The sequence below is a fragment of the Streptomyces vastus genome (assembly GCF_039532825.1).
GTDB lineage: Bacteria > Actinomycetota > Actinomycetes > Streptomycetales > Streptomycetaceae > Streptomyces > Streptomyces vastus.
Genome location: NZ_BAAASJ010000104.1, coordinates 85,392 through 142,580 on the forward strand (window position 1 = coordinate 85,392; position 57,189 = coordinate 142,580).

A 57,189-nucleotide genomic window follows, 5' to 3' on the forward strand; every position below is an offset into this window, starting at 1 on the left:
CGGCGCGATCGCCCGCGAGCTGGTGGTGTCCGAGGCCGCCGTCGGCAAGCACATCAGCGGAATCCTCACCAAGCTGGACCTGCCCCCGGCCGACGAGACCCACCGCAGGGTGCTGGCCGTACTGGCCTTCCTGCGTGCCTGACGCTCTCTCAAAGCCAGCCGTTTCACAGGGACTTCAGAGGGCTCACCAGGACTTCAGAGCGGCTTCGCGAAGCACCTGCTCGCGTCGTGGAAGCGGTAGTGGCCGAACTTGGCGCAGGGCTCGTAGCCACTGGACGTGTAGAGGGCGATCGCCTCCGGCTGCTTCGTGCCCGTCTCCAGGACCATGCGCGTACGGCCCGCCGCGCGGGCGTCGTCCTCCAGGGCCGCGAGGATGCGACGGGCGAGACCGTTGCCGCGCGCCTCCTCGATCACGTACATGCGCTTGATCTCCGCGTCGCCGTCCGAGTAGCCCTCGTCGTTCGCGTCCTGGGTACGCCAGCCGCCCGTGGCCACCGGCTGGTCCTGCGCGTCGTACGCGATGAGGTACAGGCCGAGTGGCGGCTCGAACATCGACGGGTCGAGGGGAGTCATGTCCCCCTCGTCGCCGTAGCGCACGGCGTACTCGGCCTGGACCCGGTCGTTCAGCTTGACGGCGTCGGGGTGGTCGAAGGAGACGCGGCGTATATTCATGCCGAGGATCGTACTTCTATGCGGTGCGCGGTGGCGATCCATTTTCCCATGGGCCGCGCGGTCGAGATCTCGGCGTCGCCTACGGCTTGATGTCGTACAGGACGTTGAAAGGGTCGTCCGTCGAGGAACGGGCCACGTCGCCGAAGCCGGCCTCGGTGCACAGGCTGCGCACGACCGCCTCGGGCATACCGCACGTTCCGAGGGCGGCTCCGCCGTTCGCGAGTGAGGTCGTCATGCAGTAGAAGACGCTGAAGCCGTAGAACATCGATGCCACGGGGCCGACGTTGTCCTGGGGGCGGTCCTCGCAGTTGATCTCGAGCATCAGGTAGTCGCCGTCGTCCCTGACCGCCGCCCTGATGGCGGCGAGAAGCCGCTTCGGGTCCGCCGCGTCGTGGATCACGTCGAAGGTGGTGACGAGGTCATAGCGTCCCGGAAGCCCCTGGGCGGCATCGACCGTCTCGAAGGTCACACGGTCGGCGACACCGGCCTTCTCCGCGTTCGCCCGGGCGCGTTCCACCTGGCCCGGGAAGTTGTCGAACCCCACGAAACGCGAGCGGGGAAACGCCTTGGCGAGCACGATCAGTGCGCGGCCCGCGCCGCATCCCACATCCGCGACGTCGACGCCCCGCTCCAGCTTCTCGATGACGTGCGGAAAGGTGCTCAGCCAGTCGTCGACCATGACGCTTTCGAACCAGCTGCCCGTGAAACGGCTCATACCGTCCCACAGGATGTCCGGGTAGTCGCTCTGCCGCACGCCTCCACCGCTCCGGAACGCCTCACTCAGCTGTTCGTACGGCGCCAGGGCGGCGGGCATCATCTGGTAGACGCCGCCGAGGAACATGGGTCCTGACTCATCGGCCAGGGCGGGCGCGTGCTCGGCGGGAATCGCGAAGCGGCCGGGCTCCGGTTCCTCCAGATAGCCCGCGGCGGTCATGCCTCGAAGCCACTCGCGTACGTAACGCTCATTCAGGTCCAGTCGGTCCGCGAGCTCCTCGCTTCCGGCGGGGCTGTTGGCCGCGAGGTCCTTGAACAGGCCCAGCCGGTCGCCCAGGTGGCACAGACCGATGGCCATCGTCCCGCTGATGTCCCCGAGCGCCTTCTCCATGAAGGCTTCGACCTTTGCTTCGTCCAATTCGCGCTGTACCGCCATGGTGTCCTCCTGGCTGTCGAGCACGATCGCGGGCTGCGACCGGCACGCAAAGCCAAGCACCGGGGTGCTCCCGTGTGCCGCCGCCACGACTGGCGGGGGCGCACGGGCCGGGTTGCCTCACCCGAAGCGAGTACCGGGCGCTCGCGCAGTAACCTACGTTTCCTGTTGCGTAGGAGAGTGCTGTGCTGACTGTGACCTCTGTGAATGTGAACGGGCTTCGGGCCGCTGCCAAGAAGGGCTTTGTGGAGTGGCTCGCGGGTACCTCCGCCGATGTGCTGTGTCTGCAGGAAGTGCGTGCCGAGCCGCCGCAGTTGCCCGAGGGGATTCGGCAGCCCGACGGGTGGCATGTCGTGCACGCGCCCGCCGCCGCCAAGGGGCGTGCGGGAGTCTCCATCTATACGCGGCGGGAGCCCGACCGCATCCAGGTCGGCTTCGGATCCGCCGAGTTCGACGGCAGTGGGCGGTATGTCGAGGTCGATCTGCCCGGGGTCACGGTCGCCTCCCTCTATCTGCCCTCCGGCGAGGTCGGGACCGAGCGGCAGGACGAGAAGGTCCGGTTCATGGGGGAGTTCCTCGCCTACCTCAAGGCGCTCAAGGAGCGGGCCGCCGCCGACGGCCGCGAGGTCGTCGTCTGCGGCGACTGGAACATCGCCCACCAGGAAGCCGACCTCAAGAACTGGCGCGGCAACAGGAAGAACTCGGGGTTCCTGCCGGAGGAGCGCGAGTGGCTCACTGCGGTCTTCGGCGAGGCGGAAGGCGGGTACGTCGACGTCGTACGGGCTCTGCATCCGGACGTCGAGGGGCCTTACACGTGGTGGTCCTACCGTGGGCAGGCTTTTGACCGGGACACCGGCTGGCGCATTGATCTCCACGTCGCGACGTCGGGGCTCGCGGCCAAGGCCGTGAAGGGGCACGTGGAGCGGGCGGCCACGCATGCGGAGCGGTGGTCGGACCACGCGCCCGTGACCGTCGTCTACGACCTCTAGGACCCCTGGGACCGTTGCTCTGCGTCCCGCACCCGCCGGTCCAACGCCATCGACAGCTCCGCCTCCACCACGCTCTTCGCCAGCGGCCGCAAGCGCTCGAGGTCGGTCGGGGAGGCGCCTCGGGTCAGGGCGAGTTCGGTGAACAACTCGGCCAGGGCGTCCGCGTGTTCGCGTACGCGGCGGCCGGTCCGAAGTACGTCCGCGAGGGGGATGCCCTCGCGGACCAGGGCCGCCGAGACGTCCAGCAGGCGGCGGCTGATGTGGACGAGGTCGGTGCCGTCCGTGGCGAGGTAACCGAGGTCGAGGGCGGCGGCGAGGTTTTCGGAGGTGGCCTGGTCGCCGAAGGCGTCGGCCAGTTCCTCGGGGGAGAGGCGGACCGGGACCTCCTCGGTGGGGGCGCCCAGGCCGAGCAGTTCGCCGACGTCGCGGCCGTGGTCGAAGGCCTCGGCCAGTTCGGCGATGCCGCTGAGGGTGTGGCCGCGTTCCAGGAGGGCCGAGATCGTGCGCAGGCGGGCCAGGTGGTCGTCGTCGTACCAGGCGATACGGCCCTCGCGGCGGGGTGGCGGAAGCAGCTTGCGCTCGCGGTAGAAGCGCAGGGTGCGCACCGTGATGCCGGCCTCCTTGGCCAGCTCCTGCATGCGGTACTCCCGCTTGCCGGGCTCGCGCGTTCCCGGCCCGGACTTCCCATGCCCCCGTTTTCCCGATCCCTCAGCCACTCGAGCAGCCTATGTTGTACCGCCAGTAACTTCTTCGGCCCGGACCCTACCCAGGAGTATGGCGTTCCCCTTACTCTCCCCATTGCGCCAGTGTTCACTGGCATGGTCGCGCTGGGCAGGGGCAAGGATGGACCAGGGAGGGGTCGGGATGACCGGACAGGAGCGCGAGCACGACGAGCACGCGGCCGAAGGTGTGCGGCATGTGCGCGTGGCGGTGGTCGGGTCCGGGTTCGGTGGGCTCGGGGCCGCCGTGCGGCTGCGGCGGGAAGGGATCACCGACTTCGTCGTGCTCGAACGGGCCGGCAGTGTCGGCGGCACCTGGCGGGACAACAGCTATCCCGGCTGCGCCTGCGACGTACCGTCCCACCTGTACTCGTTCTCCTTCGCCCCCAATCCCGACTGGCCGCGCACCTTTTCGGGGCAGGAGCACATCCGCGCGTACCTGGAGCACGTCTCGGATGTCTTCCGGCTCCGCCCCCACCTCCGCTTCAATTCCGAGGTGAAGAGGATGACTTGGGACGGCGAGCGGCTGCGCTGGGAGATCGAGACCAGCAGCGGCAACCTCACCGCCGATGTCGTCGTCTCCGCCACCGGGCCGCTCTCCGAGCCCCGGGTGCCGGACATCGCCGGGCTCGACACCTTCCCCGGCGCGGTCTTCCACTCGGCCCGCTGGGACCACGACTACGACCTGCGCGGCAAGCGGGTCGCGGTCGTCGGTACGGGCGCCTCGGCCATCCAGATCGTGCCCGAGCTCCAGCCCCGGGTCTCCCGGCTCACAGTTTTCCAGCGGACCCCGCCGTGGGTGCTGCCGCGCGTCGACCGGGCGATCAGCGGAGTCGAGCGCCTGCTGCACCGGCAGTTGCCCTTCACTGCGAAGGCCCGGCGCGGGCTCCTGTGGGGCCTGAGGGAGTTGCAGGTCCAGGCGTTCACCAAGCACCCGGGGGAGCTGGGCCTGGTCGAGCAGTTCGCACGGCTGAACATGGCCCGCGCCATCAAGGACCCGGCGCTGCGGGCCAAGTTGACGCCCGACTACCGCATCGGCTGCAAACGCATCCTGCTCTCCAGCGACTACTACCCGGCGCTCGCCAGGCCCAATGTGGACGTCGTCGCCTCCGGGCTCACTCAGATCCAGGGCAGCACCGTCATCGCCGTCGACGGCAGCCGCACCGAGGCCGACGTGATCGTCTTCGGTACGGGCTTCCACGTCACCGACCTGCCGATCGCCGAGCGTGTCGTGGGCGCGGACGGCCGCACCCTCGCCGAGGCCTGGGCGACCGGCATGCAGTCGCTGCGCGGTGCGAGTGCCGCCGGGTTCCCCAACTGGATGTCGATCATCGGCCCGAACACGGGCCTCGGGAACTCCTCCATGATCCTCATGATCGAGTCCCAGCTGAACTACATGGCCGACTATCTGCGGCAGTTGGACGTCCTCGGCGGACGGGTCGCCCTGGACGCCCGCCCGAGCGCCGTCAGCGCTTGGAACGACAAGGTCCAGGAGCGCATGAAGCGCACTGTGTGGAGCACGGGCGGCTGCACCAGCTGGTATCTCGACGCGAACGGCCGCAACACGACCATCTGGCCCGGTACGACGACGGAGTTCCGCAGCGCGACACGACGCGTCAACCTCGCGGAGTACGAAGTGCTCCGGGGATCCTGGACCCGTACCGACGACATCCAAGGCGAGCAGAAGGTGGAGGCCGGCGCGTGAGCCGACTGACGCATGTGAAGAGTGGTCCCTACTCCCCGCCTGCCCCGGTAAGGGAGTTGACCGCGGTCTCCGCCGACGGCGCGCGGCTGCACGTCGAGGTGCACGGACCCGAGGACGGGCCCGCCGTGGTGCTCGCGCACGGCTGGACCTGCTCGACCGCCTACTGGGCGGCACAGATACGGGATCTCGCCGCCGACCATCGGGTCATCGCGTACGACCAGCGTGGGCACGGGCGGAGTCCCGCGCACGCCACCTGCACCACTGACGCGCTCGCCGACGACCTGGAGGCCGTGCTCGCGGCCACCCTCGAGTCGGGCGAGAAGGCTGTGGTGGTGGGGCACTCCATGGGAGGGATGACGCTGATCGCCGCCTCCGATCGGGCGCGTCTGAGGGAGCATGCGGCGGCCGTGCTGCTGTGCAGCACGGGCAGTTCGCGGCTGGTCGCCGAGTCGCTGGTGGTGCCGCTGCGGGCCGGGCGGCTGCGGGCCTGGCTCACCCGGCGCATCCTGGGGGCGCGGGCGCCGATGGGGCCGGTCACGCCGATCGCCCGGCGGATCCTCAAGTACGCGACGATGGGCCCCGGTTCGGCCCCGGAGATGGTCGAGGCGTGTGCGCGCATCGTGCACGCGTGTCCGCGCCGGGTGCGGTACGCCTGGTCGCACGTACTGGACGCACTCGAACTCGACCATGCAGTACGGGAGTTGACCATGCCGACGGCTGTGATCGTGGGCACGGCAGACCGCATGACGCCCGTCGTCCACGCACGCCAACTGGCCGCCGCGCTGCCCGACTGTGTCGGCCTCACCGAGCTGCCCGGGATCGGGCACATGACCCCCGTCGAGGTGCCCGAGCTGGTCAGCGGGCGGATCCGGGAACTCGCGGCCACCTATGTGCGGGCCGAATTGAAGGAGGGCGCATGAGGAGCGGGGCGAGCCTGGAGGGACAGGTCGCCGTCGTCACGGGAGCGGCGCGGGGCGTCGGCGAACTCCTCGCCCGCAAGCTCTCCGCGCGCGGCGCGAAGGTCGCGCTCGTCGGTCTGGAACCGGAGGAGCTGAAGCGGGTCGCCGGGCGGCTGCACACCGAGGGCGGCCACTGGTACGCCGACGTCACCGACCACGAGGCGATGGTCCGGGTCGCGGCCGAGGTCGAGGAGCGGTTCGGGAAGGTCGACATCGTCGTCGCCAACGCGGGCGTCGCGACCGGCGGGACCTTCGCCGGCTCCGACCCCGAGGCCTGGCGCCGCGTCATCGAGGTCAACCTCATCGGCTCGGCGGTGACGGCCCGCGCCTTCATGCCCGCCCTCCTCGCGAGCCGCGGGTATCTGCTGCAGATCGCCTCGCTCGCCGCGCTCACGCCCGCGCCGATGATGACGGCGTACTGCGCGTCCAAGGCGGGCGTGGAGGCGTACGCGCACAGCCTGCGCACCGAGGTCGGCCACAAGGGCGTGCGCGTCGGGGTCGGTTATCTGTCGTGGACCGACACCGACATGGTGCGCGGGGCCGATCAGGACGACGTGATGCGGGAGTTGAGGCAGCGGATGCCGTGGCCGGCCGGCAAGACGTATCCGCTGGGGCCCGCCGTCGACCGGATCGTGGCCGGCATCGAGCGGCGGTCGAATCATGTGTACGGGCAGTGGTGGCTGCGCGGTGTGCAAGGTGTACGGGGCTGTCTGCCGGGGATCGTCGCGACGGTGGGGCGGCGGGAGATGAGGCGGTTCGAGCCACGGCTCGGGAAGGTCCGTACGGGGCTTGTCGGAGCTGGTGGGGCTGCTGACGAAGAGGCGCGGCACGGTGCGTAACGGTACGTAACTAACCGAAATGCGCGCTTTGTCGGTCCGTGTGAATCTGGTCGTGGCCCCATCCCCTCACCCACCACGGGAGTGAATCTCATGGGCACGAAGGACCAGTTCCAGGACAAGGCCGAGAAGCTTCAGCAGAACGCGAAGAAGAAGATGAGCGAGGGCCGGGACGAAAGCGAGCGCGGCCGGATGACACCGGAGGAGCGCGAGCGCCGGATGACGCCGGAGGAGCGGGAGCGGGCCCAGCACGAGGATGCCCGGCGCCGTCGGCAGGAGCAGCAGCGTGGGCGTCAGGAGCAGGATCCGACGCGGCGGGCGCAGCAGGCGGAGCAGGACCGGCTCGATCAGGACTATGACATCTGATCGCTGAGCCTGCGTGAGCAGTAAGGGGCGTCCTCAATGGAGGGCGCCCCTTACGCAGTGCCCCTGGGCGGCAGTTTCGGGCGGGTTCGGTTCGGAACGTGCTGGTGGTCAGGGGGAGTTGCTGCCGGGTGGTCGGTCAGCAGGTTCAGGGCCAGGTGGACCGCGTCGGCCAGTTGGGCGTGGCGGCCCTCCGCCCAGTCCAGCGGGGTGCGCAGCACGGGCAGGTCTGGGCTGACGCCGTGGTTCTCGACGGACCAGCCGTACGCGTCGAACCAGGCGGCGTTCATGGGAACCGTGATGACCGTGCCGTCGCCGAGACGGTGCCGGCCGGTCATGCCGACGACGCCGCCCCAGGTGCGCTGGCCCACCACCGGGCCGAGCTTGAGGAGTTTGAAGGCGGCCGTGATCATGTCGCCGTCCGAGGACGTCATTTCGTCGGCGAGCGCGACGACGGGACCGCGCGGGGCGTTGGAGGCGTACGACACCGGCTGGGCGTTGCGCGTCACGTCCCAGCCCAGGATCGTACGGGTGAGCTTCTCGACGACCAGCTCGCTGATGTGGCCGCCGGCGTTGCCGCGTACGTCGACGATCAGGGCGGGCCGGGACATCTCCATGCGCAGATCGCGGTTGAACTGGGCCCAGCCCGAGCCGCCCATGTCCGGGATGTGCAGATACCCGCACTTGCCGTGGCTCAACTCCCGTACGACATCACGGCGTTTGGCCACCCAGTCCTGGTAGCGCAGGGGCCGCTCGTCGATCAACGGCACGACCGCGACCCGGCGCGCATGCCCCTCGCCGTCCGCCGACGCAAAGGTCAGTTCCACCGTCGTGCCGCCCGCCCCCGCCAGGAGCGGATACGGTCCGGCGACCGGATCGACCGGCCGGCCGTCGACGTGGGTGAGCACCGCGCCTTCGCGGATGCCCGTACCGGCCAGCGGTGAACGAGCCCTGGAGTCGGACGACTCGCCGGGCAGTATCCGCCTCACCGTCCAACTGCCATCTGTGTGCGCGAAGTTGGCGCCCAGCATGCCTTGTGCGCGCTGGTAGTGCGGCGGCCCTTCGTTACGGCGCGCGGGAATGACGTACGCATGGGACGTGCCCAGCTCGCCCAGGACCTCGCGCAGCAGATCGGCGAACTCGTCGGGGGAGGCGACCCGTTCGACCAGCGGCCGGTACTGGTCCAGCACCGCGTCCCAGTCGATGCCACACATCTTCGGCTCCCAGAAGTACGCGCGGATCAGGCGGCCGGCCTCCTCGTACGACTGCCGCCACTCGGCGGCCGGGTCGACGTGGTGCAGGATGCGGCGCGAGTCGATCCACACGGTCGTGTCGAGGTCGCCGGACTCGGTGGAGGGGACGGCCCGCAGATCGCCCTCGTCGACGACGACGAGCCGCGAGCCGTCGCCGCTGACCGCGAACGAGTCGAGGTGGTCGACGAGTTCGGACTTCTTCGCCTTGCTGATGTTGAAGTATTCCAGCGTGGGCCGCCCGGAGGTGTCGTCCGGGTTGACGAAGGTCTCGCCGAGCGCGCCGGAGATCGGCCAGCGCAGCCAGACCAGTCCGCCGCCCGCGACCGGGTACAGCGCCGAGTACTTGGAGGCGGGCACCGGGAAGGGCGTGACGCGGTTCGCCAGGCCTTCGGTCTCGACGGTGACCGCGGCGCCGTCGCCGGTGTCCTCCTCGACCACGTCCAGGCCGCCCGCGGCCGGGCGTCCCTCGGGGGTCAGCGCGAAGGGGGAGGGCGTCGCGGACGACAGGGGGACCAGATACGGGCGGCAGCCCAGCGGGAAGGACAGGTCGCCGGTGTGCACGTCGTACACCGGGTCGAAGCCGCGCCAGGACAGGAACGCGAGGAAGCGGCCGTCCCGCGTGAATACCGGCCCCTCGTCCTCGAAGCGGCCGTTGGTGACGTCGACGATCGTGCGCACTCCTGGACCTTCGGCTCCCGGCCCTTCGATCCGCGCGATCTTGATCTGCCGCAGGGACCGGCCGATGCCCGGGTGTGACCAGGTCAGCCAGGCGCCGTCGGGGGAGAAGGCGAGGTCGCGCACGGGCCCGTTGATGGACTGGATCAGCTCGGTGACCTCGCCGCCTTCGGGCTCCTCGGCCGTGTCGATGAGGAGCAGCCGCCCGTCGTGGGCCGCGATCGCGAGCCGTTCCCCCTGCGGATCCGACACGAGTTCCAGTACGCGGCCCAGCCGGCCGGAGGCGAGCCGGCGCGGGGCGCGGGCGCCGGTCGCGCCGGGCAGGTGCGCGATCTCGACGGCGTCCTCGCCCTCCGCGTCCGTCACATACGCCAGCCGCCCGCTCGAGCCGAGCATCTCCGGCAGCCGTACGCGTACGCCCGGAGTGTCCGCGATGGTGCGCGCCGGGCCGTCGCGGTGCGTGAGCCAGTACAGGCTGCCGCGTACGACGACGGCACTGGCCCGGCCCGTCTCGTCCACGGAGAGCCCGTCGACGTGCTGTCCGGCCGGCACCTGGTACGGGCGGCGCCCCGCACGCGGCCCGCCCAGGCGCACATCCAAGCGGCGGGGCGCGGAGCCGGCGGACAGGTCGTCGACGATCCACACCTCGCCCGCGCACTGGTAGACGACGCGGGTGCCGTCGCTGGAGGCATGGCGGGCGTAGATGGCGTCGTGGTCGGTGTGGCGGCGCAGGTCGGAGCCGTCGTGCAGGCACGAGTAGAGGTTGCCGACGCCCTCGTGGTCACAGAGGAAGGCGATCCGCTCGCCGACGAACATCGGCGCGTCCAGGTGCCCGTCGAGTTCGTCGAGGATGCGTTGCCCGTGCAGCCAGAGGCGTCCCGCGGCGCCGCCGCGGTAGCGCTTCCAGGCGGCGGGCTCGTGCGGAGGCGTGCCGGTGAGCAGCAGCGTCTTGTGCTCGCCGGCGACGTCGGCGACCGCGATGTGCGAGACCGGGCCCCAGGGGAGCTTGCCGCCGGGGTCGCCGTCGACCGGGAGCTTGTAGGCCCAGGTGAAGTGGGCGAAGGGCTCGCCGTGCGAGGCGACGGCGAGGATGTCGCCGTCGGGCGTCCAGCCGCAGACCCGGGTGTCGGGGCTGCCCCAGTAGGTGAGCCTTCGGGCGGGGCCGCCGTCCACCGGGGCGAGGTGGATCTCCGGGTCGAGGCTGCGCCACGTCGTGTACGCGATGTGCCGGCCGTCGGGCGAGAAGCGCGGGTGCCCGACCTTCGTACGGTCGACGGTGAGCCGCCAGGCCCGGCCGGGGCGGTCGAGGGGGGCCACCCAGAGGTCGTCCTCGACCACGAAGCAGAGCCGGTCGCCGCTGAGGTGCGGGAAGCGCAGATAGCCGCTGGCCGGCACGGTCGGGTTTTCCTGCCTGTCGTTCACCTACCCATGCTTTGACGGGGGAGGGAGACCGGCAACTCGTGGCGAGGGTTGACGGGTGGGTACGTGATTCAGGACACGTACGAAACGGTTTCGTTTCGCAGATTCGTCGATGTATCTTCAGAGGCGTACGAAACCGTTTCGTTCGGCTAGTGCGGTCTGCAGGCCTGCATGCGTGGGTTTGTAGCCTGGCGCTCCGAGCGTTGGAGCAGGAGAGGTGAGTGCGATGACTGAAGCCGCGACGGTGCGCCGCAGTCGGATCACGCCCGAGCGTGAGGCCGAGCTGTACGGGGCCGTGCTCGACCTGCTCCGGGAGGTCGGCTACGACGCCCTGACCATGGACGCCGTGGCCGCCCGCACCCGGTCCAGCAAGGCGACGCTCTACCGCCAGTGGGGCGGCAAGGCCGAGCTGGTGGCCAAGGCGCTCCGGCATCACAAGCGGATTGACCCGGCCGGCATCGACACCGGCTCTCTGCGGGGCGACTTCCATGCCATGGCGCTGCGTGAGGACGACTGCTCCATGGAGCAGGACACCGCGCTGATGCGGAGCCTGGTCATGGCGGTCCACAGCAACCCGGAACTCCTCAAGGCGTTCCGGGAATGGCTCATCGAGCCCGAGGTGTCAGAGATTCGCAAGGTCTTGCAGCGTGCCGTCGACCGGGGTGAGATCCGTGCGGACAACCCCGCGATGGATTACGTGCTGCACATGATGCTCGGCGCCTTCATCGCCCGGAACATGATCGACGAGCTGCCGCCGACCCAGGCGTACCTCATTTCGTACTTCGACGCCGTGGTCCTCCCCGCTCTCGGCGTCTGACCCTCAACCACCTTCCAGAATTACCCAGTTGCACCTGACGCGACCTCCCCCAGCTCTCGGCTGCGCTCGAGCCGGGCGGTGCCCCCCTCGTCGTCGGGCTGATCACCCCTGCCCTGTACCACCCCACGACCTGACCGGGAGTACTCCCTCGTGGCTACGTTCCTCTGCAAACTCGGCCGACTCGCCTTCCGGCGACGGCACTTCGTCGCACTGATATGGGTGGCGCTGCTGACGCTCGCGGGTGTCGGCGCGGCCTCCGCACCCGCCCCGGGCGCCACCTCCTTCTCCATCCCCGGCACCGAGGCGCAGAAGGCCTTCGACCTGCTGGAGCAGCGATTCCCCGGCGCCAGCGCCGACGGAGGAACCGGGCGCATCGTCTTCAAGGCGCCCGAGGGCCAGAAGATGACGGACGCCGACAACAAGGCGACCGTCGCGAAGACCGTCGAGGAACTGGGCGACGGCTTCGAAGTCGTCTCCGTCACCGACCCGTTCACGACGAACGCCGTGAGCAAGGACGGCACGGTCGCCTATACGTCGGTGAGGTACGACGCTCCCGGCATGGAGCTGAAGGACTCGACCAGGGACGCCCTCGAGGCGGCCGCGGACGAGGCGCGGGCCACCGGGCTGACCGTCGACGTCGGAGGTGACGCCCTGCAGGCCGCGGCCGAGCCGGGGGCGATCGGAGAGGCCATCGGTCTCGCCATCGCCGCCCTCGTCCTCGTCCTCACCCTGGGCTCGCTGGTCGCGGCCGGACTGCCGCTGCTGACCGCGATCATCGGCGTCGGCATCGGCGTCGCCACCATCACCGCCCTCGCCAACGCGCTCGACCTCGGCGACACCACCTCCACACTCGCGTTGATGATCGGCCTCGCGGTCGGCATCGACTACGCGCTGTTCATCGTCTCGCGCTACCGGGGCGAGCTGGCCGACGGCCGTGACCGCGAGGAGGCGGCAGGCCGGGCCACCGGCACCGCCGGCTCGGCGGTGGTCTTCGCGGGTCTCACGGTCGTGATCGCCCTGGCGGGCCTCTCGGTCGTCGGCGTCCCGATGCTGACCAAGATGGGCCTCGCGGCGGCGGGCACGGTCGTGGTGGCCGTCCTCATAGCGCTGACCATGATCCCGGCGCTGCTCGGGTACGCGGGCAGGAAGGTCCGGCCGGCGGGCGAGAAGCGCAAGGCGCGCGGCGGCGACAAGGCCGTGCAGTCGGAGAAGTCCGAGAAGTCTGAGCCGTCCAAGACCCAGTCCAAGCCCGGCATGGGCACCCGTTGGGCGAGCTTCGTCATCCGCCGTCCGGTCGCCGTGCTGCTGCTCGGCGTGGTCGGTCTGGGTGCGATCGCCGTCCCGGCCACCCAGCTGGAACTTGGCCTGCCCGACGACGGCTCGCAGCCGACGTCCACCACACAGCGCCGCGCCTACGACCTGCTGTCGGAGGGCTTCGGCCCCGGCTTCAACGGCCCCCTGATGATCGTGGTCGACGCCAAGGACAGCGACGACCCCAAGGCGGCGGCCACCACGGTCACCGACGGGATCAAGGGCCTCAACGACGTCGTGACGGTGACCCCGGCGGCGTTCAACAAAGCCGGCGACACGGCGACGATCACCGTGATCCCGGACTCCAAGCCGTCCTCGGTACAGACCGAGGACCTGGTGCACGCCATCCGTGACCAGGGCACCGACGTCAAGGCCGACACGGGCGCGAGGGTCCTGGTCACCGGCACCACCGCGATGAACATCGACTTCTCGCAGAAGCTCACCGACGCGCTGGTCCCGTACCTGGCCCTCGTGGTCGGCCTCGCCTTCGTCCTCCTGATCGTGATCTTCCGCTCGATCCTGGTCCCGCTGAAGGCGGCCCTCGGCTTCCTGCTCAGCGTGCTCGCCGCGCTCGGTGCAGTGGTCGCGGTCTTCCAGTGGGGGTGGCTCGGCGGCCTGCTCGGCGTCGAGGAGACCGGCCCGATCATGTCGATGATGCCGATCTTCATGGTGGGCGTGGTCTTCGGTCTCGCGATGGACTACGAGGTGTTCCTCGTGACCCGCATGCGGGAGGCGTACGTCCACGGCGAGTCGCCGAGCCAGGCCATCGTGACCGGCTTCCGGCACAGTGCCCGGGTCGTGGCCGCCGCCGCGGTCATCATGATGGCCGTCTTCGGCGGCTTCATCACCTCCAGCGAGTCGATGATCAAGATGATCGGCTTCGGCCTCGCGATCGCCGTCTTCTTCGACGCGTTCGTGGTCCGCATGGCGATCGTCCCGGCGGTGCTCGCCCTGCTCGGCAAGAAGGCCTGGTGGCTCCCGAAGTGGCTGGACCGCGCGCTGCCGAACGTCGACGTCGAGGGTGAGGCGCTCCGCACCCACGAGACCGACGGTCCGAAGGACCAGGACCAGGACGAGGACGAGGACCGGGAGTTGGTACGGGTCTGAGGCCGCGGGTCTGAAGCCTCACCTGAACGGGCAGGGCGCCCCACGCATTGGTGGGGCGCCCTGTCGCGATGCCTTCCCCTCGGCCGGGGCCCTGCTCGAAGCAACCTGCTGCGCTACTGGCTTGAGTAGCGCGGCAGGTTCTCCGTGGAGATCGTCCACTCGGCGATGGTGACGTCTTCGCCGTACACGAAGTCCTTGCGGGTGGCGTAGCGCGGGCCGTTCGGGGTCGAGTGGATGTCGGAAAGGACGGCGCCCTCGCCGGTGCGGGGGTCGAAGATCACGTAGATGGGGATGCCGAGCAGGGGATAGTCGCGCACCTTGCTGACCCAGTCGTTGTCCGGGTTGGAGCGCGAGACGACTTCGATGGCGGCGATGAGCGTGCGCGGATCGAAGGAACCCGGGACGTCCATGTCCTCCATGGAGATCACCATGACGTCGGGATGGCGCATGATGCCTTCGGATTCGGCTTCGACGTCAGGCGTTCCCGTATGGGCGACCAGCTCTTCCGGCATGACCTTCTCGAGGCGCTTCCGGATGTGCAGAGTGGTCATCTCATGAGGGCCGATGGGCGCCATCATGTCGTGGACGATCCCTTCCTTGGTGATCTCGAACTTGCCGGGAAGCGTGTCGTCCATCGACTCCAGGAACTCACGCATCGCCTGGTAACGGTGGTGAGCGTCGGGCCGCGCGTCGTCAGAGGCGATGGTCATGGCGCTCGCTCCTCGTGGTCTGTGCCCAGGGGCAAGGATCGTCACGTCCATGCTAGGCGGCCCCTTTCTGACCGGAGCGGCAGTCGCGACAGCGACAGCGGCCGGGTCCCGGGGCCGGGGCGCGGTAGCAGCCGTCGCAGATCCGGAACGGGCCAGGACGGCGTGGTGCACGGACGCGCCTGGGCGCACGAGGGCGCGCTAGGGTTCTGCGTATCCATCGGGAAGGTTCCTGCTTCCCGCTGGTCAGGCCCTCGATCGGGATTGCAGTCCTGGACGGGGGCCGTCGCATGTGTGCGGTTGTTTGCGGCGAGCATATGCCCGTCAACCAATCGAAAAGCCAGCCGAGTTGGCGCTTGTCATCCTTGTGGGCGACCGGCCTCGCGCTGCTGACGTGGGGCGTGCCCGGCGCGCACGCCCCAAGCGGAGAACTCGGTCGCATGTCCCGTACATGCGCCGCTAGCGTGCCGTGCATGACCGCCGCTGAAGAGCAGAACGCCGCGCATCCCCGTTTCGCCGAAGCCCTGCGTGAGCTGGGCCTGGATGACCTGCCCCCGCAGATCCGCCGCTTTCCGGACGCGACCCGTACCGCCGCAGAGGCCGCCGCGGCGATCGACTGCGAGTTGAGCCAGATCTGCAAGTCGCTGATCTTCGCAGCGGACGGGGTGCCGGTCCTCGTTCTCATGGACGGGGCTTCCCGCGTGGACCTGGAGCTGGTCCGGAGGGAACTCGGCGCCGAGAAGGTCACGCGGGCCAGGGCGGACCTCGTTCGGGAGACGACGGGGTACGCGATCGGGGGCGTACCGCCCTTCGGGCACCGGACCAAGACCCGTGTTCTGGCGGACCGTTCACTGCTCGACCACGACATCGTGTGGGCCGCCGCGGGCACCCCGTACGCCGTCTTCCCCATGGACCCGAAGACCCTCATCGCGCACGCGGGCGCCGCACTGGTGGACGTACGCGAGCAGTCCGAGTGACACCACTCGTCGCAGCAGCCGTCCTGCTCGCCGCCCGTCACCCACGCGAGCTGGAACGCGATCGCGCACGAAATCACCGACTAGCTCGCCGGGTTCACACTGATCGCCGGCGGCGGGACGCTGATCGGGCTGCCATGGTTCATGGTCATCTTGTGATGCCGTAGAGGGTGAGGACTCGGTGCCGGTCGGTGCTGACACCACTCCGCCGCCGCGGTCAGCGAGTCGTTCCCGGTCGGCGTCATCGCGCATACGGCCAGGGCCAGCAGTGAGGGCAACGCGCAGCGGAACCGCAATGGGAGAACCGCCGGGGCCCTGGGTGCGTGCCGGGGCCCCGGACGATGCACACGTCGGATACGGCGAGGCCCGGCCGCATACGGATGCGGCCGGGCCGGAGGCGGTGGCTGATCAGGCTTCGGGACAGAGTGTGTTGCGCAGCCCGATGTTGAGGTGACGTGCGTCGTCCTCGGTCAGCATGACGCCGTCGTAGGAGAACAGTTCCCTTGCGCTGTTGACCGTGTCCGAGACACCGCCATCGAGGTTCACACACTGGTAGCGCGCCTTTTCGATGGCCTTGTCCTCGTCTTGGACGAGCTTGGGATTGACGTCCTTCATGGCCGCGATGACGGCGGTTCTCTTGTCGCCGGTGGGCTCGGGGAGGGCGACCTTGTCGGCCTCGGAGGTGTCACTGCTGTCCGCGGTGTTCGGAGCCGCAAGTTCGGTGTTCGGAGCCGCCGGTGCGCTGCTCGGGGCGGTGTCGGCCTCGCTGTCGGTGCCGTTGTCGCTGCTACAGCCGACAAGGCTGACGGCGAGTACGGCGGTGACGGCTGCGGTGGTGGTACGGATACGCATGATTCCCCCCTGGATGTTGTACGTCCGGGGGACATCATGCACAGGCGAGGTGCTGGGGGGCTGAGTGGTCACACGACTGTGACACGACAAAGCCCAGGTCGGGACTCTGCCTGAACCCCGGCCCCGCTCCGGCCGGCGGGTGGCCGTCCACCAGTTCAGGGCACCCTCGACACAAGATCACCGCGAACCACCGCAGGCCGTCTGGTCAGTCAAGCCCTGCTCATGCGGTAATAACTTCGCTGGGCCGGGGGCTGGCTGAGGTCATGCCGTCCACCCACGCCACCCGCGTCACCCTCAAACTACCCCCACCGGCGACGGCCCTGGCATCCCGTCGTACATCACGTCCGTGGACGTGACCGATGCCGAACACCGCCCGGCCCGCCTCGGTGAGTTCGCCCGGCAGGCCGCCGATCGGGTAGTCCAGCCCCGTTACAGCCGTCCCTGGCAACGACGTGCTGTTCGGCGGCTGCGTCAACGGCCTGTGTGAGCCGCTGCCGTCGCCGCGAAGGGTGGGGTGTCCTGTTCGCATGTGGCGCCGGCGGGCGGGAGAGCGCCGCCGAGGAAGTAGCGGACCGCATGGCGGCCGACACAGCTGCTGGGATTGTCCAGTGCGGTGTGGCCGTACCCCTTCAGCGTGAGCAGTCGTGCGTCAGCCAGTTCCCTGGCCATTGCCTCGCCGTCCTGATAGGGCGTGGCGGGGTCGTAGGTGGGATTGACCACGAGGATCGGATGCGCGGTGGGCCTGTTCCACGGTCCGAGGTACTTGTCGGCTGCCGTGGCCGGCCAGGTCGAGCAGGGCTCGTTGGCCCATGCCCACCAGTGCCCGAGGTCCCCTGCACGCTTCGCGCTGAACCTGTCGAGCTCGGCGTACCGTTGCGGATCACGCGGGTTGGGGCTCTCCGCGCAGAGCACGGCGAGCGGTTGCTCGAAACCGGGGTACGACGGGTGGCCGGGAGGCGCCTCCGGCTCCTCGGGGGTGCGGCCCTCCCAGAGCGCCTGCAGCGTGTCGGCGGTGTCGGTCCATCCCGGGTGGACCGTGTAGAGGCCGCCGCGAACCTCGCTGACGGTCTTCGCGTAGGTCCATGCTCCCTGGGGCCGTTGTGCCAGACGCCGCATCAGTTCGTCGAACTTGGCACGGGTCTTCGCCGGGCTGTCGGCGGAGAAGGCGCAGCGGCTCGCCGAGGCGCGCCCGCACAGATCCAGGAACTGCCCCAGAGTTGCGGCCGAGCCGAGATCCGACTCCAGGCGCAGGAACGTGCTGAGCCTCGGTTCCTGCCGGGAACCGTTGTTGGCCCAGGCCCGGGGGCCGACGTTGCCGTCCAGCACCAGGCGTCCGACCTTGGACGGGAACAGGTTCGCGTAGGTGGCGCCCAGGAAGGTGCCGTACGAGACGCCCCAGTAGCGCAGTTGCTTTTCGCCGACCGCCCGCCGCAGCCAGTCGAGATCACGCGCGGTGTCGGCTGTCGAGACGTGGCGCAGCAGTTCCGGCACCCGTTGCTCGCAGCGACGGCCGAGGTCGGCGTAGGCGGCGATGAACTCCTTGCGCTGCTGTCTGCCGACGGGGAAGGGAGGAACGTCCGCGATCCAGTTCTCCGCTTCTTCGGTGTCGGTGAAGCACCGCACCGCGGTGCTTTCACCAATACCGCGAGGATCCCAGCTCACGATGTCGAACCGCTGCCGCAGTTCCTCGGGGAACTTCTCGTACTGTGCCGGAAGCCCCACCGTTCCCGCACCTCCGGGCCCGCCGGGGTTGAAGAACAACGAACCGATACGACGACCCGGACCGGTCGCGCGGGCCCTGATCACCGCAAGTTCGAGGGTGGGGCGTCCGGCACGGAAGCCGGAGTAATCCAGCGGCACTTGCGTCGTGGCGCAATCGAACCCTTGCTGCGCGTCGCCCGTGCAGGGCTGCCAGTCCAGGGCCGACCCCGGACCGCCGACAGGAGGCCCTCCGCGAGAGGGCTCTGCCGCGACGGTGCCAGTCACCACACTGGAGACGAGCACGGCCCCTGCGGCGCACACGACACCGCGGCGCAGCCAACTCCTCGTCAATCCTGACATGTGCAAACCCTTCTGGATGATGACGCGCAGCGGGCACCGTCACAGGCGAGCGCAATGCCATCCGACCGGCCGCCCGGGCCATGGGCAACACACCGAGACTGAACGGGTGACGAGTGCCTGCCATCCGCACCCGTGCCGGTTCGCGGGCCCGGACGGCTGCCGAGTCGGGAACCTGCCACAGCGGGTGGGCGCCGGTGGCGGTGAAGACCGGGTGCGCATGCCCGCTGCCGCCGGCTGGTGGCGGACTCGGCCCGCCGGCTCGACTACGGGATCATGGCGGGCGACCCGGCCGGCGCCCAGCGCCGCTCGGCCCCGAGAACGATGTCAGTCAAGCTTTGCTCATGCGGAAATAACTTCGCTGACCAGGGGGCTGTATGAGGCACTCCCGTACGCCCCGGTCTCGTCGCGCGCCATGAGAGCGTGTTGAGATCTGCCGCTTCGTCGGGTCAGTTGACGACGTTCTCAACCCAGCGTGAGCCATCGGATGCCCAGGCGGCTGACGTCCAATGCTTCCTCCCTGGTGATCGGCTCACGCCCCGTCGCCTTGCGCAGGAAGCGAAGCTGACCCCATCCCAGGTTCTCCAGTGCAGCTGCCCCATCCGGGCCCTGGGCGACGGCCAGGCAGACCAGCTCGGCGTCCGTCACCTCTGCCGTGCGGGCAGGATCCGGTCCGTCAACTCCACGTACAGTGCGATGAGGAGAGTGTCCAGATCGGTGTCCACGACGACCCTCACGCCGCGACGGCGGCGCGGTGCAGCGTGAACCAGAAGGTCGGGACCGGATTCGTGCCGGGCGTCACGTCGGTCAGCTGCCACCCGGCGAACCTGGCGCGGAGTTCGTCCGCGGTAACGCAGGAGATCGGGTCGTCGAACGCTTCGGGGCCGTACCCGAACATCAACAGCTGCGCTCCCGGGGCGGCGCGCGTCGTGAGCCCGGCGGCGTAGGCGTCGCGGCGGTGCGGCGGAATGCCGCAGTAGCAGCTCAGGTCGAAGAACAGGTCGTACGGGCCGGGCACGCCCACCTCGTCGAGCCGGGTGGCGTCCCCGCACAGCACCGTGACGTCCACCCCCGCCGCGTCGGCCTTCTTCCGGGCCTGCCGGACCGCGCGGTCGACCAGGTCGACGGCCGCCACCCGCCAGCCGTGCCGGGCCAGGTACACCGCGTCCAGCGGAGCGCCTAGCTCCCCGCCTTGAGCATCGCAGCCACGAGCGGCCCAGCGGCTTCGCCGTGGTCGTGGGCATCGGGCTGATGCTGCACGCGGGTTGAGCCCGGTGGACCGCGCAGGGAGTCTGGCCCGGTCGGCCACGACGATCCCGGCCCGGTCGGCCACGACGAATGCCGCCCGGTCGGCTACGACGACTGCGCCGTCCTGACCGCCCGCACCAACGCCTGCGCCCGCGGATCCGCCGTAACCGTCTTACGGAAGCCGTTCGTCACATAGCCGAGCGCGATGCCCGACTCGGGGTCGGCGAAGCCGAGGGCGCCGCCTCGGCCCGGGTGGCCGAAGGAGCCGGGGGACAGGAAGGGGGAGGCCGAGCTGTGGAGCATGTAGCCGAAGCCGAAGTGGGTGTTGATCACCAGGATTCGGTCGGGCCCCGCGGATTCCTCCGTGCGGGCCGCTGCCAGTGTCGACGGCGTGAACAGGGCCGGTACGCCGTCCACTTCGCCGATCAGCGAGGCGTAGAAGCGGGCCAGTCCGTCCGCCGTCGCGATGCCGTTCGTAGCGGGGAGCGCGGCCGCGCGGTACGCCGGGTCGTTCTGGTCGGGGAACGGGGTGATCGCGGCGAAGGCCCGCCGGGTGAGGGAGGAGGGGTCCTCGTATGCCTCGGAGACCGTGCGCTTGGGGCGCGTACGCAGACCTCCGGCATGCGCAGGTGTCTCGAGCCGGCCGACCCGGCCCACGCGGCCCGCCTCCCCTTCCGGCAGCCCGATCCAAAGGTCCAGGCCCAGCGGGGCGGCGATCTCGTCGGCGGTCCACTCCCCGATTCCCCGGCCCGTCACCCGCCGCACCAGCTCATCGGTCAGCCAGCCGTACGTCAGCGCGTGATACCCGTGGCCGGTACCCGGCTCCCACACCGGGGCCTGCCGCGCCACGGCCTCGGCGCCCCGCAGCGGATCCAGCGCCTGAGCCGGAGTCAACGGCTCGTCCAGCACCGGCACTCCGGCCCGGTGCGACAGCACGTGCCGCACCAGCACCCGTTCCTTGCCCGCCGCCTTGAACTCGGGCCAGTACTCCGCCACCGGCGCGTCCAGGTCCAATTGCCCGCGCTGGTGCAGGAGGAGGGGTACGGCCGCGGCGACCCCCTTCGTCGCCGAGCGCACGATCTGGGCGGTCCCGCGCTCCCAGGGGGCCGGGGAATCCCCAACGTCCCGCAGCCCGCCCCACAGGTCGACGACCTTGCACCCGTCCCGGTACACGACCACCGCCGCGCCCCGCTCCCCGAGCGCCGTGAAGTTGCGTACGAACGCATCCCTGACCGGCTCGAAGCCCTCCGCCACCGTGCCGTTCACGTCCACGCCCGCACTCCCGTCCAGAAACAGCCGACCGTGGGGGCAACACCCGCCCGCCGCCCGCGATTCCTAACCCAGCAGGATCGTGACCTCGATGTTGCCCCGCGTCGCGTTCGAGTACGGGCAGACCTCGTGCGCCGCGTCCACCAGCTTCGACGCGATGCCCGCGTCGAGGACGGGCAGCGAGACGCTGAGGGCGACCGCGAGTCCGTAGCCCCGCTGCTTGTTCGGGCCGATGCCGACCTTCGCGGCGACCGTGGAGCCGGTGAGGTCGAAGCCGGCCCGGCGGCCGACGAGGACCAGCGCGTTGTGGAAGCAGGCGCTGAACCCGGCCGCGAACAGCTGCTCCGGATTCGTGCCGTTGCCGTCCCCGCCGAGCGCGGGCGGCAACGCGACCTTCAGCTCGATCTGGCCGTCCTGGCTGGTGACGTAGCCCTCGCGACCGCCGTGCGCGGTGGCCTCGGCGACGTACATGATCTTCGTTGGGCGGGTGTCGACGACAGCGGTGCCGTCAGTCATGGTTGGCCTCCCCCGGAAGCTGTATCAATGTGCGGCTCCGCCGCGTGGGCGCACAAGTACATCGTGCACAAGGTACTTGGCGGTAGCCGGGCCATTGTTACCAGGGGGTAGCAACCGTGGGTAACGCGAGATCAGCGGGTACGGTCCGCCGCGGCCTCCGCCTTTTCCGCCAACCGCCGCAACTCATCGCGCAACCGCGCGACCTCCGGCCCGCCGAGCCCTGTCGCCATGAGCAGTGCGCCCGGTACGCACTCCGCGCGCTCCCGCAGCTCCTCCCCGCGTCCCGTGACCGCGACGAGCACCGACCGCTCGTCCCGCGCCGACCGCTCACGCCGGACCAGGCCCGCTGCCTCCAGCCGCTTCAGGAGCGGGGACACGGTGCCGTAGTCGAGCCGCAGGGCTGCTGCCAGCTCCTTGACCGGCGTCTCGCCGCGCTCCCACAGGACCAGGAGAACGAGGTACTGGGGGTAGGTCAGGCCGAGCTCGTCGAGGAGTGGGCGGTACGCGGCCGTCACCGCGCGGTGGGCGGAATACAGCGCGAAGCACAGCTGGTCGTCCAGGAAGAGCGAGCCCTCGTCGTTCGTCACGCGCCCATTGTCACGGAGTGCGGATCGAAGCCGAAGGGCAACTCCAGGCGGTGCTCCCGCATCAGCTCCTCGTCGGAGAGCAGTTCACCCGTCTTCCCGTCCGCGGCGATCACGCCCTCGCTGAGGATCATGGAGCGGGGGCACAGCTCGAGGGCGTACGGCAGGTCGTGGGTGACCATGAGGACGGTGACGTCCAACGACCGCAGGATGTCGGCGAGTTCGCGCCGAGAGGCGGGGTCGAGGTTGGACGACGGCTCGTCGAGTACGAGGATCTCCGGCTCCATCGCGAGGACGGTCGCGACCGCCACCCGGCGCCGCTGGCCGAAGGAGAGGTGGTGCGGGGGGCGGTCCGCGAAGGCCTCCATGCCGACCCGCTCCAGCGCCGTACGCACCCGCGCCTCCAGCTCCGGGCCCTTCAGCCCGGCCGCCGCGGGTCCGAAGGCCACGTCCTCACGCACGGTCGGCATGAACAGCTGGTCGTCCGGGTCCTGGAAGACGATGCCGACCTTCCGCCGGATCTCGGCCATGTGCTTCTTGCCGACGGGCAGGCCGGCGACCGTCACGGTGCCGGTGCCGCCGGTCAGGATGCCGTTGAGGTGCAGCACGAGCGTGGTCTTCCCGGCGCCGTTCGGCCCGAGTAGCGCCACCCGTTCACCGCGCGCGATGGTGAAGTCGACGCCGAACAGGGCCTGATGCCCGTCGGGATAGGCGAAGGCGAGGCCCGAGACCTCCAGAGAAGCAGTCACAGAGTCCATCCCAACACGCAGACGAGGAGGGCGGCGAAGGGCAGGGCAAGGGCGTAAGACCACTGCGCCCGGGACGCGGTCACTTCGTCGATGACCGGCATGGAACCGGCGTAACCCCGGCTCACCATGGCGAGATGCACCCGCTCCCCGCGCTCGTACGACCGGATGAACAGCGCGCCCGCCGACTTGGCGAGGACGCCCCAGGACCGTACGCCCCGGGCCTCGAAGCCGCGCGACTCGCGGGCGATGCGCATGCGCCGCATCTCGTCCGCGATGACGTCGCCGTAGCGGATCATGAAGGAGGCGATCTGGACGAGAAGCGGGGGCAGTTTCAACCGCTGCAGCCCCAGGAGGAGTTCGCGCAGTTCGGTGGTCGAGGCGAGCAGTACGGAGGCGGCCACGCCGAGGGTGCCCTTGGCGAGTACGTTCCAGGCGCCCCACAGGCCGTTCACGCTCAGGGACAGCCCGAGGACGTCCACGCGCTCGCCCTGCGCCACGAACGGCATCAGCACCGCGAAGGCCACGAACGGCACCTCGATCAGGAGCCGCTTCAGCAGGAAGCCGGGCGGTACGCGGGCCGCGTACGCGACGGTCGCGAGCAGCGCGGCGTAGAGCGCGAAGGCCCACATCGCCTCGCGCGGCGTCGAGACGACGACGAGTACGAAGGCGAAGACGGCCGCGAGCTTGGTGTGCGGCGGCAGGGCGTGCACGGGCGAGTGCCCGTGCCGGTAGAGCTTGTGCGCGTGGCCCGCGCCCATGTCAGACGGTTTCCTCGACCTGCGAGGGCGAGGTCTCGGACGTACGGCGCTTGCGTACGGCCCAGGAGACGCCCGTGCCCGCGACCACCGTGACGCCCACGCCGATCACGCCCGCGAGGCCGCCGGAGACACGGGAGTCGGTGATGCCCTCGATGCCGTAGTCGGCCAGTGGGGAGTCGGCGGCGGCGTGGTCCTCGGCCTTGGCGTCGATGCCCTTGTCGGCGGCGACCTTCTCCAGGCCGTCGGGGCTGGCGGAGGCGTAGAAGCTGACGAATCCGGCGAGGACGAGGGAGGCGGCGAGGCCGGCGAGCAGGACCTTGCGGGGGGAGCGGGCGGCGACCGGGGCGGGTTCGGCGGCCGGGGCGTCGACCAGTTCGCCGTTCACGCGGAGCTTCAGCGGGGCGGTCAGTCCGCGGGCGCCGTACACGAGGTCCGGTCGTACGGCGATGACGGCGCCGACCGTGAGCGTGGTGATCGCGGCCTCGCCGATGCCGATGAGGACGTGGACGCCGACCATCGCGGTCAGGACCTGCCCGATGGGTACGTCCGTGGTGCCGCCGATCGCGTAGACGAGCGTGAAGGCCGCGGCGGCGGCCGGCACGGAGAGCACGGCGGCGACGAACGCGGAGACGGTAATGGAGCGGCGCTTCTTGGGCAGGAGTTTTACGAGGCCGCGGAATACGGCGTACGCCACGACCGTCGTGACCACCGCCATGATCGTGATGTTCACGCCGAGCGCGGTGAGGCCTCCGTCCGCGAAGAGGATGCCCTGCATGAGGAGGACGACCGAGACGCAGAGGACCCCTGTGTAGGGGCCCACGAGTATCGCGGCCAGCGCGCCGCCGAGGAGGTGGCCGCTGGTGCCTGCGGCGACCGGGAAGTTCAGCATCTGCACGGCGAAGATGAACGCGGCGACGAGGCCCGCGAGCGGGGCGGTCCGCTCATCGAGTTCGCGCCGGGCGCCGCGCAGGCTCACGGCGACGGCTCCGGCGGCGACGACTCCGGTGGCCAGGGAGACGGGGGCGTTGATGAATCCGTCGGGCACGTGCATGGATGGGCTCCGCTTCCGGGGTCCGGCCGGCTGGCTAACCGTTTGATGATAGTGCCTTGTTGCGAACGGCTTGCAAGAGCGAGATGTCCATCAATAGCTCGGGAGCGCAATCCGGAAAGTATGCGACATTGGATAGAAATCCACACAAAGGGTTTTCACAGGGTCTTCTGGACCCCCGGCGAAGGAGCGACCGATGTCCGCCGTCGAGCAGTACGCGCGCGCCCACATCGTCACGGACTCGGCACAGGAGACGCCCGCCGTCCCGGTAGCCCTCCGCTACGACCCCGAGGCCGAGCTGCCCGAGGTGCACGTCACCCTTCCCGGGCAGCACGAGTGGGTTGTCGCCCGCGACCTCCTCGAACGGGGGCTGCGCACTCCGACCGCGTCCGGTGACATACGCATATGGCCGTGCGGCCGCGTCCAGACCGTGGTGGAGTTCCACTCGCCGGAGGGGGTGGCGGTGGTGCAGTTCGATGTGAAGGCCTTGATCCGCTTCTTGCGGCGTACGTATATGGCGGGGGCGCCGGTGGCTCACAGGAGCTGAGCGGACTGGCCGAAGCCCGGTGGGGTCCCGCGCCCCTAAAGGAGGCCGCAGGCCTTCCCTATTAGGGGCGCGGGGAACTGCGCGACCAGCCACGACGGGCCCGCAGGTCGAACTGCGTCTCCAGGAGGGGAGCTCTCAGCTTCCTGCCTTAAGCATCGCCGCGACAAGCGGCCCCGCGGCTTCGCCGCCGTGCCCGCCCTGCTGCACGACACCCGCGGCCGCCAGGTCGCCCTTCCATGCCGTGAACCAGCCGTTGGGCTTCTTCTGGCCGTCGACCTCCGCCGAGCCGGTCTTCGCGCCGGAGTCGGGGCCGAGGCCGGCCATCGCCTCGGCCGCCGTTCCCGCCGCCGCCGTGTACTGCAGCAGCTCCTGCAGCTGGGCCCGCGTGGAGGAGGACAGCGAACGGGGCGCCTTCGCCAACGTACGGTCGTCGACGTCCGGAGACACCAGGTAGGGCTGGCGGAAGGTGCCCGTCTTCGCCGTCGCGACGACCGACGCCATGTTCAGCGGGTTCATCCGGACCGCGCCCTGGCCGATCAGCGAGGCCGCCATCTGGGCGTCCGACTGCACCGGCACCGCGCCGTCGAAGCTGGACACTCCGATCGACCAGTCGTTCCTGCCGAGCCCGAAGACCTCCTGGGCCTGCTTCGTCAGATCGTCGTCGCTCAGCTTCTCTGCCTGGCTGATGAAGGCCGTGTTGCAGGACCGCGCGAAGCTCGCCTTGAACGTGCCGCCCTTGATCTCGAACTTGTCGTCGTTCTGGAACTTCCAGCCGCCGTACGTGGAGAACTTGGGGCACGGGTGCTGCTTGTCCATCGACGCGAGCCCCTTGTCGAGGAGCAGCGACGCCGAGATGATCTTCATCGTGGAACCGGGCGCAAGGGAGCCCTGGAAGGCGGTGTTGAAGCCGTGGCCGGAGTTCGCGACGGCCAGGATCTCGCCCGTCGACGCCTTGGTCGTGACCAACGACGCCTTGGGCTTCTTGGCCACCTGCTCCTCGGCCGTCGCCTGGAGGCTCGGATCGAGGGTTGTACGAACTGTGCCGGGCGTTCCCTTGCTCAGTTCCAGCAGCGTCTTGTCGGGGGTTCCCTCGTCGTTCTCGGTCGCCTTGGCGGAATCTTCCGAGGAGCCCTTGCGGATCACCCGCAGCTCGATGCCCGCCTTGCCGCCGGCCTTCTTGCCGTACTTCTCGCGCAGGCCGTCAAGGACTGTCCCCAGGGACGGGTACTTGGCCGCGGTCAGCTCCCCGCCGTCCCGGTCGAGCGCCTTGACCGGCGGTGTCCCGGCCTCTCCGGTGACCAGCCGGTCGCCGTCCTCCAGATCCGGGTGGACGACGGAGGCGTGCCAGTCGACCAGCGGCTTTCCGTCCTCGGCCCGGCGGACGACCGTGAGCTGGGAGTCGTATGCGAGGGCCGTGGTCTGGCCCTTGTAGGAGACCGTGCCCTTGACGGAGAACGGCATCTTGGCGCCGGATCTGGTGCCGGGCGTGAGCGTCACGTCCGTGATGCGCGCCTCTTTGCCGTACCCGGTGAGCAGCGTGCGGGCCGCCGCCGTGTCGTTCGTGGTGGCGGCGGCCTTCGTGACGTCACCGCTCTGCCAGGCCGTGAGGAAGGTCGTGGCCGCCGACTTGACCTCGGCTGCCGACAGTGGGCCGGTCTTCACGGCCGCCTTGCGTTCGGCGGCCTTCGACGCGCTGTCGTCGGCCGCCGCCCCACCGCCGTACACGGTGTAGACGCCGAACCCCGCCCCACCGACGACCACGGCGATCATCCCGCCGATGACGGCGGGCTTCGTCCTGCCGCGCTCGTTGGCGCGTCCCCTGTTCCCCACGGCTCCCGTTCCTCCGCTTTTGCCTCAGTACTCTCACGTTCCACTTAGAGAACGAGAGCCAACAGCCTAGGGTCCCGGTGTGACAGAGGGGACCTCAGGAGGACGCTCGTAGCACGGCTGCGACAATCGGGCCCGCCGCGTCGCCGCCCCGGCCGCCCTCCTGTGTCATGGCCGCCGCCGCGATGTCGTCGCGGTAGCCGGTGAACCAGCTGTTGGACGTCTTCTGGCCGTCGACCTCCGCCGAACCGGTCTTCGCGCCGACGCTGCCGCCGAGCCCGGCCATCGCCTTGGCCGCGGTGCCGCTGAGCGCGGTGCGGTTCATCATCTGGCGCAGTTGCGCGACCGTACCGGCGTCCAGCCCCTGCGCGGTGGCCAGTTCACGGTCGTCGAGGCTCTGCGGCACGATCACCGGCTGCCGGAAGGTGCCCGTCATCGCGGTCGCGGTGACGGAGGCCATGTTGAGGGGGCTCATCTGGACCTGGCCCTGGCCGAGCATGTTGGCCGCCGTGTCGGGGCCGCCGGAGGCCGGGACGGAGCCGTCGAAGGACGCGATGCCGGTCTTCCAGTTGTCCCTGCCGAGACCGAAGCGCTCCTGGGCCTCCTTCGTGAGCGAGTCGGCCTTCACCTCGTCCGCGTACTTCACGAACGCCGTGTTGCAGGAGAGCGCGAAGCTCTCCGAGAGGGTCGCGTTCTCGTTGGGCTTCATGCCCTCGATGTTCTTGAAGGTCTGGCTCTGCCAGGTCGCTTCCGCCGGGCAGGGCGCGGGTCCGGTCGCGTTCGTGACGCCGTTGTCGATCAGTGTCGCCGCGGAGAGGATCTTCATGGTGGAGCCCGGCGCGAGCTTGCCCAGGAACGCCGCGTTGAACTCGTCGGTCCGGTGGTTGGCGACCGCCAGCACCTCGCCGGTGCTCGGCTTCACCGCGACCACCGACGACTCCGAGTACTGCTTGACCGCCTTCTCCGCAGCGGCCTGCACGCCCGCGCTGAGCGTGGTGCGCAGCTTGCCCGGCTTGCCCTCCGCGAGCGTGAGAAGCGTCTTGTCGCCCGCGTTCTCATCCGCGCTCCGGACCGCCAGCTCGACGCCCGGGGTGCCGCCCGCGGTGTCGCCGTACTTCTCCCGCAGCTGGTCCAGGATCGGCCCGAGCGAGGGGTACTTCTCCTTGGTCAGCACGGTGTCGTTGCGGTCCACCGCCTCGATCGGAGGGCTGGCGGCCTCGCCCGTGACCAGGGTGTCGCCCTCGTCCAGATCGGGGTGCAGGACGGTCGGCTTCCAGTCGACCAGTGCCCGTCCGGTGGTGTCCCCGCGTACGACGGTCAGTTCGCTCTTGTACGAAAGGGGCTTGCTCTTCCCCTCGTACGACACCGTGGCCGAGACCGAGAACGGCACCGTCTGGCCCGACGGTGTACCCGGCGTGATCTCGACGCCGGTCAGATGCGCCTCGGTGCGGTAGCCGGCGAGCAGCGGCTGGGCCACGCCCGCGTTGTTCGTGTGCCCGGCGGCCTTGGCCGCCTGGCCCTTCTCCCAGGCCGCGAAGAACTCCTCGCTGGTCTCCTTGACCTCGTCACTCGACGGCGGACCGGTCTTCACGGTCTCGCCCCCCGCCGAGCTGTCCCCGGTGATCGCCGACACGATGTTGAACGCGCCGTATCCGGCACCACCGACCATCACCGCGAACACGCCGCCCACGATGGCGGCCTTTGCCCCCTTGCGCATAGCGCGATCCCCTCCCCACGGCCTTTCTGAACGTGTTCAGAAAGATGCTCACCTATCGCACTGTATGCGGGAGGAGGGGCCGGTGTGGCTGCTGTTCCGTGATTGTTAAACCGGGGTGGCCGGTAGCCGTCAGGTTCTCGGTCCCGCCCTCAGACCGCCCTCAGACCGCCCTCAGGCCGCTTTCAGGCCAGCCCTCACACCCAGGTATCCAGCCACATCCGTGAACGCCAGGTGTCTATCGGGATGGCCTGGCCGGTGTAGATCGGCCAGAAATAGATGAAGTTCCACGCGATCAGGAGAACCAGAACGCCCGCCGTCGCCGCGCCCGCCACGCGGCGGCGTTCGGTCGAACCCGGCGGGCCCAGGATCGCGCCGATCATCATCGCCAGGGCCAGGCAGAGGAAGGGCAGGAAGACGATCGCGTAGAAGAAGAAGATCGTGCGCTCCTGGTACATGAACCAGGGCAGATAGCCGGCCGCGATACCGCAGGCGATGGCGCCCGCGCGCCAGTCGCGGCGGAAGAACCAGCGCCACAGCACATAGAGGATCGCGAAGCCCGCGGCCCACCACAGCAGGGGCGTGCCGAGGGCGAGGACCTCGCGGGCGCATTTCTCGCCCGCGTCGACGGGGCAGCCGTCCTTGCCGGGCTTCGGGGACTCGTAGAAGTACGAGACCGGGCGGCCGGTGACGATCCAGCTCCACGGGTTCGACTGGTAGGTGTGCGCCGAGGTGAGGCCGACATGGAACTCGTACACCTGGTGCTCGTAGTGCCACAGGCTGCGCAGCCAGTCGGGCAGGAACGTCCAGCTGCCGCCCTTGCCCTCGGTGGCCGCCCAGTTCCGGAAGTAGCCGCCGGTGCCGTCGGAGGGGGACAGGATCCAGCCGGTCCAGGAGGCGAGATACGTGACGATCGCCACCGGCACGGTCGCCACGAACGCCAGGCCCGTGTCGCGCTTGAGCACCGCCTTGTACGGGTGCCGGGCGCCCGCGACCCTGCGCGAGCCGACGTCCCACAGGACCGTCATCAGGCAGAACGCGACCAGGACGTACAGACCGTTCCACTTGGTGCCGATGGCGAGGCCGAGCATCAGGCCTGCCGCCCAGCGCCAGGGGCGCAGACCCAGTCGGGTGTGTTCCGCCGTGTGCGCGTCCGGGCGTACGACTCCGTCCTCGTCCGGCGGCAGCGCGGCGGCCAGGCGTTCGCGCGTCCTGTCCCGGTCGATGACCAGGCAGCCGAAGGCCGCGAGGACGAAGAACATCACCACCTGGTCGAGCAGCGCCGTGCGGCTCATCACGAAGTGCAGCCCGTCGACGGCCATGAGGGCGCCCGCGAGGCAGCCGAGGAACGTCGAGCGGAACAGCCGGCGGCCGATCCGGCACAGCATCAGCACGGACAGCGTGCCGAGCACGGCCGTCATGAACCGCCAGCCGAAGGGCGTGAACCCGAACAGCCACTCGCCGAGCCCGATCATGTATTTGCCGACCGGGGGATGGACGACGTACGCGGCCTCCGACGGGATCGGGACGTCGCCGTTGTTCTTCAGGATCAGCTCGTTGGCGTCCTTGGCCCAGTTGACCTCGTAGCCGCGGTGGAGGAGCGCCCAGGCGTCCTTCGCGTAGTACGTCTCGTCGAATATCACCGCCTTCGGGCTGCCCAGGTTCCAGAACCGCGTCAGGCCCGCCAGCAATGTGATCAGCAAAGGGCCCACCCATGCCGACCAGCGCACCAAGAGCGTGGCGGCCGGCTTCGACAGCCCGAAAGCCGCCCACAGACGCGGGCTGGGCTGCGCGTACGCGGGCACCAGACGGTCACGGACGTCGCTTCTGGCCCGGCGCGTGTAGCCGAACCGGCGAAGCCGCAGCTGCCACGACGGCTGCCGCTCTTCGACGCCCTCTGCCTGCCGGGTGTCCGTGTGGGACGCGGTACTGGTCACCGCGCCATCGTAGGGAACCCTTCTGTGCGAGTCCCCTTTATCGGCCCTGCGAGGATGGAACCGTGACAGGAACCCTTGTACTCGCAGGCACTCCCATCGGGGACGTCGCGGACGCACCGCCCCGGCTGGCCCAGGAGCTGACGGCCGCCGATGTGATAGCCGCAGAGGACACCCGGCGGCTGCGCCGACTGACCCAGGCACTGGGCGTGCAGCCCGCCGGACGGGTCGTGTCGTACTTCGAGGGCAACGAGTCGGCCCGTACGCCCGAACTCGTCGAGGCCCTGGCCGGCGGGGCGCGCGTGCTGCTGGTGACCGACGCGGGGATGCCGTCGGTGTCCGACCCCGGCTACCGGCTGGTCGCGGCGGCGGTGGAGAAGGACATCCGGGTGACCGCCGTGCCCGGACCGTCCGCCGTGCTCACCGCGCTCGCGCTGTCCGGGCTGCCTGTCGACAGGTTCTGCTTCGAGGGGTTCCTGCCTCGGAAGGCGGGCGAGCGGCTGTCCCGGCTGCGGGAGGTCGCGGGGGAGCGGCGCACGCTTGTGTACTTCGAGTCGCCGCACCGGGTCGACGACACGCTCGCCGCGATGGCGGAGGTGTTCGGCGCCGAGCGGCGGGCCGCCGTGTGCCGGGAGCTGACCAAGACGTACGAGGAGGTCAGGCGGGGGCCGCTGGGGGAGCTTGCGGCTTGGGCCGCGGAGGGTGTTCGCGGGGAGATCACCGTTGTCGTGGAAGGGGCGCCGGAGAAGGGTGCCGAGGACGTGGACGCGGCGGAGCTCGTGCGCCGAGTGCGGGTGCGGGAGGAGGCGGGGGAGCGGCGTAAGGAGGCCATCGCCTCCGTCGCCGCGGAGGCGGGGCGCCCCAAGCGGGAGGTTTTCGATGCCGTGGTGGCTTCAAAGCACTCCGCGCCTTGAGACCGGGCGTTCCGGGTAGCGCCATTGAGGGTTGCTGCATCGTGTGAGGGTTGCTGCATCGCGCGGGGTGCGGGCCGTGTGTGGTTCCTCGCGCAGTTCCCCGCGCCCCTGACGGGGCGCGGTAAATGGTGCCCCCCGCGCAGGCAAAGCTCAGCCCCGCTATTCGGGGCCCTCGGACAAAGAACTGCCAAGTCGGCTTCAATAGTTGACAGGTTCCATGCACTTGCTCCGTCAGAAGAGTCCACTGGTGACGGGACGCACCCGTCCCCCGCCTCCGCTCCCCCGGAGGCGTCAGACCAGCGGACCTAGGAGCTGGCATGAGTGAGATGGCCGTCGTGCACGAGTCGTATTCGTTCGCCTGTATGCGGTGCGGGCACGGCTGGGAGCAGTCGTACGCGATCGAGCATCACCTCGACGCCGAGGGCACCGAGTTCGTGACGTACGTGGCCGATGGCCAGGTGGTGCCGTCGCCGTTGAGCCGGCCCACCTGCCAGAACTGCGACGGTCATGTCGTACGGATCATGCGCCCGGGGCAGGTGTCCTCGGCGCTGAACTCCCTGCACCCGCGCCGCTCCCGCTCAGTGCCTCACCAGGCGGAGCAACCCGAGGCGGAGTCCACGGGGTCCGCGGAGCCCAGGGAACGCCACCACTGGCACCTGTCCGATCTGCTCCACCCGTTCCATCACCGCAAGGCGGGGTGAGGCGCGGGAGGGCCCCTTCGTAGGATCGGGGCATGCCCTCCAACGCCGAAGCCCCGCCCCTCCCGGACCCCCTCCGTGTGCCCGTCGCCGACTCGCACACCCACCTCGACATGCAGTCCGGCACGGTCGCGGAGGGGCTCGCGAAGGCCGCGGCGGTCGGTGTGACGACGGTGGTGCAGGTCGGCTGCGACCTGAAGGGCTCGCGGTGGGCGGCCGAGACGGCCGCGGAGTACGAGGCCGTGCACGCGACCGTCGCGTTGCACCCCAACGAGGCGCCCCGGATCGTCCTCGGCGACCCCGACGGATGGTCCCGGCAGGGCGCCCGCGAGCCCGGCGGAGAAGGCGCACTGGACGAGGCGCTCGCCGAGATCGACCGGCTCGCGGGCCTCCCGCAGGTCAAGGGCGTCGGGGAGACAGGGCTCGACTACTTCCGTACGGGACCCGAGGGCAAGGCCGCCCAGGAGCGGTCCTTCCGGGCCCATATCGAGATCGCCAAGCGGCACGGCAAGACCCTGGTCATCCACGACCGCGACGCCCACGCCGACGTGCTACGCGTGCTCAAGGAGGAGGGCGCGCCAGAACGCACCGTCTTCCACTGCTACTCCGGGGACGCGGAGATGGCCGAACTGTGCGCCGAGAACGGCTACTTCATGTCCTTCGCCGGGAACATGACCTTCAAGAACGCCCAACCCCTGCGCGACGCCCTCGCCGTGGCCCCCCTCGAACTCGTCCTCGTCGAGACGGACGCGCCCTTCCTGACCCCCGCGCCGTACCGCGGACGGCCTAACGCGCCGTATCTCATTCCGGTCACGGTCCGCGCGATGGCCGCCGTACGGGGTCTGGACGAGGACGCGCTGGCGACAGCCCTCGCGGCGAATACGAAGCGTGCCTTCGACTACTGACGCATAACGCCCACGGAGGCGCATTATCAGCCGTCGCGACGACGCAACGTAGTCGTGGCGCCTTGGACAGTGACGGCCGCTCCGCTAGGTTCTCCGCGCCCGATCCGGAGGACCCCCTGGAGCGTGTCGTCGTGAGCATTTCGCAGTACGAGACGTATGGCCCGACGTACGAGAACGATCAGCAGAATGATCAGCCGAACGATCAGCCGTACGCCGCTGAGGATCCGCGGGATTACGTGGACACGTACCGGCCCGCGTACGAGACCCAGCACGAGGTCCCCTACGAGACCCACCCCGAAGCCGCCACCGAACCCCAGCTGCCCCGCCCGCTTCCGCCCACGATCGAGCTGCCCGGTGCTTTCGGCGGCAGGGCCGAGGCGCGCCGGGCGGCGCGGCGCCAGAAGGCCGCAGAGCGGCCGCAGGCGGTGCGCCGGCTGGTGCCGCGGGCGCTGGTCGTCGCGTTTCTGGCCGGCGGTACCACCGCGTTCGTCGCCGACGACAAGGCGATCGAGCTGACCGTCGACGGCAAGCCCCGCACGCTGCACACCTTCGCGGACGACGTGACCGAGCTGCTCGCCGACGAGGGCGTCGAGGTGGGTGCCCACGACATCGTGGCGCCCGCTCCCGGAACCCCGCTGACCAGCGGTGACGAGATCGCCGTACGGTACGGACGGCCCCTGCATCTCACGCTCGACGGCCGGCGGCGCACGGTGTGGACGACGGCGCGCACGGTGGACGGGGCGCTGAGGGAGCTCGGGGTGCGTGCGGAGGGCGCGTACGTGTCGGCCCCGCGCTCCAAACGGATCGGACTGGAGGGACTGACCCTCGACGTCCGGACCGAGCGGACCGTGACGGTCATGGCGGACGGGCGGGCTCGGACGGTCCGGACGAACGCCGCGACCGTCCGCGAGGCCGTGGAGGGCGCCGGGATCAACCTGCGCGGACAGGACACCACGTCCGTCCCGCCCGGGAGCTTTCCGCGCGACGGGCAGACGGTGACGGTGCTGCGGATCACGCGCACGAAGGAGGTCCGCGAGGAGCCCATCGCGTTCGGGGTGCGGCGGACGCCGGACGCCTCGTTGTTCCGGGGCACCGAGGTCGTCGAGCAGGCTGGGCAGCCCGGCATGCGGCGCGTCACCTACGCCCACCGCACGGTCAACGGCGTCCGCTCCAAGCCGCGCCCGCTCGACTCCGAGGTGGTCCACGAACCCCGCACCCAGCTCGTGAAGATCGGCACCAAGCCCCTGCCGGCGGCTCCCGCCGATGTCGACGACCTCAACTGGAGCGCGCTCGCGGCCTGCGAATCCGGGGGCCGGCCTGGGGCGGTGGACCCCTCCGGCACGTACGGCGGCCTCTACCAGTTCGACACTCGGACCTGGCAGAGCCTCGGCGGTACCGGGCGGCCGCAGGACGCGTCGGCGGCGGAGCAGACGTATCGGGCGAAGAAGCTGTACGTACGCCGAGGGGCGAGTCCTTGGCCGCACTGCGGGGGGCGGCTGCATACGTGAACTTGCGGTGGGCTGGGGCAGGCGTTTCTTTCCCCAGCCCCGCCCCTTCCCGAAACTGGGGGCTGCGCCCCAGACCCCCGCAAGGGGGTGGGTGGTGACACGTCGTGTCGCGGCTGCGGGGCCGTGGGCAGTTGGGGGTGCGGGATTTTCCGGCCCGGGGGAGTCGCAGGCTTTGGCGATTCAGGGGCGCGGGGCTGTGTCGATTTGCGGCTCCGCCGCGTGGGCGCGACCAGCCACGACGCACTGGCAGCCGCGACACGACTGTCACCTCCACCTCCTGGCGGGGGCCTGGGGGCGCAGCCCCCAGTTTCGGGAAGGGGCGGGGTAGGGGAAAGAACCCCCGCCCACCGCGCCGTACGCTGGCCACCGTGAGCAACACCCCCGACGCCCTCCTGGGCCCCGCCGACATCCGCGAACTCGCGGCCGCCCTCGGCGTACGCCCCACCAAGCAGCGCGGACAGAACTTCGTCATCGACGCCAACACGGTCCGCCGCATCGTCCGCACCGCGGACGTCCGCCCAGAGGACGTGGTCGTCGAGGTGGGCCCGGGCCTGGGCTCCCTCACCCTGGCCCTGCTGGAGGTGGCGGACCGGGTCGTCGCCGTCGAGATCGACGACGTACTGGCCGGCGCGCTTCCCGCCACCGTCGCAGCGCGTATGCCGGATCGCGCAGACCGCTTCGCGCTGGTGCACTCCGACGCGATGCACGTGGCCGAGCTGCCCGGCCCCCCGCCGACCGCGCTCGTCGCGAACCTCCCCTACAACGTCGCCGTCCCCGTGCTGCTGCACATGCTCGAGACCTTCCCCACCATCGAGCGCACGCTCGTGATGGTGCAGTCGGAGGTCGCCGACCGGCTGGCCGCGGCACCCGGTTCGAAGGTCTACGGCGTGCCGTCGGTGAAGGCCAACTGGTACGCCGAAGTCAAGCGAGCCGGTGCCATCGGCCGCACCGTCTTCTGGCCCGCCCCGAACGTGGACAGCGGGCTCGTCTCCCTCGTCCGCCGTACCGAGCCCCTCAAGACGACGGCTTCGAGGCGCGAGGTCTTCGCTGTGGTCGACGCCGCCTTCGCCCAGCGGCGCAAGACCCTGCGGGCCGCGCTCGCCGGCTGGGCGGGGTCGGCGGCGGCAGCGGAGTCCGCCCTGGTCGCGGCGGGTGTATCGCCGCAGGCACGGGGCGAGGCCCTGACGGTGGAGGAGTTCGCCCGCATCGCGGAGAACCGGCCGACCGGCAACGCGGAGAACAGGCCGGCGGAGAACAAGGAGCGCGGAGAGCAGTGAGCGTGACGGTACGTGTCCCGGCGAAGGTCAACGTCCAGCTGGCCGTGGGCGCCGCCCGCCCCGACGGCTTCCACGACCTGGCGAACGTCTTCCTGGCGGTCGGCCTGTACGACGAGGTCACGGTGACGGCGGCGGACGAGCTGCGCATCACGTGCGACGGGCCGGATGCGGACCAAGTGCCCCTGGACCACACGAACCTGGCGGCCCGCGCGGCCCGGAAGCTGGCTGCCCGCCATGGCTTCGTCCCCGACGTGCACATCCACATCACCAAGGACATTCCGGTCGCCGGCGGTATGGCAGGCGGCTCCGCCGACGCCGCCGGCGCACTCCTGGCCTGCGATGTCCTCTGGGGTACGAACGCCCCCCGGCCCGAACTCCTCGAGATCTGCGCCGAGTTGGGCAGCGACGTACCGTTCAGCCTGGTCGGCGGGGCCGCGCTCGGCACGGGCCGGGGCGAACAGTTGCGCCCGCTGGAAGTCGGCGGCACCTTCCACTGGGTCTTCGCCGTGGCCGACGGCGGCCTTTCGACCCCGGCGGTGTACGCGGAGTTCGACCGCCTCACCGAAGGCGTCGAGGTTCCCGAACCACTCGCGTCCCAGCCCCTCCTCGACGCCCTCGCGAAGGGCGACCCGACCGCCCTCGCAGCCGCCCTCTCCAACGACCTCCAGCCCGCGGCCCTGTCCCTGTGCCCGTCGCTGGCCGACACCCTTGCCGCTGGCACGGCGGCCGGTGCCCTCGCCGCCCTGGTCTCCGGCTCGGGCCCGACGGCGGCGTTCCTGACCCGGGACGCGCCGTCAGCGACGAAGGTCGCCGAGGCGCTGCTCGCCTCGGGCACATGCCGCGCCGCCCGGCTCGCGCCCTCACCCGCGCCCGGCGCGACGGTGCTCTGAGCTTCCGGAACGCGTCATCACAAAGAGTGACGATCCCTGCACGCCCCGGCCCCTCGCCCGGAGGGCCTAGGCTGGAAGGCTGATCGATCCCCGCGTCAGGAGAGAAATGGCCGTCAACCTGGTCAATGTCGAGAACGTCAGCAAGGTGTACGGCACCCGTGCCCTGCTCGACGGCGTCTCGCTCGGAGTGTCCGAGGGAGACAGGATCGGCGTCGTCGGGCGCAACGGTGACGGCAAGACCACGCTGATCCGGATGCTCGCCAAGCTGGAGGAGGCCGACACCGGGCGCGTCACGCACTCCGGCGGTCTGCACGTCGGTGTGCTCACCCAGCACGACTCCCTCGACCCGGAGGCCACTGTCCGGCACGAGGTCATCCGGGACATGGCCGACCATGAGTGGGCGGGCAACGCCAAGATCAGGGACGTACTCACCGGACTGTTCGGCGGGCTGGATCTGCCCGGGTTCCCGCAGGGTCTCGACACCGTCATCGGTCCGCTCTCCGGCGGCGAGCGGCGCCGCATCGCGCTGGCCAAGCTGCTGATCGCCGAGCAGGACCTGATCATCCTCGACGAGCCCACCAACCACCTGGACGTGGAGGGGATCGCCTGGCTGGCGAAGCATCTGCGGGAGCGGCGGTCCGCGCTCGTGTGCGTCACCCACGACCGGTGGTTCCTCGACCAGGTCTGCACGCGGATGTGGGACGTGCAGAAGGGCGATGTGTACGAGTATGAGGGCGGCTACTCCGACTACGTCTTCGCGCGCGCCGAGCGTGAGCGCATCGCGGCCACAGAGGAGGTCAAGCGGCAGAACCTGGTCAGGAAGGAGCTGGCCTGGCTGCGCCGCGGCGCCCCGGCCCGTACGTCCAAGCCGCGCTTCCGCGTCGAGGCCGCGAACGAGCTGATCGCGGACGTACCGCCGCCGCGCGACAGCAGCGAGCTGATGAAGTTCGCGTCCACCCGGCTCGGCAAGACCGTCTTCGACCTCGAGAACGTGACCGTGCAGGCCGGCCCGAAGGTGCTGCTGAAGCATGTGACGTGGCAGCTCGGCCCCGGCGACCGTATCGGCCTCGTCGGGGTGAACGGCGCGGGCAAGACCTCCCTGCTGCGGGCGCTGGCCGACGCGGCGTACAGCGGGGGCGAGCGGCAGCCCGAAGGCGGACGGGTTGTGGTCGGCAAGACCGTGAAGCTCGCCTACCTCTCGCAGGAGGTCTCCGAACTCGACCCGGCCCTCAGGGTGTTGCAGGCCGTGCAGCAGGTCCGCGACCGCGTCGACCTCGGCAAGGGACGCGAGATGACGGCCGGTCAGCTCTGCGAGACCTTCGGCTTCAACAAGGAGAAGCAGTGGACGCCGGTCGGTGACCTGAGCGGTGGTGAGCGCCGCCGGCTCCAGCTCCTGCGGCTGCTCATGGACGAGCCGAACGTCCTCTTCCTCGACGAGCCCACCAACGACCTCGACATCGAGACCCTCACCCAGCTCGAGGACGTCCTCGACGGCTGGCCCGGCTCGATGGTCGTGATCTCCCACGACCGGTTCTTCATCGAGCGGACCACGGACCGGGTGTTCGCGCTGCTCGGCGACGCGACGCTGCGGATGCTGCCGCGCGGGATCGACGAATACCTGGAGCGGCGGCACAGGATGGAGGAGGCCGTGGCCGCCCGGACCCCCGTGGCGCCCCCCGCAGAGAAGCCCGGCATCTCCGCCGCCGACGCCCGCGCCGCCAAGAAGGAACTCCAGAGGATCGAGCGGCAGTTGGACAAGCTCTCCCAGAACGAGAAGAAGCTGCACGACCAAATCGCCGCGAACGCCACGGACTTCGGAAAGGTGGCCGAACTGGACGCCGGCCTGCGCGAACTGGCCACCGAGCGCGAGGAGTTGGAGACGCGTTGGCTGGAGCTCGCAGACGACGCGTGAAGGTGGCGTGAAGGAGCGTAACGGGGTCATCACGGGCCGGTCCTCCCTTGGGAACAGGGGTTGGACCGGCCCTGAGTTCGAGCGGGACATGGTGATAGAAAGGGCCGTCTGAGAACCGTCTGAACTGTCTGAGTACGACGCTGAGTACAACTCCGTGTTCACTGCGTACTTCTAGGCGTGGCTAAAAATCAGTGATGAAGGGGGAACGCGCTGATGTCCCAGCCGCCCAACCAGCCGCCACAGGGCGGGTTCGGAGCTCCACAGGATCCGGGCGGGCAGAACCCTCCGGGCCAGGGAACGCCTCCGCCGCCCGCGCAGCCTCCGCAGGCGCCGCCGCCTCCGCAGGGCACGCCACAGGCGCCGCAGCAGGGCGGAGCCCCGGGGGCCCCGCCCGCCCAACAGCCTGGTTACGGCTACCCCCAGCAGCCCGGCCCGTACAACCAGCCGGGTCCGTACGGCCAGCAGCCAGGACCGTACGCCCAGCCGGGACCGTACGCCCCGCAGCCCGGCCCGTACGGACAGCCTCAGCAGCCCGGCCCCTACGGCCAGCCCGGCTACGGCTACCCGCAGCAGCCCCAGTTCCCAGGCCCGCCCGGCACCCCGCCGGGCGGCGGCTCGCGCAACCCCTTCAAGGGCAAGCCCGCCATCATCATCGGAGCCGCGCTGGCCGCCGCCCTCGTCATCGGCGCCACCGTGTACGCGGTCTCCAGCGGCGACGACGGCGACAAGAAGCCTGACGCCAAGAAGAGTGGCGACGCCAACCCCACCCCGGGCGAGGACCCGATCAACCCCGGCGACGGTGACGGCGGAGGCGGCAAGGACACCGAGGACCTCAACGCGGGCCGCCAGGCGGGCGAATCGAAGGTGCTCTGGTACAAGGAGGGGCCCGACGCGCCCGGTTCCGGCGCGGACGCCCCCGGTATGTGGATCACCGACAAGACCGCCGTGAAGGCCGCGTACAAGCAGGTCTTCGCCTACAACGTCAGTGACGGCAAGCCGGCCTGGCCCGAGATCACGCTGCCGCAGGAGATCTGCTCGGTCACCCCGGAGAAGACGGCCGACGACAAGATCGTCATCGCGTACAAGGCGGGCACCAAGGACACCGCCGACTGCAACCAGCTGATGGAGATCGACCTCGACACCGGCAAGCAGGGCTGGACCGAGGAGATCCCGGAGGGCGAACTCTTCGACAGCATGCTCCAGCTCGGACTGACCGTCACCGGCGACACGTTGGTGGTCGGCCGCGGGCAGTCGGGCATCGGTTACGACGTCTCGACCGGCGACAAGCTGTGGGACAAGAAGAGGTACGGCGCGGCCTGCTTCCCGGCGGCCTTCGCGGGCGGCAGCAAGCTGATCTCCGTCTCGTCCTGCGCGGCCGGCAGCGACAACCAGCACGACGAGGTGCAGGAACTCGACCCGGCGACCGGCAAGGCCAAGTGGACCTGGAAGGTTCCCAAGGGCTGGCAGGCCGCGCGTGCGTACTCCACCGACCCCGTCGTCATGTACCTCACCAACGAGGACAAGAAGCAGTGGAACATCTCCACGCTGAACAACGGTCAGGTGACCGCGCAGGTCGACATCGACGAGTCCTTCGCGCCCGAGTGCGGCTGGGCGATCCTCTCGCGTGATCTGCAGGGCTGTCAGGGCGTCGCGGCCGACAAGGACACCCTCTACCTGCCGACCGACGCGAAGACCGGCGCCAACGAGATCGTCGCGATCAACCTGGCGACCGGCAAGGAGAAGTGGCGCACCAAGTCCCCGGTGGAAGAGAGCATGCAGCCGCTGAAGATGGACGGCACGAACCTTCTCGCGTACGTCCAGCCGTCGTACGACTCGGGCGGCCGGATCGTGTCCATCCCGACGGGGGACGGCTCTCACACGCCGAAGAAGCTGCTGCAGAACCCGCAGGGCACCGCGGACATCGAGAGCGGCTTCTACTCGAAGGACGTGGACTACGTGGACGGGCGCTTCTACATCTCCACGGCCCGGCTGACGGGTCGCGACGAGGCGCAGGAAAAGCTGATGCTGGCCTACGGCAAGTGACCGCCCTCGTCCCGCCCCCCACTCCCTTTCTTCTCCGAGCTTTCCGAGGTAAACCGTCATGAGCCAGCCGCCGCCCCCACCGCCCAACCAGCCGCCGCAGGAAGGCGGTTCAGGCGCACCCCAGGACCCGCCACCGGGTGGTTTCGGGGCTCCGCAGAGTCCGCCGCCCGGTGGTTTCGGAGCCCCGCAGGACCCGCCGCCGAACGGTTTCGGGGCTCCCCAGGATCCGCCGCCGGGCGGATTCGGCGCCCCGCAGAGCCCGCCGCCGGGCGGATTCGGTGCGCCGACCCCGCCGCAGGGCAACCCGCCGCAGGGCACCCCGCCGAACCCCGGCTACGGCTACCCACAGCAGTCCCCACAGGCACCCGGGACCCCGCCCCCGACGGCCCCGCCCCAGCCGTACGGATACCCGCAGACCCAGCCCCCGGGCCAGCCCGGTTACGGCTACCCGGGTCAGCAGCCCCAGTACGGCTACCCGCAGCCCTCGACGATGCCGCTCCAGCCGCAGGCGCCGGGCGGCGGACGCAAGCTCAACGCCCAGCTGATGATCATCGTCGCGGCCGTCCTGGCCATCGGCCTCATCGTGGGCGTGGGCGTCTGGTACGCGTCCTCGACCGGAGGCGACGACAAGAACGACGCCTCGGGTACGTCCGGCGGCACCGGCGGCAAGGGCGACGACAAGGGCGAGGAGGCCGTCGACGGAGGCGGCTCGGAGAAGGTGCCGTCCAGCACCAGCGCCAAGGTCCTCTTCCAGGTACCCCAGCCCGCGGTGCCCGACGACGAGGTCTGGAGCGTGGGTGGTTCCTGGCTGACGGACAAGGTGTACGCCAAGTCGGGCCTCAGCGAGGTCATCGGCTACGACCCGGCCACCGGCAAGGAAACCTGGACGATGCCGCTGGCGGGTCACACCTGCGCGGCCTCTCCCGAGGTCACCAAGGACGGTGTGACCGTGGTGATCTCCGAGGGGTCCAAGCGCAGCAAGACCAACGAGTACCCCGGGTGCACCGAGGTCACGGCCTTCAACCTGAACACCGGCAAGAAGCTCTGGACCAAGTCCGTGGGCGACGGCAGCGAGAAGGCCAAGTTCGAGGAAGCCAGCATCACCGGCACCACGGTCGCGGTGGGCGCAGGACTCGACGGCGGCGCGGGCTTCGACCTCACGACCGGCAAGGCCCTGTGGCAGCCGAAGGTCGAATCGTGCGAGGACCTCGGTTATCGCGGCGGCGAGCAGCTGGTCGCCGTGCGCAAGTGCGGTGAGTACGGCGAGGAGAAGCTCGAGGTCCAGCTGCTCAACCCCAAGGACGGCAGCGTCCAGTGGACGTACAAGCTCGCCGACGGCATCGACAACGCCAAGGTGATCTCCACCAAGCCGGTCGTGATCGGTCTGGACTCCGATGAGATCACCTCGTCGGGTGCCACGGACGTCTTCTCACTCGACGAGAGCGGCAAGCTGCGGACGAAGATCACGCTGGAGGACGGACGGTACGAGCACGACTGCGGTGTCGGCAAGATCCACGACTGCAAGGGGATCGTCGTCGGCAACGACAAGCTCTACGTCCCGACGAAGCAGCACGACGGGACCAAGGAGTTCAGCCGCACCAACGAGGTGATCTCCTTCTCGCTGGCCACCGGCAAGACGGCGGGCGACCGCGCCGACGCCGGTGACGGCTACGAGATGTTCCCGGTCCGGATGGACGGCGGCGACATCATCGCGTACAAGCAGGGCCCCTACGACAAGGGTTCCGAGATCGTCTCGATCGACGGCGGCAGCTTCGAGCAGACCACGCTCCTGGTGACCCCGGCCACCAAGCAGGTCCGCAACGCGATCAGCAGCATGGTCCCGAAGTCGTCCGAGCTGCTCTACACGAACGGCCGCCTCTTCATGGGCCGGGACCTGATCAGCAAGCCCTCGTCCTCCTTGGACGGGGAGAAGTACACGACGATCGGATTCGGCGCGCAGTAGGGCGTACGGCGATCGGAAGGCGGCCGTTTCCGGTCGTACGACGATCAAGGCGTCCCTACGTGGATCAAGGCCCCGTCCCTGCTCAGGGACGGGGCCTACGCTTGTCCTCGGTCGTTTCCTCGCTCGCTCACGAATGCGAGGAATTTTGGCAATCCGGGGCACTTCTCACCGGTAGGGGAAGCGCAACGTCGAACAAGCGTGTAGCTTCCGGGGGATGGAGAGCCGGGGGGCTCCTGTCCATGGGGGACCAGTTGGGGACCTGGGGGAACTGGGGGGTTGGGCTCGATGGGTGTGCGGCTCATGGTGGTCGATGACCACCGTCTGCTCGCCGAGGCGTTGGCCTCGGCACTGAAGCTGCGCGGACACCGCGTGCTCGCCGCGGCGGCGCCCGCCGCGGGCGCGGCGGAGCTGGTGATCACCAGGGCACCTGAGGTGTGCCTGCTCGGCACGGCAACACCCGCCGAGCCGGGCATCTTCGACCCGGTGGTGAAGATCAAGCGCGAGCGCCCGCAGGTGGCCGTGCTGGTCCTCGGCCCGGTACCGAATCCCCGCGGCATCGCCGCCGCCTTCGCCGCCGGCGCCTCGGGCTACGTACGGCACGACGAGCGCATCGAGGGCGTGGAGCGCGCCATCATGAAGGCCCGCGCGGGAGAGGCGGCGGTGGCCCCGCAACTGCTCCAGGGCGCCTTCAGCGAACTCCTCAACCCGGCTGCCCAGCCGGACGACGAGGGCCAGCGGCTGTTGCAGATGCTCACGCCGCGGGAGGTCGAGGTCCTGGTCCGGGTCGCGGAGGGCGAGGACACGCGGCTGATCGCGGCCGGTATGGGGATCGCACCGAGCACGGCCCGTACGCACGTACAGCGGGTGCTGATGAAGCTGGGCGTGGGGTCGAGGCTGGAGGCGGCGGCGCTGGCGGCGCGCACGGGGCTCCTGGACCGGGCGGGCCCGGTCAGCGAACGGCTTCCGGAGCCGCCGGACTGAGGGTGCCGGAGCGTATGCCTTGGAGGAGATGGGCGAGGGTGGTGGGGGCGGTGGTGAATTGGGTGGTGGGGTCGTCGCTTTCGCGGAGGTGGATCGACCGGGGGCCGGTGGTGGCCAGTTCCAGGCAATTGTTGCCGTCGGCACCGCCGGAGAAGGAAGACTTCTGCCAGTTGGCGAGGGTGGTCATCGGTGCGCCTCACAGTTCCTTGGCCAAGCGATGGATGAAGTCACGCGACCGTTGGAGATCGAGTGACGCAGCCTCCATTTTACGGAAAAGTGTTCGAGAGGCGCCGAGTTGGGCTTCGGAGTCGATGAAGGCCGTGCCGTGGGGTGTATCGCGCACCGCTGTGTCCAGCTTGGGCACGGCGCCGCCCGCCAACATCATGGTGTTCCAGGCGCCTGCGAAGCCGTCCAGATCGAAGGGGATCACGCGAACGGTGATGTGTTCTGTCTCGGACAGTTCCAGAATACGCGCGAGCTGAGCCCGTGCGGCGACACGGTCGCCGACCCTGGTGCGAAGTGGCCGCTCGTCCTCGGGCCGGACGACGTGCCGGTGATCGCGGACGAGACGGTGGCGGCGCGGGACGTCACTCTCGCGGTGTTCTCGGCGATCACGCATGGTAAAGGGCCGGATGCCGCTGCGATACTGGGACCACTCGCAGCGGTTCTGGAGACCGTGGATCCCGACAGCGCGTCCATGTTCGCGGAGCTCGTCGAGTCAGGCCTGGTCGATACGCAGGCGAAGAAGATCTGGAAGGAGCTGATGATGCCGGTGAACTACTTCTTCAAGAACCCGGTCGCCGTGAAGCTGCGAGAAGAGGGTCGGGTGGAAGAGCGGATTGCGGGCATCCTCCGCACCCTGGACCGGCGTCACATCGAGGTACCGGCCTCCGTCCGGGAACGGGTGCGCAGTTGCACGGACCCCGACCAGCTCCAGATCTGGGTGGAGCGTGCCTACGACGTCACCGACGCGGCCGATCTGTTCGACGACGACCGAGCCTGAGGCGACGGCCGCAGACCCCGAGCACGACGGAACGCCGTGGAGGCGACGAGGGGAGTTCAGGGTGGGGCAGCCGTTGAGCATCGCGGTGGCGCAGCCGAGGTGCGCGGCTCACGACGTGACGGCCAACGCGGTGGCCCACGCGGAGGCCGTTCGGGCGGCGGACGCGCGGGTGGTGGTGTTCCCCGAGATGTCGCTGACAGGATACGAGTTGGACGCAGCGCCGGTCTCCCAGGACGACGAACGGCTGGCTCCGATCATCGCCGCGTGCGCCGAGACCGGGACGCTCGCCCTGGTCGGCGCGCCTGTGCCGGGTCCGCGCATCGGCATCCTGGCTGTGGACGGAAGCGGCGCGCGCGTGGCCTATGGGAAGGTCTGCCTGCACGGCAGCGAGGCCGTTCACTTCGTGCCCGGCGAGCCTGCCGTGATCGAAGTGGACGGGTGGCGGCTGGGGCTCGCCATCTGCCGCGACACCGGTATCCCCGAGCACGCCGCGAAGACGGCCGCGCTGGGCATCGACGGCTATGTAGCTGGGGTTGTCCACGCCGATCGCGAGGCTGAGGTTCACGGCGAGCGCGCCCGCCGGGCCGCCGCGGACCACGGCGTGTGGGTCGCCACGGCGGCCTTCGCGGGCCCGACCGGTGGCGGCTTCAAGCGCACGTCCGGCCGTTCGGGCATCTGGTCCGCCGACGGAGAGCTGATCGCCGAGACGAGCGCCGCCCCGGATGACATTGCGCGCGCGGTCTTCATCAAGTGAGCCCGCGCCAGAGCGACTGCGGGAGCCGCGTCTGACAGGCCACAGTTCCGGGTTCGGCCCCGGGCATGGGACGGATAGGGGCGGCGGGGGAGAAATCCCCCGAGCTCAACCCACCCGCCGCGCCCCAGCCGAAGGCACCGCCGGAAACACCCGCGGAGCCGTGAACCCCGCCCCCGCGAAGGCCTCCTCCACCGCCTTCGTGACCGTGTCCGCGTCCTCGTCCTCGACCAGCACGATCGCCGAGCCGCCGAAGCCGCCGCCTGTCATGCGGGCGCCCAGCGCACCGGCCTCGTTCGCCGCCGAGACGACCAGGTCCAGCTCGGGGCAGGAGATGCGGAGGTCGTCCCGCAGGGAGGCGTGGCCGTCGGTGAGGACGGGGCCGATGGCTCGTACGTCGCCCGCGTCCAGCAGGGCGATGACCTGCTCCACGCGGTGGTCGTCCGAGACGACGTGGCGTACGTAGCGGCGTACGCGTTCGTCGGACAGGCGGGACAGGGCCGTGTCGAGGTCGCCGTACGCCACGTCCCGCAGGTGTGAGACGCCCAGGATGCGCGCGCCCTCCTCGCAGCCCTCCCGGCGTTCCGCGTACTCGCCGTCGCCCAGGGCGTGCTTGACGCGGGTGTCGACGACCAGGAGCTGAAGGCCGTGGGCGGGCAGGCCGAAGGGGACCTGGCGGATGGAGAGGTCGCGGCAGTCGAGGTGGAGGGCGTGGCCCTCGGTGCAGCAGGCGGACGCCGTCTGGTCCATGATGCCGCAGGGGACGCCGACGAAGTCGTTCTCCGCGCGCTGGGAGACGCGGGCCAACTCCGCTCCCGTAAGGCCGAGTTCGAACAGGTCGTTGAGGGCGAGGGCCGTCACGACCTCCAGTGCGGCCGAGGAGGACAGGCCCGCGCCCGTCGGCACCGTCGAGCCGAGGTGGATGTCCGCGCCCGTCACCGTGTGGCCTGCCTCGCGCAGGACCCACACCACACCCGCCGGATACGCCGCCCAGCTCGTGTTCGTCCGCGGCACGAGCTCGTCCACGTGCAGTTCGACGACCGGGCCCTCGATGTCGGCCGAGTGCAGCCGCAGCACGCCGTCGTCGCGGCGCGAGACCGCCGCCACCGCCGTGTGCGGCAGCGCGAGGGGCATCACGAAACCCTCGTTGAAGTCCGTGTACTCGCCGATCAGGTTGACCCGGCCCGGCGCCGCCCACACGCCCTCGGGGGCCGCCCCGTACAGCTCCTCGAAGCCTTCCCGTACGCCCACCTAGCGCTCCTTCGACACGTTCTGCGCGAACACCCAAGCGTCCGCCACGATCCCCGCGAGATCCGCGCGGGACGGGTTCCAGCCGAGCCGCTCACGGGCCGTCCGCGCCGAGGCCACCAGCACCGCCGGGTCGCCGCCGCGGCGCGGCGCCGCCACCTCGGGAATCGGGTGCCCGGTGACCTGGCGCACCGTCTCGATGACCTCGCGGACCGAGAAGCCGTTGCCGTTGCCGAGGTTGCAGATCAGGTGCTCGCCGGGCTTGGCGGCTGTGAGGGCCAGCAGGTGGGCCTCCGCCAGATCCGCGACGTGGATGTAGTCGCGGATGCACGTGCCGTCCGGCGTCGGGTAGTCGTCGCCGAAGACGGAGATGGCGTCGCGCCTGCCCTGGGCGACCTGGAGGACCAGCGGGATGAGGTGCGACTCGGGGTCGTGCCGCTCGCCGCAACTGCCGTACGCGCCCGCCACGTTGAAGTAACGCAGCGACACCGCGCCGAGGCCGTGCGCCGCCGCCTCGCCGGTGATCATGTGGTCGACGGCCAGCTTCGAGGCGCCGTACGGGTTCGTCGGTGACGTCGGTGCCGACTCGACGATGGGGGTTTCCTCCGGCTCGCCGTACGTGGCGGCGGTGGAGGAGAAGACAAGCTTGCGGACGCCCGTCGAGCGCATGGCCTCCAGCAGGGCCATCGTGCCGCCGACGTTGTTCTCCCAGTACTTCTCCGGCTTCACCACTGACTCGCCGACCTGCGAGAACGCGGCGAAGTGCAGCACGGCGTCGAAGGAGGAGTCCAGCCACTTGGCGGCGTCCCGGATATCGCCCTCGATGAAGGAAGCACCGGTGGGCACGCCCTCGCGGAAGCCGGTCGAGAGGTTGTCGAGGACGACGACCTCGTGGCCCGCCTCCAGCAGATGCTGCGCGACCACGCTGCCGACATAGCCCGCACCGCCGGTGACCAGGTACTTCCCACTCATGAACTCGCTACCTCTCGCAGTCGCTGGGCCGCGGTCTCCGGCGGCACGTCGTTGATGAACACGTTCATGCCGGATTCGGAACCCGCGAGAAACTTCAGCTTGCCGGAAGTACGGCGAATGGTGAAAAGCTCCAGGTGGAGCGCGAAGTCGTCACGGCTGACTCCCTCGAACTCCTCCAGCGTGCCGAACGGCGCCTGGTGCCAGGCGGCGATGTACGGCGTCGGAGGCTCACCCGCGCCTTCTTTCCCTCCATCCCGCCCATCGAAGATCCGGTCGAAGCGCCTCAAGAGTTCCAGATACACCTTGGGGAATTCCGTGCGGGCGTCCTCGTCGAGCCCCAGCAGGTCGGGCACCCGCCGCTTCGGGTACAGGTGCACCTCGTACGGCCAGTGCGCCGCGTACGGCACGAAGGCCACCCAGTGCTCGGTGTCCAGCACGATCCGGTCGCCGTCGGACAGTTCGCGGGCGACCACGTCGTCGAAGAGGTTCTCCCCGTCGGTCGCCTCCTTGTGCGCGGCGAGTGAGCGCAGCATCAGGGCCGTACGAGGGGTGGTGAAGGGGTAGGCGTAGATCTGGCCGTGCGGATGCCCGAGCGTCACACCGATCTCGGCGCCGCGGTTCTCGAAGCAGAAGACCTGCTCGACGGAGGGCAGATGGGACAGCTCGGCGGTGCGGTCGGTCCAGGCCTCCAGGACAAGCCCTGCCTGTTCCTCCGTCAGATCCGCGAAGGACGCGTCGTGGTCGGAGGTGAAGCAGACGACCTCGCAGCGACCCGAGTCGCCGGCGAGGGAGGGGAAACGGTTCTCGAAGACGGCGACGTCGTACGAGGAGTCCGGTATCTCGCTGAGACGGTCACCCTCGGACGGGCACAGGGGGCATTCGTTCGCCGGCGGGTGGTAGGTGCGGCCCTGGCGGTGCGAGGCGATCGCGACCGAGTCGCCGAGCAGCGGGTCGCGGCGGACCTCCGACGTGGTGACGGTCGGGTCGAGCGGTCGGCGGTCGACCGCGTCGCGGACCGCATCGTCACGCGCGTCGTAGTAGATCAGCTCGCGACCGTCGGCCAGCCGGGTCGAGGTCTTCTTCACTGTCGGGCTCCCTAGGCCACCCATCAAACAGAACTGAACACAACAAACCACAAGTATCCACGCCGGTCAACATCACAATCAAACAAAGATCCCCATGAGGGCTGTTCAGTTCCTGAAGCCGGCGGCGTAGCTTCCGCTCTGATCTGTGCACGCAACGAAGCGAGTTCTCATGCAGACCCCCACAAATCTGCCCCCCACACATCTGGCTCAAGAACTCCGGCTCCCGACCAACTGGCTCGACTACACGATCCTGGCGATCTACTTCGTCGTCGTCTTAGGCATCGGCTTCGCCGCCCGCCGCTCGGTGAAGACCAGCCTCGACTTCTTTCTCTCCGGGCGCTCCCTGCCCGCCTGGGTCACGGGTCTCGCGTTCGTCGCGGCCAACCTGGGCGCCACCGAGATCCTGGGCATGGCCGCGAACGGCGCACAGTACGGCGCGTACACCGTGCACTGGTACTGGGTCGGCGCCATCCCCGCCATGGTCTTCCTCGGCCTGGTGATGATGCCCTTCTACTACGGGTCGAAGGTGCGCTCGGTACCGGAGTTCCTGCTGCTGCGCTTCGACAAGTCGGCGCATCTGCTGAGCTCGGTCCTGTTCGCCTTCGCCGCGATCCTCATCGCGGGCGTCAACCTCTACGCCCTCGCGATCGTCGTCGAGGCGCTGCTCGGCTGGCCGGAGTGGGTGTCCATCGTCGTCGCCGGCTTCTTCGTCCTCGCGTACATCACCGTCGGCGGCCTGTCCTCGGCGATCTACAACGAAGTGCTCCAGTTCTTCGTCATCCTCGCCGCGCTCATCCCCCTCACTCTCCTGGGCCTGAAGAAGGTCGGCGGCTGGGACGGACTGACCGACTCGCTCACCCAGAGCCACAGCGCCGACTTCGTCACGGCGTGGGGCGGTACGGGCATCGGCAACGACAATCCGCTCGGCGCGAACTGGCTGACCATCGTGCTTGGCCTCGGCTTCGTCCTGTCCTTCGGCTACTGGACGACCAACTTCGCCGAGGTGCAGCGCGCCCTGTCGGCGAAGAACCTCAGCGCGGGCAAGCGGACGCCGCTGATCGCCGCGTTCCCGAAGATCTTCATCGTCTTCGTGGTGATGACTCCGGGCCTGATCGCCGCCGCCCTCGTCCCGAACATCGGTACGCCCGACTCCGGCCTCACCTACAACGACGCGATCCCCTATCTGATGGAGCAGCTGCTGCCCAACGGCGTGCTCGGGATCGCGGTGACCGGTCTGCTGGCGGCGTTCATGGCGGGCATGGCGGCCAACATCTCCTCCTTCAACACGGTCTTCACGTCCGACATCTGGGCGAAGTACGTGGTCAAGGGCCGCGAGGACACGTACTACCTGCGCTTCGGCCGACTGATCACCGCGATCGGCGTACTCGCCTCGATCGGCACCGCGTTCCTGGCGTCGTCGTTCTCCAACATCATGAGCTACCTGCAGACGCTGTTCTCCTTCTTCAACGTGCCGATGTTCGTGGTCTTCATCATCGGCCTGTTCTGGAAGCGGGCGTCCATGAAGTCCGGGTTCTGGGGACTGCTCGTGGGCACCACGGCAGCGATGATCAACTACTTCGTGATCTACAAGCAGGGCGTCATCGACATCCCCTCCGACCAGGGCGCCAACTTCGTCTCGGCGATCGCCGGTTTCGTCGCCGGCGCGGTGGTGATGTTCGCGGTCACGCTCTTCACTGCACCGAAGCCGGAAGCGGAGCTCCAGGGCCTGGTGTACGGCACACGTTCCCCCGGCATGGACGAGCCGCCCGCGGCGGGCGACGAGGCCTGGTACCGCAAGCCCGCCCTGTTGGGCTGGGGAGCGATCATCCTGGCCGCGGTCTGCTACGTCCCCTTCTCCTTCTGAGCGAAGCTGAGGAAAGACAAGATGAGCGATTACGAGTACCGGCACGAGGTCGAGGAACTGGAGCGAAAGTCCGCGACGGCCGCCCGCCTCTTCGACATCCGCCGCATCATCGGCGGCCTCTTCGTGATCTACGGACTCATCGTCACCATCGCCGGCTTCACGGTCTCGGACGCGGACCTGGACAAGGCGGAGGGCGTGAACATCAACCTCTGGACGGGATTGGGGATGCTCGCCCTCGGCTTGTTCTTCCTGGTGTGGCTGTGGCTGAGGCCCATGGCACCGCCGGTCGACGTCGAGGAACTGGCGAAGAGGGCGACCGACGAAGGCTCTGAGTAACAGCTCCCGAGCCTTCGCTCACCCCAAGCGCTTCGTCAGCGTGTACTCCGTAACCCCCGGCGGATAGTCGGGGATCACGCACACCACCTCGTAGCCCCGCTTCTTGTAGAACTCCGGGGCCTGGAAGTCCCACGTCTCCAGGCGGGCGGCGCGGCAGCCGTGTTCCGTCCGGGCCAGGTGTTCGGCCCGGGACAGCAGATGGGAGCCCAGGCCCGTACCGCGGTGGGGTTCGTCGACCCAGAGGTACGTCACGTGCAGCCAGGTCGCCCAGGTGTGGCCGACCAGGCCGCCCGCGAGCTCGTCCCGCTCGTCCAGAGCCCACAGCTGGAGCGGAAGCTCGCGTTCGTCAGGGGTTCCGCGAAGAGCACGGAGTACGGGAGAGGCCGCCGTGTTGGCGTCCCGGAGACGGGAACGCAGCAACTTGCTGAACTCTTTGTCGACTCCTGTCTCAATACGAAACATACGCCTCACCATAAACGTGCCGGACAATCAGTTCTGCAAATCCTCTTCCGCTCCTGCCGCCCGGCCTTACCCTGATGAGCAGCACCGGTGGGGGCCGGTGTTGATCAGGGGGCGAGAGAAGTCGGGTACGACGCCCGGAGTGGGGGTAGCAGTTCCAGCACGGCGGCGGCCGTGCGGCTGCGGCTCCCCGTCCCGGGGTCCTCGGGGTCCCGGAACACTCCGGGCGCCGTACCTGCGTCGGTCGTCCCCCGACCAGTGGGGGTTTCAGTGGTTCGCATCCGTGTCCTGGTCGTCGACGACCACCGCATCTTCGCCGAGTCGCTCGCCGCAGCCCTGGCTGCCGAGCCCGACGTCGACGTCTCCGCAGCCGGCAGCGGCCCCGCCGCGCTGCGCTGTCTGGAACGGGCGGCGGCGGAAGGCCGCAGATTCGACGTGCTGCTCGTCGACGCCGATCTGGGCGGCAACGTGCCGGGCGTCCGCCCGGCCGTACCCGTGCACGACAACAACGAAGAAGGCCTGGTCGACGGCATCTCCCTGGTCGCGGGCGTCCGCTCGGGCCAGCCCGGTGTCCGTATCGTCGTCCTCGCCGAGAAGGACGACCCGCGCCGGGCGGCCCTCGCCCTGCAGGCCGGAGCCTCGGGCTGGGTCGCCAAGGACTGCTCGCTGTCGAGGCTGCTGACGGTCATACGAGGCGTGCTGCGGGACGAGACGCATCTGCCGCCCGCCCTGCTCACGGGCGTGCTGCGCGAGCTGACCGCCGCCCGCAAGCACCGCACCGAGAGCGAGCAGCTCGTCGAGTCCCTCACGCCGCGCGAGCGCGAGGTGTTGCGGTGCATGGTCGCGGGCCTGGGGCGCAAGGCCGTCGCCGAGCGCCTGTTCCTGTCCCCGCACACCGTGCGTACGCATATGCAGAACGTGCTGGGGAAGCTGGGCGTCCACTCCACGCTCGCCGCCGTGGCGCTCGCGCGCCGCGCCGGGGTCGGTCCCGTCGACCTAGCCGGGGATGTTGTCGAACGGGGCGGTCAACTGGCGTAGCAGTCCGGCCAGTTCACCGCGCTGCGCGCTGCTGAGCTCCGCCAGGATCGCTCGCTCCTGGTCGAGGAGTCCGGCCAGCGCCTGGTCCGCGCGGTCCCGCCCCTCGTCGGTCAGCCGCACCAGCACGCCCCGGCGGTCACTGGGGTCGGGGAGGCGCTCCACCAGGCCCTTCTTCGCCAGCCGGTCGATACGGTTCGTCATCGTGCCGGACGTCACCAGGGTCTGCGTCAGCAACTGGCCGGGGGAGAGCTGATAGGGAGCACCGGCCCGCCTCAGCGCCGTGAGGACGTCGAACTCCCAGGGCTCCAGGCCGTGTTCGGAAAACGCCAGGCGGCGTGCGCGGTCCAGATGCCGGGCCAGCCTGCTCACCCGGCTGAGCACTTCCAGCGGCTCCACGTCGAGGTCCGGGCGCTCCCGGCGCCACGCTGCGACCAGCCGATCGACCTCGTCCTCCATGGCGATCAGTGTAGTGGTTGTGTCGATGTGAAGTCTCTTGACGTCAAGATAGTTTGGGTGTGAGGCTGAAGGTCTCTTTCGGTCGCTCGGCCGCTTCAAGGAGGTCCCCCATGCCTGCCGCCGCTGCTCCCGCCTGGGATCCGGGCCAGTACCTGCGTCACGCGAGCCATCGCGCGCGCCCCTTCGTGGACCTTCTGGCCCGCGTCCCCTCACTGCCCGGCGACCCGGCCCACATCGCCGACCTGGGCTGCGGCCCCGGCAACATGACCCGCCTCCTCGCCGACCGCTGGCCCACCGCGCACATCACCGGCCTCGACAACTCGCCCCAGATGCTCGCCCGCGCCGAATCGCTGGCGGGCCCCACGCCGGGCGGCGGCCACCTCGGCTTCGCCGTCGCGGACGCCGGGACTTGGGCGCCGGCAGAGCCGTACGACCTGATCGTCAGCAATGCCACCCTGCAGTGGGTGCCGGACCACGTGACCCGCTTCCCCGCCTGGGTGGACGGGCTCGCCCCCGGCGGCACCTTCGCCTTCCAGGTGCCCGGCAACTTCGACGCCCCCAGCCACCGCCTGATGCGTGAACTCGCCCACTCCGCACGCTGGAAGGGCCGCCTGGCCGGAACGCTCCGCCACGACGACGCGGTCCGCGAACCCGCCGACTATCTCCAGGCCCTCACCGACCTCGGCTGCGAAGCCGACGTCTGGGAGACGACGTATCTGCACCTCCTGACGGGCGAGGATCCGGTCCTGGACTGGGTGAAGGGGACGGGGCTGCGTCCGGTCCTGGCGGAGCTGGGCGATGGGGCGGAGGCCTTCGTCGCCGAGTACCGCACTGCCCTGCGCGCCGCGTATCCGGCCGGGGATCACGGCACCGTGTTCCCCTTCCGTCGCCTCTTCGCCGTCGCCCGGAAGGGGTGAGGGCGGCAGGTCGACCTCGGGGGCCAGGCCATGGGTTGATGTTGTGCAGATTATTGACGGCCGTTTTTATGGCGCCTATCTTCGCGATGTCCCTCCCCCCGCTCAAGGGAGACCCGCGATGTCCCCGTCCCCAGCCGCCTCCCCACCCCCACCCCGCACCCCTGAATCCGCGCGGCAGTTGCGTCGCGTCGCGCTGTCCGGGCTCCTCGGCACCGCCGTCGAGTTCTACGACTTCCTCGTCTACGGAACCGTCGCGGCGCTCGTCTTCGGCGAACTGTTCTTCCCGGGTGCAGACCCCGCCGTCGGCACCATCGCCGCGTTCGGCACCTTCGCCGCCGGCTACGTCGCCCGACCGCTGGGCGGCATCGTCTTCGGCCACTTCGGCGACCGGCTCGGCCGGAAGTCCATGCTGTTGCTGACCATGGGCCTGATGGGCGGCGCCAGCTTCCTCATCGGCGTGCTGCCCACGTACGAAACCGTCGGCGTCTGGGCACCCGTCATGCTCATCACCCTGCGCGTCGTACAGGGCCTCGCCATCGGCGGCGAATGGGGCGGCGCGACCCTCATGGTCGTCGAGCACGCCGGGGAACGGCGACGCGGACTGTGGTCCAGCTTCACGCAGATGGGAGCACCGCTCGGCTCCCTCCTGTCGTCGGCCGTGGTCACCCTCGTCGTCACGCTGCCCCGAGACGAGTTCGCCGCCTGGGGCTGGCGCGTGCCCTTCCTGCTCAGCGTCGTCCTGCTCGGCGTCGGCCTGTTCGTACGCCTGAAGGTGGTCGAGAGCCCGCTGTTCGCCGAGGTGAAGAAGGAGCGCAAGGAGTCCCGGCTGCCCGTCGTGGACGTACTGCGGCGGCCCCGCCCGCTGCTGCTCGCCTGCTGCGTCGGGATCGGCGCCTTCACCGCGCAGTCCCTGCTGACCAGCTACATGATCGCGTACGCCACCGGCATCGGCTACGCCCGCCCGCAGGTGCTGACCGCCCTCACCGTCTCCGCCTGCGTCGCGCTCGTCGTCCTGCCCTGCGCGTCCGCGCTCTCCGACCGGATCGGCCGCCGCCCGGTCGTACTCACCGGCGCCATCGCCTCCGCCGCGCTGGCCTTCCCGGTTGTCGCCCTGGTCGACTCCAAGTCGCCCGGCCTGCTGATCCTGGCGATCGCCCTCGGCCACGGTGTCGCCCAGTCGACGATGTACGGCCCGCTGGGCGCGCTGCTCACCGAGATGTTCGGCACTCGCGTCCGCTACACCGGCGCCTCCCTCGGCTATCAGCTCGCCACCCTCGTCGGTGCCGGCTTCTCCCCGATGATCGCCGGAAGCCTGGTCGCCGCGGACGGCGGCGGCTCGACCTCGATCGCCCTGCTGCTGTGCGGCGGCGCCACCATCACCGCGCTGACCGTCTGGTTCCTGCGCGAGACGCACCGCGACTCACTGGCCGAAGCCGGGTCCGGGCCCGAAGCCGGGTCCGGGGCCGGGTCCGGAGCCGCCACCCCCCACACCCCCTCTTCCAAGGAGCCGATGACCTCGTGACTTCCCCCACCCGCACAGCCGCCCGCTCCCGCGCCCGCACGTTACGACCGCGCGGCACCGCCGCCCTTGCCGCCCTCCTGCTCGCCGCTGCGGCCGGAGCCACGGCTCCCGCGTACGCCGAAGCGCCCGCCGAGCACATCGAGGGCACCCTCCCGTCCGGCGCCAAGTACGTCATGGACAAGCCCGCCGACTGGAACGGCACCGTACTGCTTTTCAGCCACGGCTACCGGCCCGCCGGATCGCCCCTCGCCGCCCAGAACGCCCCCGACGACGCGACGAAGGCACTTCTCCTCGAGAAGGGCTACGCGCTCATCGGCTCCTCGTACGCCACCAACGGCTGGGCGGTGACGGACGCCGTGCCCGACCAGCTCGCCACTCTCGACGTGTTCACCGAGCGGTCGGGCGAGGCGCGGCGCACCATCGCCTGGGGACAGTCGTACGGCGGCCTGGTCACCACCGCCGTCGCCGAGCGGCATCCCGGGCGCATCGACGGCTCGCTCGCCATGTGCGGGCTCGTCCACGGCGGCGTCGCCAACTGGAACAACACCCTCGACCCCGTCTTCGCCCTCAAGACCCTGCTCGCGCCCGGCTCCTCCGTCCAGCTGACCGGATTCGCCGACCAGGCCTCGGCGGCAGCCGCCGCCGGCGCCATGGCCAAGACGGTCACCGACGGACAGGCCACACCCGAGGGCCGCGCCCGCATCGGCCTCGCCGCCGCACTGCACAACATCCCCGGCTGGAACGACGCCTCGCAGCCCGAACCCGCTCCGGACGACTGGAACGCCCAGCAGGCCAACCAGTACCAGGCCCTCCAGGGGATGCTGAGCCTGCCCGCGTTCAGCTGGCGCCAGGAGGCCGAGAGCCGGGCCGGCGGCAACATGTCCTGGAACACCGGCGTCGACTACACGAAGATGCTCCGCCAGTCCTCGGTCTACAAGGAGGTCACCGAGCTCTACAAGGACGCGGGCCTGTCCCTGAAGAAGGACCTGGGCGCCCTGAACCGGGCCCCGCGCATCAGCGCCGACCCCGCCGCCGTCGACTGGATGAGCCGCACCAGCTCGTTCACCGGCCGGCTGAGCAAACCGCAGCTCACCATCCACACCACCGGCGACGCCCTCGTCCCCGTACAGGTCGAGAGTGCCTACCGCAGGGCCGCCACGGCCGGTGGCTCGGCACCGCTCCTGCGCCAGGCGTACGTCGACAACCCCGGCCACTGCACCTTCAGCCCGGCCGAGCAGACAGCCGCCCTGCACACCCTGGAGAAACGGCTCACGGCGGGCCACTGGAAGGGCACGGATGCCGCGTCGCTCAACGCCACGGCCGCCGCTGCCGATCCCACGACCCCGGCCCGCTACATCCCGTACCGGCCCGCGCCGTACCCCCGCCCGTACGACCTGGCGCATCCGCACGACCGCCGGTGACAGGTGCGTACGGCCGCCCGTGCTATCCCCGGCGCGGGCGGTCGTACGCTTACCGCTGTGGAGGACGACAACCTAGACATGACGGCCACGACGGACACCCCTGATGCCGCTGACATCGCCGACGCCCCACAGCCGCGCCCCCAGTCGCTCGTGCTCGCCTTCTTCGGCAACCACGTCCTGGACGAAGGCGACCTGTGCGTCTACTCCGGCAGCATCATCGACGTGCTCGCCAGGGTCGGCACAGGAGAGCAGGCCGTACGCTCCACGCT

The 57,189-nt window shown here is 69.9% G+C and carries 52 protein-coding genes and 2 pseudogenes (2 of these 54 running past the window's edge); 29 read left to right on the forward strand and 25 right to left on the reverse strand.

What is annotated here, in order from left to right; genetic code table 11:
• A pseudogene (locus ABD357_RS33380) lies at positions 1-142 on the forward strand (LuxR C-terminal-related transcriptional regulator); its annotated part reaches 338 nt to the left of the window's first position; the annotation flags it as partial.
• Positions 143-195: 53 nt separating this feature from the next.
• Here ABD357_RS33380 and ABD357_RS33385 read toward each other — a convergent pair.
• A complete protein-coding gene (locus ABD357_RS33385) occupies positions 196-672 on the reverse strand; it encodes a GNAT family N-acetyltransferase (RefSeq protein ID WP_344394875.1) in 477 nt (158 codons plus the stop codon).
• A gap of 79 nt (positions 673-751) precedes the next feature.
• On the reverse strand, positions 752-1,822 hold the full coding sequence (locus ABD357_RS33390) for a class I SAM-dependent methyltransferase (RefSeq protein WP_344394877.1): 1,071 nt from the start codon (positions 1,820-1,822) through the stop codon (positions 752-754).
• Between the two features lie 182 nt (positions 1,823-2,004).
• Here ABD357_RS33390 and ABD357_RS33395 point away from each other — a divergent pair, with 182 nt between their 5' ends.
• Entirely contained in the window at positions 2,005-2,808 is an 804-nt protein-coding gene (locus ABD357_RS33395) for an exodeoxyribonuclease III (RefSeq protein WP_344394879.1), read from the forward strand.
• Here the strand turns inward: ABD357_RS33395 and ABD357_RS33400 are convergent.
• Positions 2,805-3,446 carry a MerR family transcriptional regulator gene (locus ABD357_RS33400; RefSeq protein WP_344395061.1) on the reverse strand — a complete coding sequence of 214 codons (642 nt, stop codon included), beginning with the start codon at positions 3,444-3,446 and terminating at the stop codon, positions 2,805-2,807. The genes ABD357_RS33395 and ABD357_RS33400 overlap by 4 nt on opposite strands.
• 226 nt (positions 3,447-3,672) lie before the next feature.
• Here ABD357_RS33400 and ABD357_RS33405 point away from each other — a divergent pair, with 226 nt between their 5' ends.
• From ABD357_RS33405 to ABD357_RS33420, 4 genes are all read left to right on the forward strand, one after another.
• Positions 3,673-5,232 carry a flavin-containing monooxygenase gene (locus ABD357_RS33405; protein WP_344394881.1) on the forward strand — a complete coding sequence of 520 codons (1,560 nt, stop codon included), beginning with the start codon at positions 3,673-3,675 and terminating at the stop codon, positions 5,230-5,232.
• A complete protein-coding gene (locus ABD357_RS33410; RefSeq protein WP_344394883.1) occupies positions 5,229-6,152 on the forward strand; it encodes an alpha/beta fold hydrolase in 924 nt (307 codons plus the stop codon). The genes ABD357_RS33405 and ABD357_RS33410 overlap by 4 nt, the downstream gene beginning before the upstream one ends.
• Positions 6,149-7,030, forward strand: coding sequence for an SDR family oxidoreductase (locus ABD357_RS33415; protein WP_344394885.1), 882 nt, complete (start codon positions 6,149-6,151; stop codon positions 7,028-7,030). Before ABD357_RS33410 ends, ABD357_RS33415 begins: the two co-directional genes overlap by 4 nt.
• A gap of 90 nt (positions 7,031-7,120) precedes the next feature.
• Complete coding sequence (locus ABD357_RS33420; RefSeq protein ID WP_344394887.1) at positions 7,121-7,393, forward strand: hypothetical protein; 273 nt, start codon at positions 7,121-7,123, stop codon at positions 7,391-7,393.
• 50 nt (positions 7,394-7,443) lie between these two features.
• Here the strand turns inward: ABD357_RS33420 and ABD357_RS33425 are convergent, their stop codons facing one another.
• The gene (locus tag ABD357_RS33425; protein ID WP_344394889.1) at positions 7,444-10,740 is read right to left on the reverse strand and encodes a S41 family peptidase; all 3,297 of its coding nucleotides are present in this window, start codon (positions 10,738-10,740) and stop codon (positions 7,444-7,446) included.
• A 223-nt stretch (positions 10,741-10,963) separates the two neighbouring features.
• Here ABD357_RS33425 and ABD357_RS33430 point away from each other — a divergent pair, with 223 nt between their 5' ends.
• On the forward strand, positions 10,964-11,554 hold the full coding sequence (locus ABD357_RS33430; RefSeq protein ID WP_344394891.1) for a TetR/AcrR family transcriptional regulator: 591 nt from the start codon (positions 10,964-10,966) through the stop codon (positions 11,552-11,554).
• A gap of 150 nt (positions 11,555-11,704) precedes the next feature.
• Positions 11,705-13,972, forward strand: a complete 2,268-nt coding sequence (locus ABD357_RS33435; RefSeq protein WP_344394893.1) for an MMPL family transporter — start codon at positions 11,705-11,707, stop codon at positions 13,970-13,972.
• Between the two features lie 113 nt (positions 13,973-14,085).
• Here the strand turns inward: ABD357_RS33435 and ABD357_RS33440 are convergent, their stop codons facing one another.
• Complete coding sequence (locus tag ABD357_RS33440; protein WP_344394895.1) at positions 14,086-14,682, reverse strand: Uma2 family endonuclease; 597 nt, start codon at positions 14,680-14,682, stop codon at positions 14,086-14,088.
• Positions 14,683-15,152: 470 nt separating this feature from the next.
• Here ABD357_RS33440 and ABD357_RS33445 point away from each other — a divergent pair, with 470 nt between their 5' ends.
• Complete coding sequence (locus tag ABD357_RS33445) at positions 15,153-15,656, forward strand: YbaK/EbsC family protein (RefSeq protein ID WP_344394897.1); 504 nt, start codon at positions 15,153-15,155, stop codon at positions 15,654-15,656.
• Positions 15,657-16,061: 405 nt separating this feature from the next.
• On the opposite strand, the gene ABD357_RS33450 is transcribed toward ABD357_RS33445, so the two are convergent.
• The 10 genes from ABD357_RS33450 to ABD357_RS33495 form a co-directional block, all read right to left on the reverse strand.
• Positions 16,062-16,505 carry a hypothetical protein gene (locus ABD357_RS33450; RefSeq protein WP_344394899.1) on the reverse strand — a complete coding sequence of 148 codons (444 nt, stop codon included), beginning with the start codon at positions 16,503-16,505 and terminating at the stop codon, positions 16,062-16,064.
• A 471-nt stretch (positions 16,506-16,976) separates the two neighbouring features.
• On the reverse strand, positions 16,977-18,566 hold the full coding sequence (locus tag ABD357_RS33455; RefSeq protein ID WP_344394901.1) for an alpha/beta hydrolase: 1,590 nt from the start codon (positions 18,564-18,566) through the stop codon (positions 16,977-16,979).
• 462 nt (positions 18,567-19,028) lie between these two features.
• Positions 19,029-19,211, reverse strand: coding sequence for a hypothetical protein (locus ABD357_RS33460; RefSeq protein ID WP_344394903.1), 183 nt, complete (start codon positions 19,209-19,211; stop codon positions 19,029-19,031).
• An 85-nt stretch (positions 19,212-19,296) separates the two neighbouring features.
• Positions 19,297-19,896 (reverse strand): SAM-dependent methyltransferase, encoded by a 600-nt coding sequence (locus tag ABD357_RS33465; protein WP_344394905.1) that lies wholly within the window; start codon positions 19,894-19,896, stop codon positions 19,297-19,299.
• A 20-nt stretch (positions 19,897-19,916) separates the two neighbouring features.
• Positions 19,917-21,083: a serine hydrolase domain-containing protein gene (locus ABD357_RS33470; protein WP_344394907.1), complete on the reverse strand. Its 1,167-nt coding sequence runs from the start codon at positions 21,081-21,083 to the stop codon at positions 19,917-19,919.
• 63 nt (positions 21,084-21,146) lie between these two features.
• The gene (locus ABD357_RS33475; protein ID WP_344394909.1) at positions 21,147-21,596 is read right to left on the reverse strand and encodes an organic hydroperoxide resistance protein; all 450 of its coding nucleotides are present in this window, start codon (positions 21,594-21,596) and stop codon (positions 21,147-21,149) included.
• A gap of 131 nt (positions 21,597-21,727) precedes the next feature.
• On the reverse strand, positions 21,728-22,183 hold the full coding sequence (locus tag ABD357_RS33480; RefSeq protein ID WP_344394911.1) for a MarR family winged helix-turn-helix transcriptional regulator: 456 nt from the start codon (positions 22,181-22,183) through the stop codon (positions 21,728-21,730).
• Positions 22,180-22,938, reverse strand: a complete 759-nt coding sequence (locus ABD357_RS33485; RefSeq protein ID WP_344394913.1) for an energy-coupling factor ABC transporter ATP-binding protein — start codon at positions 22,936-22,938, stop codon at positions 22,180-22,182. Before ABD357_RS33485 ends, ABD357_RS33480 begins: the two co-directional genes overlap by 4 nt.
• Positions 22,926-23,687: a cobalt ECF transporter T component CbiQ gene (gene cbiQ / locus ABD357_RS33490; protein WP_344394915.1), complete on the reverse strand. Its 762-nt coding sequence runs from the start codon at positions 23,685-23,687 to the stop codon at positions 22,926-22,928. The genes ABD357_RS33485 and cbiQ overlap by 13 nt, the downstream gene beginning before the upstream one ends.
• A gap of 1 nt (position 23,688) precedes the next feature.
• Positions 23,689-24,738, reverse strand: a complete 1,050-nt coding sequence (locus tag ABD357_RS33495) for an energy-coupling factor ABC transporter permease (RefSeq protein WP_344394916.1) — start codon at positions 24,736-24,738, stop codon at positions 23,689-23,691.
• Between the two features lie 193 nt (positions 24,739-24,931).
• Here ABD357_RS33495 and ABD357_RS33500 point away from each other — a divergent pair, with 193 nt between their 5' ends.
• The gene (locus ABD357_RS33500) at positions 24,932-25,282 is read left to right on the forward strand and encodes an SsgA family sporulation/cell division regulator (protein ID WP_344394918.1); all 351 of its coding nucleotides are present in this window, start codon (positions 24,932-24,934) and stop codon (positions 25,280-25,282) included.
• 135 nt (positions 25,283-25,417) lie between these two features.
• Here the strand turns inward: ABD357_RS33500 and ABD357_RS33505 are convergent, their stop codons facing one another.
• The 3 genes from ABD357_RS33505 to ABD357_RS33515 all read right to left on the reverse strand — a co-directional run bounded on the left by ABD357_RS33505 (position 25,418) and on the right by ABD357_RS33515 (position 30,760).
• Positions 25,418-27,112, reverse strand: a complete 1,695-nt coding sequence (locus tag ABD357_RS33505; protein WP_344394920.1) for a penicillin-binding transpeptidase domain-containing protein — start codon at positions 27,110-27,112, stop codon at positions 25,418-25,420.
• A 94-nt stretch (positions 27,113-27,206) separates the two neighbouring features.
• A complete protein-coding gene (locus ABD357_RS33510; RefSeq protein ID WP_344394922.1) occupies positions 27,207-28,826 on the reverse strand; it encodes a penicillin-binding transpeptidase domain-containing protein in 1,620 nt (539 codons plus the stop codon).
• A gap of 194 nt (positions 28,827-29,020) precedes the next feature.
• Complete coding sequence (locus tag ABD357_RS33515; protein WP_344394924.1) at positions 29,021-30,760, reverse strand: dolichyl-phosphate-mannose--protein mannosyltransferase; 1,740 nt, start codon at positions 30,758-30,760, stop codon at positions 29,021-29,023.
• Between the two features lie 62 nt (positions 30,761-30,822).
• On the opposite strand from ABD357_RS33515, the gene rsmI reads away from it, so the two are divergent.
• From rsmI to ABD357_RS33565, 10 genes are all read left to right on the forward strand, one after another.
• Positions 30,823-31,671: a 16S rRNA (cytidine(1402)-2'-O)-methyltransferase gene (rsmI, locus tag ABD357_RS33520; RefSeq protein WP_344394926.1), complete on the forward strand. Its 849-nt coding sequence runs from the start codon at positions 30,823-30,825 to the stop codon at positions 31,669-31,671.
• Positions 31,672-31,988: 317 nt separating this feature from the next.
• The gene (locus tag ABD357_RS33525) at positions 31,989-32,372 is read left to right on the forward strand and encodes a hypothetical protein (protein WP_344394928.1); all 384 of its coding nucleotides are present in this window, start codon (positions 31,989-31,991) and stop codon (positions 32,370-32,372) included.
• Positions 32,373-32,404: 32 nt separating this feature from the next.
• A complete protein-coding gene (locus ABD357_RS33530) occupies positions 32,405-33,274 on the forward strand; it encodes a TatD family hydrolase (protein WP_344394930.1) in 870 nt (289 codons plus the stop codon).
• Between the two features lie 131 nt (positions 33,275-33,405).
• Positions 33,406-34,782, forward strand: a complete 1,377-nt coding sequence (locus ABD357_RS33535; protein WP_344394932.1) for a resuscitation-promoting factor — start codon at positions 33,406-33,408, stop codon at positions 34,780-34,782.
• A 368-nt stretch (positions 34,783-35,150) separates the two neighbouring features.
• Positions 35,151-36,059, forward strand: a complete 909-nt coding sequence (gene rsmA / locus ABD357_RS33540; RefSeq protein ID WP_425585112.1) for a 16S rRNA (adenine(1518)-N(6)/adenine(1519)-N(6))-dimethyltransferase RsmA — start codon at positions 35,151-35,153, stop codon at positions 36,057-36,059.
• A complete protein-coding gene (locus tag ABD357_RS33545) occupies positions 36,056-36,949 on the forward strand; it encodes a 4-(cytidine 5'-diphospho)-2-C-methyl-D-erythritol kinase (RefSeq protein WP_344394934.1) in 894 nt (297 codons plus the stop codon). Before rsmA ends, ABD357_RS33545 begins: the two co-directional genes overlap by 4 nt.
• 106 nt (positions 36,950-37,055) lie before the next feature.
• Complete coding sequence (locus ABD357_RS33550) at positions 37,056-38,861, forward strand: ABC-F family ATP-binding cassette domain-containing protein (protein WP_344394936.1); 1,806 nt, start codon at positions 37,056-37,058, stop codon at positions 38,859-38,861.
• Between the two features lie 213 nt (positions 38,862-39,074).
• Positions 39,075-40,904: an outer membrane protein assembly factor BamB family protein gene (locus ABD357_RS33555; protein WP_344394938.1), complete on the forward strand. Its 1,830-nt coding sequence runs from the start codon at positions 39,075-39,077 to the stop codon at positions 40,902-40,904.
• A 58-nt stretch (positions 40,905-40,962) separates the two neighbouring features.
• Positions 40,963-42,867, forward strand: a complete 1,905-nt coding sequence (locus tag ABD357_RS33560) for an outer membrane protein assembly factor BamB family protein (protein WP_344394940.1) — start codon at positions 40,963-40,965, stop codon at positions 42,865-42,867.
• A gap of 285 nt (positions 42,868-43,152) precedes the next feature.
• On the forward strand, positions 43,153-43,848 hold the full coding sequence (locus ABD357_RS33565) for a helix-turn-helix transcriptional regulator (protein ID WP_344394942.1): 696 nt from the start codon (positions 43,153-43,155) through the stop codon (positions 43,846-43,848).
• Here the strand turns inward: ABD357_RS33565 and ABD357_RS33570 are convergent.
• Together ABD357_RS33570 and ABD357_RS33575 are read right to left on the reverse strand one after the other, a co-directional pair.
• Complete coding sequence (locus ABD357_RS33570) at positions 43,817-44,035, reverse strand: DUF397 domain-containing protein (protein WP_344394944.1); 219 nt, start codon at positions 44,033-44,035, stop codon at positions 43,817-43,819. The two genes, ABD357_RS33565 and ABD357_RS33570, sit on opposite strands and share 32 nt — an antisense overlap.
• Before the next feature lie 9 nt (positions 44,036-44,044).
• A pseudogene (locus ABD357_RS33575) lies at positions 44,045-44,377 on the reverse strand (Scr1 family TA system antitoxin-like transcriptional regulator); the annotation flags it as partial.
• Between ABD357_RS33575 and ABD357_RS45025 the strand changes: the two are divergent.
• A complete protein-coding gene (locus ABD357_RS45025) occupies positions 44,291-44,851 on the forward strand; it encodes a hypothetical protein (RefSeq protein WP_486389236.1) in 561 nt (186 codons plus the stop codon). The pseudogene ABD357_RS33575 and the gene ABD357_RS45025 sit on opposite strands and share 87 nt — an antisense overlap.
• Positions 44,852-44,912: 61 nt before the next feature.
• Entirely contained in the window at positions 44,913-45,605 is a 693-nt protein-coding gene (locus ABD357_RS33585; protein ID WP_344394948.1) for a carbon-nitrogen hydrolase family protein, read from the forward strand.
• A 105-nt stretch (positions 45,606-45,710) separates the two neighbouring features.
• On the opposite strand, the gene galK is transcribed toward ABD357_RS33585, so the two are convergent.
• The 3 genes from galK to galT are packed head-to-tail and all read right to left on the reverse strand — an operon-like array spanning position 45,711 to position 48,907.
• The gene (gene galK / locus ABD357_RS33590; RefSeq protein ID WP_344394950.1) at positions 45,711-46,853 is read right to left on the reverse strand and encodes a galactokinase; all 1,143 of its coding nucleotides are present in this window, start codon (positions 46,851-46,853) and stop codon (positions 45,711-45,713) included.
• Positions 46,854-47,822 (reverse strand): UDP-glucose 4-epimerase GalE, encoded by a 969-nt coding sequence (galE, locus tag ABD357_RS33595; RefSeq protein ID WP_344394952.1) that lies wholly within the window; start codon positions 47,820-47,822, stop codon positions 46,854-46,856.
• Complete coding sequence (galT, locus tag ABD357_RS33600; RefSeq protein ID WP_344394954.1) at positions 47,819-48,907, reverse strand: galactose-1-phosphate uridylyltransferase; 1,089 nt, start codon at positions 48,905-48,907, stop codon at positions 47,819-47,821. Before galT ends, galE begins: the two co-directional genes overlap by 4 nt.
• 169 nt (positions 48,908-49,076) lie before the next feature.
• Between galT and ABD357_RS33605 the strand changes: the two genes are divergently transcribed.
• Positions 49,077-50,771, forward strand: coding sequence for a sodium:solute symporter family protein (locus ABD357_RS33605; RefSeq protein WP_344394956.1), 1,695 nt, complete (start codon positions 49,077-49,079; stop codon positions 50,769-50,771).
• Positions 50,772-50,792: 21 nt separating this feature from the next.
• Positions 50,793-51,107, forward strand: coding sequence for a hypothetical protein (locus tag ABD357_RS33610; RefSeq protein WP_344394958.1), 315 nt, complete (start codon positions 50,793-50,795; stop codon positions 51,105-51,107).
• Between the two features lie 18 nt (positions 51,108-51,125).
• On the opposite strand, the gene ABD357_RS33615 is transcribed toward ABD357_RS33610, so the two are convergent.
• The gene (locus ABD357_RS33615; RefSeq protein WP_344394960.1) at positions 51,126-51,569 is read right to left on the reverse strand and encodes a GNAT family N-acetyltransferase; all 444 of its coding nucleotides are present in this window, start codon (positions 51,567-51,569) and stop codon (positions 51,126-51,128) included.
• Positions 51,570-51,836: 267 nt separating this feature from the next.
• Between ABD357_RS33615 and ABD357_RS33620 the strand changes: the two genes are divergently transcribed.
• Complete coding sequence (locus ABD357_RS33620; RefSeq protein ID WP_344394962.1) at positions 51,837-52,604, forward strand: LuxR C-terminal-related transcriptional regulator; 768 nt, start codon at positions 51,837-51,839, stop codon at positions 52,602-52,604.
• Here ABD357_RS33620 and tamR read toward each other — a convergent pair.
• Positions 52,563-53,060 carry a MarR family transcriptional regulator TamR gene (gene tamR, locus ABD357_RS33625; protein ID WP_344394964.1) on the reverse strand — a complete coding sequence of 166 codons (498 nt, stop codon included), beginning with the start codon at positions 53,058-53,060 and terminating at the stop codon, positions 52,563-52,565. The genes ABD357_RS33620 and tamR overlap by 42 nt on opposite strands.
• Positions 53,061-53,170: 110 nt before the next feature.
• On the opposite strand from tamR, the gene ABD357_RS33630 reads away from it, so the two are divergent.
• From ABD357_RS33630 to ABD357_RS33645, 4 genes are all read left to right on the forward strand, one after another.
• Entirely contained in the window at positions 53,171-53,977 is an 807-nt protein-coding gene (locus ABD357_RS33630) for a trans-aconitate 2-methyltransferase (protein ID WP_344394966.1), read from the forward strand.
• A gap of 118 nt (positions 53,978-54,095) precedes the next feature.
• Positions 54,096-55,499, forward strand: coding sequence for an MFS transporter (locus ABD357_RS33635; protein WP_344394968.1), 1,404 nt, complete (start codon positions 54,096-54,098; stop codon positions 55,497-55,499).
• The gene (locus ABD357_RS33640; RefSeq protein WP_425585115.1) at positions 55,496-56,920 is read left to right on the forward strand and encodes an alpha/beta hydrolase family protein; all 1,425 of its coding nucleotides are present in this window, start codon (positions 55,496-55,498) and stop codon (positions 56,918-56,920) included. Before ABD357_RS33635 ends, ABD357_RS33640 begins: the two co-directional genes overlap by 4 nt.
• A gap of 57 nt (positions 56,921-56,977) precedes the next feature.
• Positions 56,978-57,189, forward strand: partial view of a PaaX family transcriptional regulator gene (locus tag ABD357_RS33645; protein WP_425585116.1) — the 5' portion only. Its footprint extends 661 nt past the window's final position; the window shows 212 of its 873 coding nt (coding positions 1-212); its start codon is at positions 56,978-56,980; its stop codon lies beyond the right edge, outside the window.

Bases quoted from the DNA above. Each gene is read 5' to 3' on its own strand.
- ABD357_RS33385 (WP_344394875.1), bottom strand. From the start codon at position 672: ATGAATATACGCCGCGTCTCCTTCGACCACCCCGACGCCGTCAAGCTG.
- ABD357_RS33390 (WP_344394877.1), bottom strand. From the start codon at position 1,822: ATGGCGGTACAGCGCGAATTGGACGAAGCAAAGGTCGAAGCCTTCATG.
- ABD357_RS33400 (WP_344395061.1), bottom strand. From the start codon at position 3,446: ATGCAGGAGCTGGCCAAGGAGGCCGGCATCACGGTGCGCACCCTGCGC.
- ABD357_RS33405 (WP_344394881.1), top strand. From the start codon at position 3,673: ATGACCGGACAGGAGCGCGAGCACGACGAGCACGCGGCCGAAGGTGTG.
- ABD357_RS33415 (WP_344394885.1), top strand. From the start codon at position 6,149: ATGAGGAGCGGGGCGAGCCTGGAGGGACAGGTCGCCGTCGTCACGGGA.
- ABD357_RS33420 (WP_344394887.1), top strand. From the start codon at position 7,121: ATGGGCACGAAGGACCAGTTCCAGGACAAGGCCGAGAAGCTTCAGCAG.
- ABD357_RS33430 (WP_344394891.1), top strand. From the start codon at position 10,964: ATGACTGAAGCCGCGACGGTGCGCCGCAGTCGGATCACGCCCGAGCGT.
- ABD357_RS33440 (WP_344394895.1), bottom strand. From the start codon at position 14,682: ATGACCATCGCCTCTGACGACGCGCGGCCCGACGCTCACCACCGTTAC.
- ABD357_RS33445 (WP_344394897.1), top strand. From the start codon at position 15,153: ATGACCGCCGCTGAAGAGCAGAACGCCGCGCATCCCCGTTTCGCCGAA.
- ABD357_RS33450 (WP_344394899.1), bottom strand. From the start codon at position 16,505: ATGCGTATCCGTACCACCACCGCAGCCGTCACCGCCGTACTCGCCGTC.
- ABD357_RS33455 (WP_344394901.1), bottom strand. From the start codon at position 18,566: ATGTCAGGATTGACGAGGAGTTGGCTGCGCCGCGGTGTCGTGTGCGCC.
- ABD357_RS33475 (WP_344394909.1), bottom strand. From the start codon at position 21,596: ATGACTGACGGCACCGCTGTCGTCGACACCCGCCCAACGAAGATCATG.
- ABD357_RS33485 (WP_344394913.1), bottom strand. From the start codon at position 22,938: ATGGACTCTGTGACTGCTTCTCTGGAGGTCTCGGGCCTCGCCTTCGCC.
- cbiQ (WP_344394915.1), bottom strand. From the start codon at position 23,687: ATGGGCGCGGGCCACGCGCACAAGCTCTACCGGCACGGGCACTCGCCC.
- ABD357_RS33495 (WP_344394916.1), bottom strand. From the start codon at position 24,738: ATGCACGTGCCCGACGGATTCATCAACGCCCCCGTCTCCCTGGCCACC.
- ABD357_RS33500 (WP_344394918.1), top strand. From the start codon at position 24,932: ATGTCCGCCGTCGAGCAGTACGCGCGCGCCCACATCGTCACGGACTCG.
- ABD357_RS33510 (WP_344394922.1), bottom strand. From the start codon at position 28,826: ATGCGCAAGGGGGCAAAGGCCGCCATCGTGGGCGGCGTGTTCGCGGTG.
- ABD357_RS33525 (WP_344394928.1), top strand. From the start codon at position 31,989: ATGAGTGAGATGGCCGTCGTGCACGAGTCGTATTCGTTCGCCTGTATG.
- ABD357_RS33530 (WP_344394930.1), top strand. From the start codon at position 32,405: ATGCCCTCCAACGCCGAAGCCCCGCCCCTCCCGGACCCCCTCCGTGTG.
- ABD357_RS33550 (WP_344394936.1), top strand. From the start codon at position 37,056: ATGGCCGTCAACCTGGTCAATGTCGAGAACGTCAGCAAGGTGTACGGC.
- ABD357_RS33555 (WP_344394938.1), top strand. From the start codon at position 39,075: ATGTCCCAGCCGCCCAACCAGCCGCCACAGGGCGGGTTCGGAGCTCCA.
- ABD357_RS33560 (WP_344394940.1), top strand. From the start codon at position 40,963: ATGAGCCAGCCGCCGCCCCCACCGCCCAACCAGCCGCCGCAGGAAGGC.
- ABD357_RS33565 (WP_344394942.1), top strand. From the start codon at position 43,153: ATGGGTGTGCGGCTCATGGTGGTCGATGACCACCGTCTGCTCGCCGAG.
- ABD357_RS33570 (WP_344394944.1), bottom strand. From the start codon at position 44,035: ATGACCACCCTCGCCAACTGGCAGAAGTCTTCCTTCTCCGGCGGTGCC.
- galE (WP_344394952.1), bottom strand. From the start codon at position 47,822: ATGAGTGGGAAGTACCTGGTCACCGGCGGTGCGGGCTATGTCGGCAGC.
- ABD357_RS33605 (WP_344394956.1), top strand. From the start codon at position 49,077: ATGCAGACCCCCACAAATCTGCCCCCCACACATCTGGCTCAAGAACTC.
- ABD357_RS33610 (WP_344394958.1), top strand. From the start codon at position 50,793: ATGAGCGATTACGAGTACCGGCACGAGGTCGAGGAACTGGAGCGAAAG.
- ABD357_RS33615 (WP_344394960.1), bottom strand. From the start codon at position 51,569: ATGTTTCGTATTGAGACAGGAGTCGACAAAGAGTTCAGCAAGTTGCTG.
- tamR (WP_344394964.1), bottom strand. From the start codon at position 53,060: ATGGAGGACGAGGTCGATCGGCTGGTCGCAGCGTGGCGCCGGGAGCGC.
- ABD357_RS33630 (WP_344394966.1), top strand. From the start codon at position 53,171: ATGCCTGCCGCCGCTGCTCCCGCCTGGGATCCGGGCCAGTACCTGCGT.
- ABD357_RS33635 (WP_344394968.1), top strand. From the start codon at position 54,096: ATGTCCCCGTCCCCAGCCGCCTCCCCACCCCCACCCCGCACCCCTGAA.